At 54.1% G+C, this 57,671-nt stretch carries 54 protein-coding genes and 3 tRNA genes (1 of these 57 running past the window's edge); 47 read left to right on the plus strand and 10 right to left on the minus strand.

Annotated elements, in window-relative coordinates:
* The 10 genes from BUB22_RS16890 to BUB22_RS06925 form a co-directional block, all read left to right on the plus strand.
* Window positions 1–223 (plus strand): hypothetical protein (locus BUB22_RS16890; RefSeq protein ID WP_217650358.1); only part of this gene is annotated, 223 nt, incomplete at its 5' end.
* Window positions 224–643: 420 nt separating this feature from the next.
* Window positions 644–787 carry a hypothetical protein gene (locus BUB22_RS16680; RefSeq protein ID WP_175547256.1) on the plus strand — a complete coding sequence of 48 codons (144 nt, stop codon included), beginning with the start codon at window positions 644–646 and terminating at the stop codon, window positions 785–787.
* Between the two features lie 94 nt (window positions 788–881).
* On the plus strand, window positions 882–1,067 hold the full coding sequence (locus BUB22_RS06890; protein ID WP_073114500.1) for a hypothetical protein: 186 nt from the start codon (window positions 882–884) through the stop codon (window positions 1,065–1,067).
* A 102-nt stretch (window positions 1,068–1,169) separates the two neighbouring features.
* Window positions 1,170–1,406 (plus strand): hypothetical protein, encoded by a 237-nt coding sequence (locus BUB22_RS06895; RefSeq protein WP_073114501.1) that lies wholly within the window; start codon window positions 1,170–1,172, stop codon window positions 1,404–1,406.
* 5 nt (window positions 1,407–1,411) lie between these two features.
* The gene (locus tag BUB22_RS06900; RefSeq protein WP_073114502.1) at window positions 1,412–2,866 is read left to right on the plus strand and encodes a radical SAM/SPASM domain-containing protein; all 1,455 of its coding nucleotides are present in this window, start codon (window positions 1,412–1,414) and stop codon (window positions 2,864–2,866) included.
* Between the two features lie 23 nt (window positions 2,867–2,889).
* Window positions 2,890–3,606: an MARVEL domain-containing protein gene (locus BUB22_RS06905; RefSeq protein WP_073114503.1), complete on the plus strand. Its 717-nt coding sequence runs from the start codon at window positions 2,890–2,892 to the stop codon at window positions 3,604–3,606.
* 33 nt (window positions 3,607–3,639) lie between these two features.
* On the plus strand, window positions 3,640–4,233 hold the full coding sequence (locus BUB22_RS06910; protein WP_254794665.1) for a hypothetical protein: 594 nt from the start codon (window positions 3,640–3,642) through the stop codon (window positions 4,231–4,233).
* Window positions 4,176–4,997 (plus strand): amidohydrolase family protein, encoded by an 822-nt coding sequence (locus BUB22_RS06915; protein ID WP_139258821.1) that lies wholly within the window; start codon window positions 4,176–4,178, stop codon window positions 4,995–4,997. Before BUB22_RS06910 ends, BUB22_RS06915 begins: the two co-directional genes overlap by 58 nt.
* A gap of 112 nt (window positions 4,998–5,109) precedes the next feature.
* Window positions 5,110–5,478, plus strand: coding sequence for a hypothetical protein (locus BUB22_RS06920; protein WP_139258823.1), 369 nt, complete (start codon window positions 5,110–5,112; stop codon window positions 5,476–5,478).
* 15 nt (window positions 5,479–5,493) lie between these two features.
* Entirely contained in the window at window positions 5,494–6,210 is a 717-nt protein-coding gene (locus BUB22_RS06925) for a hypothetical protein (RefSeq protein WP_073114507.1), read from the plus strand.
* A 123-nt stretch (window positions 6,211–6,333) separates the two neighbouring features.
* On the opposite strand, the gene BUB22_RS16685 is transcribed toward BUB22_RS06925, so the two are convergent.
* Entirely contained in the window at window positions 6,334–6,504 is a 171-nt protein-coding gene (locus BUB22_RS16685) for a hypothetical protein (RefSeq protein ID WP_175547257.1), read from the minus strand.
* Window positions 6,501–6,746: a hypothetical protein gene (locus BUB22_RS06930; RefSeq protein ID WP_073114508.1), complete on the minus strand. Its 246-nt coding sequence runs from the start codon at window positions 6,744–6,746 to the stop codon at window positions 6,501–6,503. Before BUB22_RS06930 ends, BUB22_RS16685 begins: the two co-directional genes overlap by 4 nt.
* 471 nt (window positions 6,747–7,217) lie before the next feature.
* Between BUB22_RS06930 and rhuM the strand changes: the two genes are divergently transcribed.
* From rhuM to BUB22_RS06965, 7 genes are all read left to right on the plus strand, one after another.
* Window positions 7,218–7,970, plus strand: coding sequence for a RhuM family protein (rhuM, locus tag BUB22_RS17085; protein WP_255252341.1), 753 nt, complete (start codon window positions 7,218–7,220; stop codon window positions 7,968–7,970).
* Window positions 7,971–8,112: 142 nt separating this feature from the next.
* Window positions 8,113–8,403, plus strand: coding sequence for a hypothetical protein (locus tag BUB22_RS06940; RefSeq protein WP_073114509.1), 291 nt, complete (start codon window positions 8,113–8,115; stop codon window positions 8,401–8,403).
* 7 nt (window positions 8,404–8,410) lie between these two features.
* Window positions 8,411–9,334 (plus strand): ABC transporter ATP-binding protein, encoded by a 924-nt coding sequence (locus BUB22_RS06945; RefSeq protein ID WP_254794667.1) that lies wholly within the window; start codon window positions 8,411–8,413, stop codon window positions 9,332–9,334.
* Complete coding sequence (locus tag BUB22_RS06950) at window positions 9,321–10,124, plus strand: ABC transporter permease (RefSeq protein ID WP_072807987.1); 804 nt, start codon at window positions 9,321–9,323, stop codon at window positions 10,122–10,124. The genes BUB22_RS06945 and BUB22_RS06950 overlap by 14 nt, the downstream gene beginning before the upstream one ends.
* Window positions 10,121–11,731 carry a type IV pilus twitching motility protein PilT gene (locus BUB22_RS06955; protein WP_175547258.1) on the plus strand — a complete coding sequence of 537 codons (1,611 nt, stop codon included), beginning with the start codon at window positions 10,121–10,123 and terminating at the stop codon, window positions 11,729–11,731. Before BUB22_RS06950 ends, BUB22_RS06955 begins: the two co-directional genes overlap by 4 nt.
* A gap of 11 nt (window positions 11,732–11,742) precedes the next feature.
* The gene (locus BUB22_RS06960) at window positions 11,743–12,750 is read left to right on the plus strand and encodes an ATPase, T2SS/T4P/T4SS family (RefSeq protein WP_073114511.1); all 1,008 of its coding nucleotides are present in this window, start codon (window positions 11,743–11,745) and stop codon (window positions 12,748–12,750) included.
* Window positions 12,722–15,085 carry a patatin-like phospholipase family protein gene (locus BUB22_RS06965; protein WP_083535438.1) on the plus strand — a complete coding sequence of 788 codons (2,364 nt, stop codon included), beginning with the start codon at window positions 12,722–12,724 and terminating at the stop codon, window positions 15,083–15,085. Before BUB22_RS06960 ends, BUB22_RS06965 begins: the two co-directional genes overlap by 29 nt.
* A gap of 3 nt (window positions 15,086–15,088) precedes the next feature.
* Here BUB22_RS06965 and mltG read toward each other — a convergent pair whose 3' ends face one another.
* Complete coding sequence (gene mltG / locus BUB22_RS06970) at window positions 15,089–16,099, minus strand: endolytic transglycosylase MltG (protein ID WP_254794668.1); 1,011 nt, start codon at window positions 16,097–16,099, stop codon at window positions 15,089–15,091.
* A 115-nt stretch (window positions 16,100–16,214) separates the two neighbouring features.
* Here mltG and BUB22_RS06975 point away from each other — a divergent pair, with 115 nt between their 5' ends.
* Window positions 16,215–16,634 carry a hypothetical protein gene (locus BUB22_RS06975; RefSeq protein ID WP_254794669.1) on the plus strand — a complete coding sequence of 140 codons (420 nt, stop codon included), beginning with the start codon at window positions 16,215–16,217 and terminating at the stop codon, window positions 16,632–16,634.
* Between the two features lie 198 nt (window positions 16,635–16,832).
* Here BUB22_RS06975 and BUB22_RS06980 read toward each other — a convergent pair whose 3' ends face one another.
* Window positions 16,833–18,200 carry a CotH kinase family protein gene (locus tag BUB22_RS06980; protein ID WP_073114514.1) on the minus strand — a complete coding sequence of 456 codons (1,368 nt, stop codon included), beginning with the start codon at window positions 18,198–18,200 and terminating at the stop codon, window positions 16,833–16,835.
* Between the two features lie 143 nt (window positions 18,201–18,343).
* Here BUB22_RS06980 and BUB22_RS06985 point away from each other — a divergent pair, with 143 nt between their 5' ends.
* The 3 genes from BUB22_RS06985 (at window position 18,344) to BUB22_RS06995 (ending at window position 22,721) form a co-directional block, all read left to right on the plus strand.
* Window positions 18,344–21,454 (plus strand): T9SS type A sorting domain-containing protein, encoded by a 3,111-nt coding sequence (locus BUB22_RS06985; protein ID WP_073114515.1) that lies wholly within the window; start codon window positions 18,344–18,346, stop codon window positions 21,452–21,454.
* 146 nt (window positions 21,455–21,600) lie between these two features.
* The gene (locus tag BUB22_RS06990) at window positions 21,601–22,407 is read left to right on the plus strand and encodes an AzlC family ABC transporter permease (protein WP_083535439.1); all 807 of its coding nucleotides are present in this window, start codon (window positions 21,601–21,603) and stop codon (window positions 22,405–22,407) included.
* A complete protein-coding gene (locus tag BUB22_RS06995) occupies window positions 22,404–22,721 on the plus strand; it encodes an AzlD domain-containing protein (RefSeq protein WP_073114516.1) in 318 nt (105 codons plus the stop codon). The genes BUB22_RS06990 and BUB22_RS06995 overlap by 4 nt, the downstream gene beginning before the upstream one ends.
* Window positions 22,722–22,778: 57 nt before the next feature.
* Here the strand turns inward: BUB22_RS06995 and BUB22_RS07000 are convergent.
* The 3 genes from BUB22_RS07000 to BUB22_RS16895 all read right to left on the minus strand — a co-directional run bounded on the left by BUB22_RS07000 (window position 22,779) and on the right by BUB22_RS16895 (window position 25,228).
* Window positions 22,779–22,850, minus strand: a tRNA-Arg gene (locus tag BUB22_RS07000).
* 141 nt (window positions 22,851–22,991) lie between these two features.
* Window positions 22,992–24,302: a 30S ribosomal protein S12 methylthiotransferase RimO gene (gene rimO, locus BUB22_RS07005; RefSeq protein WP_073114584.1), complete on the minus strand. Its 1,311-nt coding sequence runs from the start codon at window positions 24,300–24,302 to the stop codon at window positions 22,992–22,994.
* Window positions 24,303–24,379: 77 nt separating this feature from the next.
* Window positions 24,380–25,228 carry an SPOR domain-containing protein gene (locus tag BUB22_RS16895; protein WP_083535440.1) on the minus strand — a complete coding sequence of 283 codons (849 nt, stop codon included), beginning with the start codon at window positions 25,226–25,228 and terminating at the stop codon, window positions 24,380–24,382.
* A gap of 199 nt (window positions 25,229–25,427) precedes the next feature.
* Here BUB22_RS16895 and rpsU point away from each other — a divergent pair, with 199 nt between their 5' ends.
* Window positions 25,428–25,637 carry a 30S ribosomal protein S21 gene (gene rpsU, locus BUB22_RS07020; RefSeq protein WP_014546541.1) on the plus strand — a complete coding sequence of 70 codons (210 nt, stop codon included), beginning with the start codon at window positions 25,428–25,430 and terminating at the stop codon, window positions 25,635–25,637.
* Between the two features lie 99 nt (window positions 25,638–25,736).
* Complete coding sequence (locus tag BUB22_RS07025; RefSeq protein WP_073114517.1) at window positions 25,737–26,207, plus strand: GatB/YqeY domain-containing protein; 471 nt, start codon at window positions 25,737–25,739, stop codon at window positions 26,205–26,207.
* A gap of 199 nt (window positions 26,208–26,406) precedes the next feature.
* Here BUB22_RS07025 and BUB22_RS07030 read toward each other — a convergent pair whose 3' ends face one another.
* Complete coding sequence (locus BUB22_RS07030; protein WP_073114518.1) at window positions 26,407–27,591, minus strand: PDDEXK nuclease domain-containing protein; 1,185 nt, start codon at window positions 27,589–27,591, stop codon at window positions 26,407–26,409.
* A gap of 292 nt (window positions 27,592–27,883) precedes the next feature.
* On the opposite strand from BUB22_RS07030, the gene BUB22_RS07035 reads away from it, so the two are divergent.
* The 22 genes from BUB22_RS07035 (at window position 27,884) to BUB22_RS07140 (ending at window position 53,332) form a co-directional block, all read left to right on the plus strand.
* On the plus strand, window positions 27,884–28,441 hold the full coding sequence (locus BUB22_RS07035) for a phospholipase D family protein (protein ID WP_073114519.1): 558 nt from the start codon (window positions 27,884–27,886) through the stop codon (window positions 28,439–28,441).
* A gap of 9 nt (window positions 28,442–28,450) precedes the next feature.
* Window positions 28,451–29,980, plus strand: coding sequence for a sigma-54 interaction domain-containing protein (locus BUB22_RS07040; protein WP_073114520.1), 1,530 nt, complete (start codon window positions 28,451–28,453; stop codon window positions 29,978–29,980).
* 150 nt (window positions 29,981–30,130) lie between these two features.
* Window positions 30,131–31,348, plus strand: coding sequence for a tyrosine--tRNA ligase (tyrS, locus tag BUB22_RS07045; protein ID WP_073114521.1), 1,218 nt, complete (start codon window positions 30,131–30,133; stop codon window positions 31,346–31,348).
* 4 nt (window positions 31,349–31,352) lie between these two features.
* Complete coding sequence (locus BUB22_RS07050) at window positions 31,353–32,309, plus strand: 1-phosphofructokinase family hexose kinase (protein WP_073114522.1); 957 nt, start codon at window positions 31,353–31,355, stop codon at window positions 32,307–32,309.
* Window positions 32,310–32,319: 10 nt separating this feature from the next.
* Complete coding sequence (gene mqnB, locus BUB22_RS07055) at window positions 32,320–32,967, plus strand: futalosine hydrolase (RefSeq protein WP_073114523.1); 648 nt, start codon at window positions 32,320–32,322, stop codon at window positions 32,965–32,967.
* Entirely contained in the window at window positions 32,964–33,779 is an 816-nt protein-coding gene (locus BUB22_RS07060; protein WP_073114524.1) for a 1,4-dihydroxy-6-naphthoate synthase, read from the plus strand. Before mqnB ends, BUB22_RS07060 begins: the two co-directional genes overlap by 4 nt.
* Window positions 33,780–33,905: 126 nt before the next feature.
* Complete coding sequence (locus BUB22_RS07065; protein ID WP_072807799.1) at window positions 33,906–34,106, plus strand: hypothetical protein; 201 nt, start codon at window positions 33,906–33,908, stop codon at window positions 34,104–34,106.
* A gap of 246 nt (window positions 34,107–34,352) precedes the next feature.
* Window positions 34,353–35,810: an OmpA family protein gene (locus tag BUB22_RS07070; protein ID WP_254794670.1), complete on the plus strand. Its 1,458-nt coding sequence runs from the start codon at window positions 34,353–34,355 to the stop codon at window positions 35,808–35,810.
* An 11-nt stretch (window positions 35,811–35,821) separates the two neighbouring features.
* Window positions 35,822–38,047 (plus strand): tetratricopeptide repeat protein, encoded by a 2,226-nt coding sequence (locus BUB22_RS07075; protein ID WP_072807801.1) that lies wholly within the window; start codon window positions 35,822–35,824, stop codon window positions 38,045–38,047.
* Between the two features lie 46 nt (window positions 38,048–38,093).
* The gene (locus BUB22_RS07080) at window positions 38,094–41,939 is read left to right on the plus strand and encodes a tetratricopeptide repeat protein (RefSeq protein WP_139258826.1); all 3,846 of its coding nucleotides are present in this window, start codon (window positions 38,094–38,096) and stop codon (window positions 41,937–41,939) included.
* A gap of 187 nt (window positions 41,940–42,126) precedes the next feature.
* Window positions 42,127–42,747, plus strand: coding sequence for a MotA/TolQ/ExbB proton channel family protein (locus tag BUB22_RS07085; RefSeq protein WP_072807802.1), 621 nt, complete (start codon window positions 42,127–42,129; stop codon window positions 42,745–42,747).
* A 39-nt stretch (window positions 42,748–42,786) separates the two neighbouring features.
* Window positions 42,787–43,680, plus strand: a complete 894-nt coding sequence (locus BUB22_RS07090; protein ID WP_072807803.1) for an ExbD/TolR family protein — start codon at window positions 42,787–42,789, stop codon at window positions 43,678–43,680.
* Window positions 43,681–43,682: 2 nt separating this feature from the next.
* Entirely contained in the window at window positions 43,683–44,231 is a 549-nt protein-coding gene (locus BUB22_RS07095) for a biopolymer transporter ExbD (protein WP_072807804.1), read from the plus strand.
* 3 nt (window positions 44,232–44,234) lie between these two features.
* The gene (locus tag BUB22_RS07100) at window positions 44,235–45,170 is read left to right on the plus strand and encodes an AgmX/PglI C-terminal domain-containing protein (protein WP_073114526.1); all 936 of its coding nucleotides are present in this window, start codon (window positions 44,235–44,237) and stop codon (window positions 45,168–45,170) included.
* A 118-nt stretch (window positions 45,171–45,288) separates the two neighbouring features.
* Window positions 45,289–46,581 (plus strand): hypothetical protein, encoded by a 1,293-nt coding sequence (locus tag BUB22_RS07105; protein WP_072807806.1) that lies wholly within the window; start codon window positions 45,289–45,291, stop codon window positions 46,579–46,581.
* 84 nt (window positions 46,582–46,665) lie between these two features.
* Window positions 46,666–47,046, plus strand: coding sequence for a hypothetical protein (locus tag BUB22_RS07110; protein ID WP_072808000.1), 381 nt, complete (start codon window positions 46,666–46,668; stop codon window positions 47,044–47,046).
* Window positions 47,047–47,096: 50 nt separating this feature from the next.
* Complete coding sequence (locus tag BUB22_RS07115; RefSeq protein ID WP_072807807.1) at window positions 47,097–48,119, plus strand: rod shape-determining protein; 1,023 nt, start codon at window positions 47,097–47,099, stop codon at window positions 48,117–48,119.
* Window positions 48,120–48,137: 18 nt separating this feature from the next.
* The gene (mreC, locus tag BUB22_RS07120) at window positions 48,138–48,968 is read left to right on the plus strand and encodes a rod shape-determining protein MreC (RefSeq protein ID WP_073114527.1); all 831 of its coding nucleotides are present in this window, start codon (window positions 48,138–48,140) and stop codon (window positions 48,966–48,968) included.
* Window positions 48,958–49,449, plus strand: coding sequence for a rod shape-determining protein MreD (gene mreD, locus BUB22_RS07125; RefSeq protein ID WP_072807809.1), 492 nt, complete (start codon window positions 48,958–48,960; stop codon window positions 49,447–49,449). The genes mreC and mreD overlap by 11 nt, the downstream gene beginning before the upstream one ends.
* Complete coding sequence (gene mrdA, locus BUB22_RS07130) at window positions 49,442–51,289, plus strand: penicillin-binding protein 2 (protein ID WP_073114528.1); 1,848 nt, start codon at window positions 49,442–49,444, stop codon at window positions 51,287–51,289. The genes mreD and mrdA overlap by 8 nt, the downstream gene beginning before the upstream one ends.
* Window positions 51,286–52,539 carry a rod shape-determining protein RodA gene (rodA, locus tag BUB22_RS07135; protein WP_073114529.1) on the plus strand — a complete coding sequence of 418 codons (1,254 nt, stop codon included), beginning with the start codon at window positions 51,286–51,288 and terminating at the stop codon, window positions 52,537–52,539. Before mrdA ends, rodA begins: the two co-directional genes overlap by 4 nt.
* A 106-nt stretch (window positions 52,540–52,645) precedes the next feature.
* The gene (locus BUB22_RS07140; protein WP_254794671.1) at window positions 52,646–53,332 is read left to right on the plus strand and encodes a ComF family protein; all 687 of its coding nucleotides are present in this window, start codon (window positions 52,646–52,648) and stop codon (window positions 53,330–53,332) included.
* 117 nt (window positions 53,333–53,449) lie between these two features.
* Here BUB22_RS07140 and BUB22_RS07145 read toward each other — a convergent pair.
* Window positions 53,450–53,530 (minus strand) — tRNA-Ser (locus tag BUB22_RS07145).
* Window positions 53,531–53,626: 96 nt separating this feature from the next.
* Between BUB22_RS07145 and BUB22_RS07150 the strand changes: the two genes are divergently transcribed.
* The gene (locus BUB22_RS07150) at window positions 53,627–54,790 is read left to right on the plus strand and encodes an HD domain-containing phosphohydrolase (RefSeq protein ID WP_073114531.1); all 1,164 of its coding nucleotides are present in this window, start codon (window positions 53,627–53,629) and stop codon (window positions 54,788–54,790) included.
* 214 nt (window positions 54,791–55,004) lie between these two features.
* On the opposite strand, the gene BUB22_RS07155 is transcribed toward BUB22_RS07150, so the two are convergent.
* Window positions 55,005–55,077: transfer RNA gene (locus tag BUB22_RS07155), tRNA-Phe, on the minus strand.
* A 169-nt stretch (window positions 55,078–55,246) separates the two neighbouring features.
* Between BUB22_RS07155 and BUB22_RS07160 the strand changes: the two genes are divergently transcribed.
* Window positions 55,247–57,671: the 5' portion of a CotH kinase family protein gene (locus BUB22_RS07160; protein ID WP_073114532.1), read on the plus strand. 77 nt of this gene lie beyond the right edge of the window; 2,425 of the gene's 2,502 nt are visible here — the first part of the coding sequence; its start codon is at window positions 55,247–55,249; its stop codon lies off the right edge, out of view.

Consider the following 57,671-nt stretch of genomic DNA (forward strand, 5'->3'; position numbering starts at 1 on the left):
TTGTCTCCGTTTTAAAAACAAAAAGGACCGCCCCGCATTGCACGGAAGCGATCCTATAATAGCACCCTTTCTGGTGTTGGAGACAATATACAAAAAAAATCCAACCGCTATTCCAAGTTGGAGTATACGGATTTTCGTGCGAATAGGTGATTTTTCTCAATATTTGGCTAAAAAAATTGATTTGATGCAAGTTTTTTTTGCACTTCGTCCATTTTTATATTAGTTTTTGAAGTGTAAAAGAGTTTTTGCTCTTGCCCTCCAAACGAAATCTGCAAATTTCACAAGAACGAGGACAAGGCGAACGCTCACGCAAGCATGCTACATTCTGGCGTGCTTCAGTTTGCTGTAGCCGGCCGCTAGGCCGGTCGTTGGTCGCATGACCAGGGGCAACAGCCCGTTTGGGGCGTGGGTCGTTTGCGTTTATCGTTCTTAGGCTTTGCAGAGCCTCGTTTGGATAAATGCAACGACTTGCGCCTTTTTTGTTTCCACAAAATTTGGCATGATTCCTTGCAGAGCAGGGGTAGAATACCAGATTCTTTAATTGAATCTGGCTATGACTTTTGCATACGCAAAACGCACCGTGCCGAAACCCGCGCGGCATAGTGTGCAACAACCTGCGGGATATACACTCATGAGGTATATTATGAAGACAACAAAGAAGATGGCCTACAAGAAGCCCCGTCTTATCGCAAAGAACAACCCGACCGGTAGCTTCGCTGCTGGTTGCCCGGTTGAAGGATACAATAGCGACTACGATTGCAAATGTTGCGAAAGAAGCGCTTACTAAAGTCGTCGAAACAATTTCCTAAGGTGGGGCTTAACCGCCCTGCACTAGGGATTTTTCTAAACCTAACATTAGTCTTAACCTCAAAGAGGAAAAAATGAAACTTGAAATAACCGAAACTGATATTGAAAACAATATTAAGGATGAGGCTTTCTGCAAGATGTTGGTCAGTGTCATTGATTACAAAGGAATGGTTAACTTAGACGAAGAATTGAATACTGCCGATAAAGATGAACTTGCCCAAAAGATTAAAGAATGGAAATCAAGATATTCCAAATTTTAATTGTGAAAAATTTTCCCGTAAAAAACGGCTCCCAAAAGCGAAAAAGGATTTCTTTTCGGGAACTTCTTTCGATTTTATATCGTTTCAACAAAGGACCATTGTATGATAAATGACAAAGAGGTAAAAGCACAACTTAATCAAAGTCTCGCGTATAATTATAGCGAAAACGTTTTAATCAATGAAAAAATTAGTCTTAAGTCGACTTTCCCGGATCTTTCTGAAGAAGATCTTGATGCAATGGCTAAAGAAAACCTATCACAAAGTACAAAGCAATTAAACGAACAAAGACAAAGCATTAAAGAGTATCCATTACAAAATGAAGAATCTAGGGAGCAATAGCCACAATGTTCTACCGTCAATCTCGAGATACTTTTATTCGTTCCATAGGTGAATACGGTTATATCTATAGCCAACTTACTAAACATGATCGTACCTATACCCAAGAAGGGAACGCCTTTCTCTCTGTCATAACTCGTGAACCGCAAAGCTTAGAAGAACTTTCGGCAAAGGCTTGCGAATACTTTGAGAATGTGACTCATGAAGATGTTCAAGATGATATGAAGGAATTCTTGGATTCGCTAGTTGCCGACCACTACCTAGTTTCAGCAGAAACAGCAGAAGAATGCGCCAAAAAAGATACTTTTTTTAGTTATGTCGACAATCCGAAAACCCGGTTTACGTATAATGCTCAACAAAATCCTGATGATGAAAAACTCTACGCAGATACTCAAGAAATCTTAGAGTTTTTTTATCGGAAGCATCCACAAATTCATAGATGTCAAATTGAGACGACGAGTCGATGTAACGAAAGGTGTATTCATTGTTATATTCCACATGAATTAAAAAATGTTATTCTACCATACAATGTAATTGAAAACGTTCTTAACCAACTGCACGATTTAGGTGTTTTAGGACTTACACTTTCGGGAGGAGAATTTTTTACACATCCTGATGCGGAAAAAATTCTGCATAAAGCTCGCGAATTGGATTTTTCTTTTTCCATCCTTTCGAATATAACATTGTTAACTCCTGCTATAATTGATGTTTTAAAAGAAGTTAATCCGGCTATTGTTCAAACATCACTTTACAGTGTCATTCCTAAAGAACATGACCATATCACGCAACTAAAGGGCTCCTGCGAAAAGACCAAGGCCGCGATTGACTCTCTGATAGCTGCGAATATTCCTGTGCAAATTAATTGCCCGGTTATGAAATCAACATACCAATCTTACAAAGATGTTTTAAAATACGCCTATGAACGTAATTGTAAGGCGCAAACCGATTATGTACTGATGGCTCGATTTGATTTTACGACGGATAATCTCGTTGAACGTTTGACGATGGAGCAGACGGAAGAATTGCTCAAGGACATTATTCAGTTTGATAAGGATTACCTTGAGTTGACAGATCGTACTGTATTGCCTATTTCCCGTGAAGAATGGGGTAAAAAACCATTCTGCGGAGTGGGCATTGATAACATATGCATCGCAAATGACGGGATTGTTTATCCATGTGCCGGTTGGCAGGGGATGGCTTGTGGCAATGTTCGTGAACAACCCATCAAGGATATTTGGGAAAAGTCTCCCCAATTGAATAAATTGCGTAAACTTACTAAGTCTGCTATTCCACAATGTTACGATTGCGAAGATCGACAATTCTGCGCTCCATGTCTTGTCCGCAATTTTAACGAAAGTGGCGGCGATTATTTAAAGGTTGCTTCGCATTTCTGTAAGGCTTCTCATTTGAATCGCAAGCTCGTTGAAGATGCTAAAGCGAAAATGCGAAAAGAAAAAGTTTAACAACACCCCCACGGAGGTTCACTATGTCCGAAGAAAACGAAGTAAAACAAGACAATCCAACGAAAGAACCCAAAGGTTCCAATAGATTGACCGACATCGACTGGGATAAGGAGACTCCTAAAACAGCCGAGGCGTGGATGACGTTGTCTCCTGAAGAGAGGCTAGATTGGTGCATTTGGCACGAAGATCAAATGCAATCAAGGTTTGCGGCAATTGTGACTCTTTTGGGGATCGGTGGCGCTGCATTCGCAATTTACAAAAACGAAAGCGGAACGGGCTATTCTGTTTTGATAGGTGTTGTCGCTTTTATTGTCATAATTCTCTTACTTGCCTTTAGTAGTTTCCTATATAGGGCCCTTCGAGCTCTCGCTATTGGAATATTGGTGGCAATTTTGCCGGCGATAGTCATTCACTTTGCAGTCGAACCAGGAACAATGCAGATAGTCCTGATTGTTACGGATTTTGTGTGCTGTATCGCCCTTTTAGGATGGATGGAATCGAAGGGATGGCTTTCCAGAAAAGAACCTAAATTCCCGCCACCTAAGGAGCCTGGAGTCCTTGAGGACTTGAACAAATTAAGAAAGGATATGAAAAAGGCTTTGGCTAGTATGCCCAAAAGGCCCAAGAAAAAAAAGAAGGAAAAAACTGGCGGGTCATGGCTTCAAAATACAATACAAAATATGGCAGATGAGGGCTATTTGAACACTGAATTGTATCCACGCCCCCGCCGCCGTCGTTAGTTTTTTATTATATAAATTTAGATGATATCCCTGATGCAGCAAATTATCGGCTGGTTTGGTTGGGGCAAAGGTGTTGGTGCCATTGCCGGCATTAGTGCTATTCTGACTGCACTCGCCATTCTAGCACCTGTTGCCGCAGGGATGCTTCTTTATGGATTAGAACGACTCCAAATCAAAATTATTGAAAACTTAAGTCACGAGTTTGCTCTTTTTTTTGTAAACTTCGTTACCTTCCCGGGAACATTTGTTCATGAGATGGCACATTTATGTTTTGCTGTCATTACGGGCGCGGAAGTTCACGAAATCTGTATGTTTGAGAGCGACAACGGGAGATTAGGGCATATTTCTTATCGAAGGCGCGGTCCATACTTGATAAAAGCTATGCAAGAAACTCTTATTTCCGTTGCCCCGACGATAGTAGGGCTGCTCATTGGTTATTTCCTGATAAAGTATATCCTTGCCGGATCACATTCCTTATGGGCTAATATTGGATTGTGGTATTTGGTTATTTCACTTGTTGACCATTCTACCATGAGTGATTCCGATCTCGAAGGTTATTTTTCAGGCGTGTGGGTCTTTATCTTACCCGTATTTCTGTTATTTTTTGTGTCGGGATTACTTGCTTGATTTTCGATTTTCATGTGCACATGGGACAGTATTTTGACGACTACTACACGCCGCCACGAATTCTGCGTACCCTGCAACTTGCGGGTATCACTCACTTTGCATATTCCAGCACGAGTACCATTGTTACTGATGATCCGAGTTTCTTGTTGGAAGAGCGGGTTGCGATGCATGAACTTTCGGAAGGCCTCGCCAAGCCTATTTTGTGGGTGACTCACGATATGCTGAAACGTTCGCCGGATCTTTCGTTGTATATGAATGATACCGGTGGTAAAATTTGTGGGATGAAAATCCACGGAGTATCTGAAAAATGGTTGCCCAATGGTCGCGAACTGCAACGGGTATTTAAAATAGCCCAAGAACGGGGGCTGTTTGTGAAACTCCACACTGGCGAACGCGAAAATTGTGAAGCGGGAATGTATCAGGAAATCTGCACAAGATTCCCTGATGTCCGAGTCGTTCTAGCCCACGGACGTCCCATTGGGCAGGCAATCGCCGTGTTACGAGAATGCCCCAACACGTTTGTCGATATTTCGTTTATGCCTCTTTGCCAATTTCAGCAACTTATGGTCGCCGCACGGCAAGATTGCTTCACAGACCGAATTCTGTTCGGGACCGATACTCCTATCCCTGGACGACACCTGAAAAGTTCCCTTCCGCGCCATCTGCGCAGTCGTATTGAGCAAACCAAACGCATTGCAGGTAGGGATTGGTACAAAATTTCCTGGAAAAATGCGCAAAATCTCTTGACTTTTGCACCGAAATAAGCGATATATTATAAGAAACAATCCTGGCAACAAAAAGCACATCCAAGGAGTATTTATGGCGATACGGATTCTCGAAGGCTCACTTCCATGGGCCCCCGAATTGAGGGCATCTATGTCACGATTGATGTATGCATTCGAGACATCCGTTCGCATGAGGTCTGGCGGCGAGGTCTCGCTTTTTCTTGACGACGCCCTGGTTACAAGAGATGGCGACACGAATACGTTCTTTTTTACCATGGGCAAAACTCCCGATTTGTTTGAATGGGAAGACGAGAGAGACTCTAGTCTCAATACACAGGTCGTAATAACGCTATATATGAATCATATGGTCGATTCGGTGGTAGACCTGATGCGCTTTGGAGAAACGGAGCCTTTCGCCTCGTTCCTGCTGCACATGGATACGTTTGGTGACGACCTTGCAAACGCAGTTCCTGGACTTTTCCCAGATGCTCCCGACTTCCATAATCAAAAACCTTCGTGAGCGCTTGTGATTTGTATGAGACTTTTCCTGCCATTCATCCTTGTCACCCTGCTGCTTTCGGGCTGCGGGCTCAGCGACGACACCCAGGAACAGCTGGAAGAGGCTGTTGGCAGGGCGGCTGCAGAAGCGCTGGACTCTGCAAAATCAAAATCGGCGTGGGCGGCTGACGAAATTTCGACAACTATCGAGGAACATGGTGGTGCTCAAGGCATTCTCGAAAAAATTGTGCAGTTCTTTGACGGACTATTTGAAGGTTCCGAAGGCGAGTGCGAAAAAAGGTCTGCCAGTAAGACGGAAAGCTTTGCACCTAGGACAGTCATCAAGCGCAATGCGGAGCAACAGAACTACCACGAAGAGGTACTCAGCCTCACAATACTGAAAGCGGCTTCTGTAAATATCGACTGCTTGCGACCCGAGGTGGATACCGCCATCAACATTGTGGCTTCGGTCTACCACGAGATGTTCAAGGATGACAATTACCGCCCGGTAATCACCAGCGGGAACGATTCCGACAAGCATGGTGAACGGTCGGCCCATTACGCATGCGCCGCCGTAGATATTCGAATCAAGGTTGTCGAAAACCTGGAAATCCGAAAGGTTCTGGCTCAGAAGATTCGTGATGAACTAGGCTCCCGATACACCGTTCTGCACGAAGATGTCGGCATGGCAAACGAACACCTGCATGTGCAGTTACGCAGTGGAACATACGACCGGAATATCATGTGGAGATAATTTGTTTGTAAAACCGCGGAAATAACCGATGGTTACGATTTCGATGTCAAGTTGAGCGAGAAATGTTCGAAATTCGAGAACATCATGTGCCAGTGGGACAGACGATTAAAGCGAAGGCCCTGTTTACTTTTGCACACTTGAATTTTTCGCAGCAAGTCGAGCCTTCGCCTCGGCAATCACTTCCGGAGATACTCCCAATTCCTGGAAGATGCTGAGTGTGTTGGCTTCGCCGCGTGCTTCAGCTGCAAGTTCCTTTCCGGCAGCCCAGCATTCGTAATCTTCTTTCGTCGTCATTTCGTGCTCCTGTGCTTCCAAAAGTTTGCAAGGAAAATATACTTATTTTTCTTTGAAAGCGGTACCGCCATTCCGTTCCTGATGGCGTGCCTGCTGTAGAGCGCCCATTCATCCCAGTATTCGTTCTTCGCACTCGGCAGGTCAAAGTCACAAATCCAGACGGAAATGGTTTCCGGCAATTGATAGCGGCGCTTTTCGCGTTCTTTTTTAGGCAACGCCTTGAATTCTGCGGATTCTTCCATCTCCTTCCGCCCCTTGATTACCAAAAAGGCCTTGTAGAAAGCGTCCTTGAAGAACTACCACAACGGAGGCTTATGGAAACTTTCTACTTATATATCGTTCCTCGCGTTGCAAATGTCAAATTTTTTGTATATTGTGCATACGCACCAGAAAAGGTGGTATTACGGATCATTCCCGCGCGGGCGGGATGGTCCGTTTTTGTTTATAATGAGGTGAAAATGAGGAAAAAGACGGAAATGACGGCCCCTGACCTTGCTTCGACTGCGATCAGCTCAGGCGTCGGAGGTGACAATTGGGGCGAAATCGTGATGTACCAGCCGGAGGGTGAGATGAGGCTGGAAGTACGTGTCGAGAACGAGACGGTGTGGCTCACACAGGCGCAGATGGTAAAATTGTTTGACAAAGACCAATCTGTTATTGCTAGACATATCAAAAACGTATTTAAGGAAGGCGAACTACCGCAAGAGAGTAATATGCAAATTTTGCATAATACTCTATCAAAATTCAAACCTACTACTATTTATTCTTTAGACGTCATTATTTCGGTTGGTTATCGAGTAAAATCCTTTAGAGGGACTCAATTTCGCCAATGGGCAAACCAAGTTCTTAAAGGCTATATACTTAAGGGCTATGCCGTGAATCAGCGGAAGATCGCGACGGATTTGCAGATTGCGGACCGCCTGCATGAACAGCGGCAACTTATCGAGAGCCAGGGTGCAGAAATCGAGGATGTCCGGAAGTCTGTCGTCGAGCAAAATTCCCGACTTTCTGCAGTCGAGCAGCGGATAGACTTTTTCGTGAATGCCGCGCAGTCGCCAACCGGAGGCATTCTCGCCACGGGAACCCGTTTCGACGGGCTCGTGTTGATTGCGGACCTCGTGAAGTCGGCCAAGCTTTCCGTGGCGTTCATCGACCCTTTCGCCACCATCGAGGTGCTGAAATTTGCGGCGATGCGCGCGAAGGGCGTGCAGGCGGCTATTTATTCTGCGCACATCACTCCCGAGTTCAAGGCTGCTGCAGATTTGCACAAGAAGCAGTATCCCGGCCTGGATTTAAAGACGATGCGCACAATTCACGACCGCTTTTTGCTCGTCGATGACAAGGTGTATCACTTCGGGGCGTCATTCAAGGACATGGGCAACGAGATGACAGCATTCAGTGTCTTGGACTTTGTGACCCCCGCAGAAGTCATCGAGAAAATCCAGGAAAGCATGAAAGGGCGGTGAAAATGGAAAACTGCACCAGTTGGTGCAGAATTCCCCCGCCTTTTCTGCCCGTTTCCGGTAGAGCGGGCGTTTTTCTTGCCCATAATTGTGTATTTTTCATAGAAAATCAGTCACACCGCGAGGTGTGGTTTTTGAGGTATATATGCAGAAGCTAGTTATAGTGACTTTCGTGCTCCGTGCACTGGGTTTTGTGCTCGTGATTTTGAGCCTGTTCGGGCACGAGGTGATCCTGAACGTGTTCCCCGGTCTCGAGGGCACGTCCATCAACCCGATTTTCTATTCGGGTATTGCAGTGTATTTTGTTGGCGCGGTCATCTATTTCTTTGTGAACAAGAAGCGCCGTGCCGACCGTCGCCGTGAAGAGATTGCGGAAGCCGAACAGCGTGCCTTCCAGAGTTCTGCCAAGGAACAGGACGGCGACCAGAACGCATAGGTGAATTATGGGTGATTTGATGATACAGATTGAGCATTTGCACAAGACGTACAGGAGCGGCTTTTTGATGAAGCCGAAGCTTGCGCTCAAGGACGTGAACTTCAGTGTGGAGCCGGGCCAGGTGTACGGGTTTATCGGCCCGAACGGTGCGGGCAAGTCCACGACCATCAAGGTGCTGACGGGCTTGTTGAATTTTGATTCGGGCAAGGTGCTGGTGAACGGCATCAGCCCGCGCGACGTGAAGAGCCGCCGCTATATCGGTTACTCCCCGGAGCAGCCGTACTTCTACGATTACCTCACGGGGCGCGAGCTCCTGCGCTTCTATGGCAAGCTGGTGGGGCTCGATGGTGCGGAACTGGACAAGCGCATCACCTGGGCGCTCGAACTCTTGCACGCGAACAAGGACTGGATTGACCGCCGCCTGCGTTCGTACTCCAAGGGCATGATGCAGCGCGTGGGCATTGCGCAGGCGATTCTCGGCAAGCCGAAGCTCTTGATTCTCGACGAGCCGATGAGCGGGCTCGACCCGATGGGCCGCCGCGACGTGCGCGAGGCTATACAGCAGCTGAACCGCGATGGCGTGACTATCTTCTATTCGAGCCATCTGCTGAGCGACGTGGAAAGCATTAGCCACAAGGTCGCGATGATCGTGGATGGCAAGATTGTGCGAGAAGGTACGGTCGACGAGATTACCGAGTCGTGCGGGGTGGAATACCACGTGCGTACGCGCAAGGCGATTCTCGAGAGCGACCTGCCGCAGGGCGTTTCGCTTACGGGACACCCGGAAGAATTCGTGTGCGAAGACGACGCTGCCCGCGACCGCCTGCTGGGCTACTGCCTTGCGAACGGGATTGCGGTCGAGAAGATGGACCACAAACGCCCGAGTCTCGAGGACATTTTGACGGAGGAGATTGCACGTGCAGACGCTTAAGTATATTGCGATTATCGCTCACAACACATTCCGCGAATCCATACGCGACAAGATTCTCTACAACATCGTGTTCCTCGCGATTGCGCTCACCCTGTTCAGCATCGTGCTTGGCGAATGGTCGGTGTTCGACCGCGCCTACGTGATCAAGTCCACTACGCTTTCGGTGATGAGCCTCTCGGGCCTCCTGATTTCCATCTTCGTGGGTATCAGCCTGGTGCAGAAGGAAATCCAGCGGCGTACGGTGCTCACGCTGCTTTCGAAACCGATTAGCCGCGTGACGTTTATCGTGGGCAAGTACTTCGGCCTGCTTGCCGTGGTGGCGGTGCACCTCACGCTACTGACGGTCATCTATTACCTGATGCTCTTCGTGATGAACGCGGAACCGACGGCGAGCCTGCTCCTTGCCATATACCTCATCTTCTGCGAGATGGCGGTAGTGATTGCGGTGGCGCTCCTGTTCAGCAGTTTCAGCAGCACGATTCTTTCGGCGCTCTTCACGCTGGGCGTTTACTTTGCGGGCCATCTGAGCAACGAGCTGTTGGAACAGGTGAGGTTTGCAAGCCGCATGGGCGAGATGGGCGATACCTCTACGGCACTGTTCGAGAAGGCCGCGGTGGTGATACACGCGATTTTCCCGGGGCTCTACCGCTACAACGTGACGAGTTACGTTGTGCACGGGCTTGCGCTCCCCGATATGTATTTGTTCTGGAACACCATCTATGCACTCGGATACGTCGGGGTATTCCTCGCGATTGCAAGCTGGTGGTTTAGCCGGAGGGATTTCCTATGAGAAACCAGTATATGGCGAAGGTCCTCGTCCACAACAAGATGGTGACGCAGGACCAGGTGGATGCCCATTGGGCAGAGGCGAATGACCAGGTCGATATCGGCCAGGTCTTGGTGAAGGCCGGGCTCTTGCAGCAGGCGGTTTACGAGAAGGTGCTTGCCTTCGTGAAGAACCTGGAAGCGAAGAATGCTGCGGCCGCTCCCGCAAAGCCTGCCCCCGCTCCGGCGGCAGCTCCGGCTGCTCGGGCAGAAAGCGCGGCCCCCGCTCCGGCGCCGAAGCCCGCCCCTGCGGTAAAGCCCCAGGCATCGGCGCCTGTGGCTCCGGAAGAACCTGCGTTGCAGATTGAGGGCAACAGCATCTATGGCGAGGCGTCTTCTTCCAACATGGTGGTGGAGAAGGTTTCGGGCCTGGAATCCACGAGCATCTCGAGCATCGGCATCTCTACCGAAGACGTGTCTGAAGATGAATCCGCGAATGGCGAACTGCCTTCGCGATTCGCGGTGGTTTCGGGCGAAGGGTCCGAGGTCATGGCTCCCGAGAACCTGCTGGTGACGATGAGCCTGAAGAAGATGATTGCGTATGCCCGCAAGTTCGGCGCGACGGATATCTACCTGTTTGCCGGCCGCGAGGTGATGATGCGCCAGTCTGGGTCGATATTCCCGGTGACCGAGCAGACGCTCGACCGCACCCGCGTGGCGGACCTGCTGGCCGAGGCGTCCGAGGGTTTCGCCGACGGCTACAAGGTTGTCGCGGGCAAGAACTTCAGCAAGACATTCGGGCTCCCGGGTGTCGGGCGTGCACGCATTTCCGTCATCTGGAACGACGTGAACCCGAGTATTTCCATTCGCGTCATCCAGAGCGTGTCTATTTCTTTTGAGAACCTCTTCTTGCCGCCGTTCTGCCAGTCGTTTGCCGAACTGCAGAGCGGTCTCGTACTGATTGCGGGACCGTCGGCGAGCGGGCGCTCTACCACGATGACCACGTTTATCGAAACCGTAGCCGCAAATCGCCCGTGCTATATCCACACGATAGAACGGCCCATCGAACGCCTGCTCAAGAACCCGAACGGGGCTCTTGCCCAGAAGGAAGTCGGGCTCCATGTGAAAAGCGGCATTGCTGGCATCGAGCTTGCCATGCGCGACGGTGCCGATGTGATATGCTTTGACCATTTGCAGTCTATGGAAGAACTGAACCTGCTGCTGCAGGCATCGAATGCGGGCGCGCTCGTGTTTGCCGTTACCGGTGGTAACAACATTCACGCACTGCTCTCGAAGTTGCTGGTCGAGGTTCCGGAATCGAGCCGCGCCGCGTTTGCGTGCACGCTTGCCGACCAGTTGAAGGGCGTGATTGTGCAGCACCTGATACCTGTGGTGCAGAACCAGGGCCTGGTGCTTGCCTGCGAGGCGATGCGCGTTACCTCTACGGTTGCGAACATGATTCGCCGCTGCGACCTGTCGCAGTTGGTTGCCGCAATCAGCAGCCAGAAGGACCAGGGCATTACTTTGGACGATTCCCTGCAGAAGTGCGTGGAATCCGGTTATATCGACGGTGCGGAAGCCTGGAAGCGCGCTTACGATAGCCGCCGCTTTGCGGCGTACAGGCCGGCATAAGGAGGTTTCGGATGGCTACAGAAATTGAATCCCTCTTGGAATATGTGGTGAATGTCGGCGGTAGCGAACTCATCGTTACCGAGGGCGCCCCTTCCGCGGTGCGCCTCGCCGGTCGTGTTTGTGCCGTTCCCGATGCACCCGCAATCGAGTTCGGGACCCTGCGGGAATTCCTCGGTTCCATGGAAGGCGACGAAGGCTCCATGATATGCGGCCCGTGGGCCGGTGTCAAGTGGCGCGTGCGCTTTTTCCGCGAGGCTCTCGGGAATGCCGCCGTTTTCCGCCCGCTTATGGATGAATGCCCGGACTTTGCCTCGCTCGGGGCGCCGGAATCTGTACTCGGGCTGGCTGGCCGCAGTTCCGGCCTGATTGTCTTTGCCGGCCCCGCGTGCTCCGGCAAGACGACCACTGCGACCTCGTTTATCAGTACGTTATGTTGTTCTAAAGTGCTTCGCGTAAGCCTGCTGAACGAATCCGAAGAAATCCCGGTGAAGACGGGCGAGAGCCTCGTGCTCAAGGATTCCGTGGGCTCCGTGAACGAACGTATTTTGCAGGCTCTCCGTAGCGGTTGTGACTTGTTCTGGCTGGGCGATTTTGCGGGCGAGAACGTGATTGCGATGCTTCGTGCCGCAGAGGCCGGGGCCCTTGTGGTGTGCTGCGTGACTGCGGGTAATTCTGCGGGCGTGCTCGATACGTTGCTTGCGTCGGTACCGAATGCCGAACGTGACCTGTGCCGTGCCATGCTTGCTGACCAGCTGAAGGCTGTCGTGGTGCAGCGCTTGTTGCCGGGTGCTGCCGAAGGTAGTGGTGCCGTCCCCTCGTGGGAAGTCATGCTCAATACGCAGAACGTGGCGACGCTCATCCGCAGTGGCGAATTCTTCAAGTTGCCTTCCATCATTGCGGCATCGCCCGCAGAAGGAATGCTCCTGATGGACGATTGCCTTGCGGAACTGGTGAAGTCCGGTTATGTAGCACGTGAAGACGCGGAGAGGTATGTTTCTAACCCGGCAAGGCTCGGCTAGGCACGCTCTTGCGTTTGCCTGCGCTGCCACCCTGGCGGCGTTTTCGCTGTTGCCCGCGCAGCAGATTGATGCGCTTGCGGCGGAAGTTCCCGTCGCGACGCCCGCACCTGCCGCACCCGCGGCATCTTCCGATTCTGCGGCAGTCGCATCTCCTGATTCCGCGACGGCTGCAAATTCCGTTCCCGCCGAACTCCCGCTCACTCCTTCCGCGCTCGATTCCGCTGTGGCCTCGGTTGCACTTCCGGCAAATGCGAAGTCGGTACTGTACCTGGGCGGTGGCGAGAATTCCCCGTGGTTCCACCTGGGCGTGCTCTATGCGATAGAGGCGTACTCCGTGCCGGTCGATTCCGTCGTGGGTACATCGTGGGGCGCGTTGGTGGGAGCGCTCTGGGCGAAGGGTGTATCTCCCGACAACATCCAGCGGATACTTCTCGACCCCGACATGGCCACGATTTTCGATGCGCCTGAGAACGGCCTGTATCAGGAGGGCTCGCGCCAGAATGCGTCGCGCCCGAGCATTCCTGTTTCCGAGACGGGCGTGCCGAGCCTTCGCGAGCGTTTCTCCATCCGGCTGGATTCTTCGGGCCGCCTTCACCGGCAGTTGAAGCCGCTCTCGCCGGATTCCTCCGCAATCGAATCCGCGCTGGCCCGCCTCCGCCTGCAGGAATCCGTACTCCGTCACCGGGAAGGCTTCCGCATACCGTTTGCTACCCTCGGGTGCGACGGCGTTACGGGCGATTCCTATGAAAGCATATTTGCGAGCCTTCCCGTAAGGGGCAACGACAAGTCCGGGGAATATTGCCCGTACCTGGCGCTCCCTCTGGAAGATTCCCCGAACGAGGTCGCGATTATCGCTGTCGCCGACCCGATTCGCGGTACATCGGGTGGCCCTGCGTGGCATCGCGTCATCCGGGATGCGGCCCTCAGGAATCTCGGTTCCCAGCCGGGTGTAATCGTGCGTGCGCATTCCCTGCAGGATTCCTCGCGCAACGGCTGGATTCAGGCAGGTTTTTCTGCGCTGGAATCAAGGCTCACGCAGATGTCTGCCCTCGGGAGCCGCAAGGCGGACTATGCGGCTAACCGTATCGCATCGGTTCCGTGGTTCAAGTTCAAGCCGGTCTACGATAGCCTTCCTCCCGAAACGCACGGCCCGGTAAAGTCGTACTGGAATGCTTCCGATACGGGCCTTGTCGCTCCCCGCAATTTTGCCTATGGAGTTTCGCGTTTCCCCTCGTTCGATTCAGTCTCGTTCGATATGCTTTCCGATGGCGACGTGCTTGTTGGTTCGAAGGTTCTGCCCACGTTCGACGTGGCGGTGGGTGGCTTCGGGTCGAATGCGGTTGGCCCGAATGCATACGCGGAACTTTCGTTCTACTATGTGGACCAGATGCAGATAGAACTTTCGCTTTCGGGCTTTTACGGCGGGCGTTCCTACGGCTTTTCGCCGAGCCTCAGGATTGAGCGCCTCTGGAGCAAGGACTGGGGGCTGAGTGTCCGCTACGACTGGAACCGCATACGCCCATTCGAGTCGTTTGTCGAAAATCAGCTGGCATACAAGCGCGTCTATGCCGAAGACAAGAGCGACATATCCGCATCGCTCTACTACAGGTTCGAGCCGCGCCAGTCCGTTTCTGCGAACTTCCTGTTTGCCGATAGGGAGGTGGAACTCGAAAGCAAAATATACGGCGATGAACCGTACAACTACTACCCGGCATCGCAGAAAATTCGCTATTCGTTCGAGATGGGCGATACTGCGACCTGGTTCCCGCTAGGTGGTCTTGCCGCGCATGCCGAACTCGGGCTCACCTCTGTCGGGTACGATTTCGGGTTCGACGAGCACGTGCCCTCGTTCTATACCTTCTATGCCGATGCGGCCTACTCTGCGTCGCCCCGCCCGTTTGTGACCCTCGGCGCTTTCGCCGCGTTCGCGATGAACAAGTACCACAAGGATGGCTACGGCTACGTGTATCCGGAATCGTTCGAGATTTCTGCACTCGATAACTGCATCCGCCCGCGTATCGCTGCGAGCCCGTGGAGCACGGAATGGCTGAACCCGGACTTGGCTTCGCACCACTACGGGCTTGTGCGCCTGAATGCCGGGTTCCATTACAAGGGTCTCGGTGCCTGGGTGTATGCGGCCTACGTGCGTGACTTCGAGGAAAATCCGACGGCGAGCCTCGGCAAGGACCGCTTTGTACTGGAACCTGCGTTGCGGTTTTCGTACAAGTCAATCAATATCTATGCGGGTATGTCGCGCATCGTGGATAGCGATACCTTCGGCGACCTGAAGAAGTTCGGCGACTACGACCTCTTCTTCCGCATCGGGAATTACTAGCGGCTATTCCCCGCGGTTCCTTGCCGCCACGTCCTTGTACTTGTTGTGTTCGGAGAGCGTCTTGCTGAAGAAGTGCGTCATGCTCCCGTCATCCTTTGCAACAAAGTAAAGAGCCTCGGTCTTGTCGGGGTGCAGTGTCGCCTGTATCGCCTTGCGCCCGGGGTTCGAGATGGGCCCGGGCATGAGCCCCTTGAACTTGCGGGTGTTGTACGGGCTGTCGCTGTTGAGCTGGCTCTTGTAGATGGGCCCGGTCAGGTTCCTGAAGATGAACCGCACCGTCGGGTCTGCCCCGAGCGGCATGCCAATCCTCAGTCGGTTGTGGAATACTCCGGCGATAAGCGGGCGTTCATCGGGAATGCCCGTCTCCTCCTCGACTACGCTTGCCAGTGTAAGCACCTTGTGCCAGCTGCCGAGCGTTTTCCACATGGAACTTGCCGAGTCGGGCATGAACTGGTCGCGCACCTTCAGGTTCGCTGCCACCATCTGCTTGAGTATCGTCTCCTCGTCCGCGTCGATGGGGAAGGGGTAGGTGTCGGGTAGCAGGTAGCCTTCCAGCGTGTTCGCGTTTACTCCCAGGCTGCGGGCGAACTTCGGGTCCTGGACCAGGTCGTTCCAGCGCTTCTCGTCAAGTTCGGGGAATACCTTCTTTATGTAGGCGGGCATCTCCCACGAGGCTCGACCTTCGGGTATGGTCACCCGGCGTACCGCGGTCTTGCCGCTCCCGATGATGCCTGCAATTTCGTCGAGGGTCTGGTGCGGGGGTATCTCGAACCAGCCGGCCTTCGGGGAGGGCGGGTTAAGCTTGCACCAGACCTTGTAGGCCAGTTCGTCGTCCCAGATTCCCTTCTCGCGGAGGATGCCGAAAATGTGCCCGGCGGAACTCCCCTTGGGTATGTTTATGAGCACGGTTTCGCCGTTTTTGGAGGTCTCGGCCAGCCGATTTTTCATCTGGAAGGCGAAAAAGGCACAGGCGAGGGCTAAAAAAACGCAAAAAATGGCAAAAATCTTCTTCATGATGTAAAAATTTAAAAGAAATTGTGACCAATTGCAAAAATAAAAGGTATATTCCTTATGCATTGTTGAATATTTTACCTTGCTTTTGAGGAACGATATGAAAAAGCTTTTCGTAATGGCACTTGGTTTGATGGTCGCTGCAGCCTTCGCTGCTCCTAATAAGGTCAAATCCAAGCTCGGTGATATTGAACTCACCAAGGAAAAGGGTGGTGGAAACGTAGTCTGCACTGCCGGGTTCAATGACGAACTTACCATCGTCAAGGACGGCGATACCGATGTGCTGGTCAAGGGTAGCTGCGGCCAGGGCTGGGTGCCCAAGTCCAAGGTCGAATACGTTGCAGCTCTCGCCGGCGACAAGTCCATGAAACTCGATGGCGTGGACGTGGTGGGCTGGCTCGATAACCCGAGCGCCGTGTTCGTGTTGGAAAACGACGACATGGACTTCGACGGTGTGAACATCGACCGTGACTTCAAGGAATACCTGCAGCACACGATGGACCGCGAAACCATGGAAATGCACAACAACGAAAACTAATCGTTGCCGCGTTTCGAACCGTTTTACGCCCCGCCTAGAGCGGGGTATTTTTTTTACCCTCCCTAGTCTCGTACAGCGCCGAAAGGCGCACATGCACATAATTGCCAGTGCCTTAAGTATATATTTGAGATTAGGCAAATATGTGCGTGTCGGGAGGGTCTTAGGGAGGGCGAGCCGTATGTGGCCCTCCCTAGTCTCTTATAGATTATCGTCTATCCAGCGGGTGCGTTCGCGTACCCACGATTTCAGGTCTTCGACCGCTTCGGCGTATGAGCCGTAGGCCTTGGTGTGGGTGAACTCGTTCACGTTGCCGAGCACGTCGGGCCATCCGCGGTAGTTGTTCTCTGCCGCCTTCGCGATGGCTTGCGCGAAGGCGTCGATGGAATCGGGGAGGGCTTCGAATATGGCCCTATTCCTTTTCCAGAAGAGCTCTGATGCTTCCTTCACGTTGGGCATTTTGAGCATGCGCCTGTACCAGGAGTAGTCGCGTATGTACCAGCCGTCGGTGCCTTGCAGTTTGGCGGTGGCGCCGAACGCCGCGTCGAAATCCCATACCGGCCCCATGCGGATGACGCTCCCCGCGACCCATGTGAAAAACACGCTTGTGAGCGGGATGGCGTCGGGGTTCTTCGTGAATTCCTGTACCCAGTAGTGCTTGATGAAGGCGTCGACATCGAACCAGTTGTCGGGCGTGCTGTCGAGCGCGAGCGAGTAGTCCTGGTGGATATACTCGAGGTAGCCTTCCAGGCTGTCGAGGTGGAGCCTGAGCCGGTCCATCGTTTCTTCGGTCGGGTCCTTCGGGGCGTGTATCCGGAACGCCATTTCGCGCTCGTTGATGACTACGAATTCGTCGTCTCGGTACTTGCGGTCCACTTCGACCAGGTACGAATCCTGGTTGTCGGGTATGTTCACGCGGTTCTTGCCCACCTTGATGGTTTCGCATAGCTGGTACACGCCGCGGTAGTTGCCGTTCAAGAAAAGTTCCACGAAACGGGAACGCGGGCTGTAGGCCATCCCCAGCCACTCCGAAAGCTTGAATGCGGTATAGTTCTTGACGAGGGTCTTGTCGCCGTAGTTCGCGAGGAGTGCCCAGTCCCTGTTTTCGGGCATGTTCAGGAGTGTTACTTTATCTGTGAACGTGACCTTGAAACTGCGCTTGGGCATGGCAAGCGAGGTGTTGCCCCTTATGCGGATCATGAGCGGCATGGTGTCTGTAATGGCGGCGCCCCCCTCGGTAATTACGGCGTAGGCAGGGACGTCGGTTGTGTCGTCATCGGGTCTCTCCGGCGAGAGTGTTGCGATAAGCATCCTCGGGATTCCTGCATCGGGGTAGTAAGTCCGGTCGTTCTTGGTCGGGGAAAGCCTTTCGTACGCCATCAGGATCGAGAGAGAATCAATGGATTTGTCGAGGGTGTCGTCAATGGCGTTGGCGGCGGTGTCGCTTGCTGTAGAATCCTGTGCAGTTGTTTCCTCATCCCACGGCGAGGAAATTTCCCTGTCGGAGCCGCTGTTGGAGCATGCCCAGCAGAATAGGGAGGCCATTATGGAAAGCAACGCCTTGCGCATATACTAATTATATACAATTCAGGCTCTTTCGGACTGTTTTTTTTCGGAAAAAATAGGAAACGTTTACCCATGTAACCGGCAAAGCCTTTTCCGCGGTTTTTGTCACGTGAAATATTGTCCCGAAAAATATAGATTTACGGTATATGAAAAAGCTTTTTTATCTATTGCTCCCGCTGTTGCTTTCGGCGCTCTCTTTTGCCGCCTTCGATAACGGTCATTTCAATTACGGACGACAGTGGGCGGGCAGCCTCACTGCAAGTGATGTTTCGAACAAGGGGCTTTCGCATATCGCAATCTGGCTAGGCGATAACGAAAAGTACAACGAGTATTGGGAAGGAGCCATGATGGGCGTATGCAAGGAGGCGAACCTGACGCCGGTAATATATGCCTACGTGATTGCCGAATACGACAAGGACAAGGGGAATGCGGATTGCGACATGGGTAATCCGAACCATTGCACCAACGGCGCAGAAACCATTCGCAAGGGCTGGGGGAATATTATTGCCCGTTACAAGAGCTACGCGGAAGGCATCGCGAAGGATTACGGGACTTCGAATCCGACGGTCTGGCTGATTGAACCCGACTTTATTCAGTATTCCAGGACGGGCGATTCCATTGATACACGTTTTAGCCAGGTGGGCGGCGGTATTCCCGATGATTCCCTTGCGGGCTATTACTTCAACAGCATCGTTTCTACAATTAAGACAGCGCTGCCGAACGCGAAGATTGCGGTAGATATTTCCCCGTGGCTCAACGACTACATACGCGTGTGGTACAGCAAGTTCGACAAGAGCAAGGTGGACTACCTGTTTACATCGGGCGGGCGTACCCAGGGCGACAATGCACGCATCCGAGCGGACAACAATAATAACCTCACTTGGGCGGGCGCCTGGTCCGCGATGGGTGGGAAGCCGATTATTGCAGACGACGGTTACGGTGTGGGCGGCGCAAGCAATGGCGATTATTTAGATTGGTTGAACATTGAAAATTTGAAAGCCCGCGCCCAGGACGGGGTCATCGGGCTCACTATCCCGGAACCGGGCGATACGCTTTACCGTTTTGCAAAAAAACACACTCTCACCATATCGGTTCAGGGTTCTTCCAGTTCTACGCAGTCAAGTTCCTCGATGTCTTCGAGCTCCATGAGCAGTTCCAGTTCCAAGGTGCGGACGGTCTTTGAACTCACGAGCGGGAACGTGCCTCAGACTGTGACTGCGGGTGACGAGATATCTCCGATTGTCTACCGCTATGAAAATCTGACTAAAGTCAGCGCGGCTGTCTTGTCGGGCCTGAGTGGAACGAGGGATTCGGACAAGAAGACCTACACGATTTCGGGACGCATTCCGGAGAACGCTCCGGATAGTTCGTTCGTGATGCAGCTGACCGTGACCGGACCGGATACGAACTTCGTTGTAAAACCAGTAATCAACGTGAAACACAAGCCGGTGGTTACGACCGTCGAGGTTACGAGCAACGCTACGCAGACGGTGACCGCGGGTGATTCCATCAAGCCGATTGTGTTCAAGTACGCGAATATAAAGAGCTATAGTGTAACTAAGCCAAGCGGGTTTACCTATGCTGTTGACGGGAATACTCACGAGATAACGGTTCGCGGTTTGCTTGATGACAATCTGAGCGACCAGGAATTGACTGTCAAGGTGGATGTGACCGGCCTGGACAACAATGCTTCGGCAAGCGCGAAAATTACGGTAAAGCACAAGCCTGCCATGATTGCTTACGAGGTTGTTGGCGGGAATGCGGACCGGACCGTAACGGCGGGTGAAGAAATTGAGCCTATAGTTTATTCGTACAAGAATGTGCGGAATTTTAAGTTGTCTGGGATTCCAAAAGGATTAAAAGGCGAGTTGAACGGAAATGAGAAAACGTACACGATTTCCGGTATTGTCGCCGATTCCCTGACCGACCATGAATACACGTATACGATTTCCATGACGGGCATCGATAACGATTCGACTGCGACGGGCAAGATTACCGTGAAGCACAAGCCCGCCTTGCCTGTACTTGAGCTCACGAGCGGGAACGCTAACCAGAAGGTTACTGCGGGTAGCGATATCGAACCGATTGTATTTAAAATCCAAAATGTGACGGAGGTGAAGGCTTCCGGCCTTCCCGCCGGGTTGACAGGCGTGATCAACAAGAGCAATACGACCTACACGATCTGGGGTACGGTCGCAGATTCGTTGACCGCCTATGTGTACGATTATAGGATTGCAGTGACTGGTGCCGACGGCAGTGCTTATGCAGAAGGAAAGATTACCGTGGTAGAGCGGTCTTCTAGTTCTGTCGCATCTTCTAGCAGCGAAGAATCTTCTTCTAGTGAGGAATCTAGTAGTAGCGAGGAAAGTTCCAGTTCGTCGCTTGAATCGAGCAGCAGCGAGGAATCCTCGAGTTCTGTTGAGTCGTCCTCGAGCGAAACGCCGTCGTCGTCTAGCGTCGAAAGCAGTTCTTCTGAAGAGAGTAGCTCTTCTTCTGAGGCGAGCAGTTCAAGCTCGGAGCCTTCATCCTCCAGCGTCGTCACACCGCCGCCGATTTCTTCCAGCGAGGAACTTGCGTCCAGCAGCAGTGAAGAATCGTCTTCTAGTTCTGTCGAATCCTCCTCGAGCGATGCAAACCAGGTTGTTGTGACGGGTAGTTTGAACCAGACGGTTGCCGCTGGCGGCACGTTCGAAACCATCACGTTCAGTAACGTGCAGACATTCAATCGCGATACATGGAATATTTGGTTCTTTGATTTCAAGAAGTCTGGTGACGTGGTGACCGTTGAAGGTTCCGTGCACGAGGGCTTCCCGGTAGGTACGGCTGTAGAAACCGTGACGGTTAACGGGCAGAAGTATGAGATTACGTTTGTCGTGACCGCTCCTGAAAGCAGTTCCTCCGAGGCGAGCAGTTCAAGCTCCGCGCCTTCTTCCTCCAGCGTCGTCACACCGCCGCCGAGTTCCAGCTCGGCAAGTGTGTCCAGTAGCAGTGCTGTGGAGTCCTCTTCCAGCGAGTCTCCGACGCTCGCGATGTCGCGCGTATCAAGCCCGCTTTCGATGGTTGTCGCGGGCCGTACGCTCCATGTCTCGGGCACAAACGACATGTCGGTAGAAGTGTTCGACATGCAGGGCCGCCCGCTCATGGCAATCGCTCATGTGAAGGGCTCCGTGAATCTCGAAAGCCTGCACCAGGGTAACGTGGTGGTTCGCCTCCGCGCGGGCTCCAACACGCTGGTCCGCCGCATTGTGGTGAAGTAAACAAGGAATTTTTTGCACCGATAGGTGACCGCGCGAATAATCCGCGTAGTAGGGAAGGCAAAGCCTTCCCTTGATTCGTTCTTATAAAATGCGTAAATTTGCATATTTGCATAGATTTCCTATAGAATTTTTCTATATTTGTCGCCATGAAGTTTTCTAAAGGCGTCCAGGACGGCCTTCCGATAGGCCTCGGGTACTTTGCGGTGTCGTTCTCGTTCGGCATCGCGGGCTCCAAGTTGCTTTCCTGGCCGCTGGTCACGTTCATCTCGATGACGAACCTCACCTCGGCGGGTCAGTTCGCGGGTCTCCAGATTATGGCCGATGCCGCGGGCACTTTTATCGAGATGGCGATTGCGACTTTCTTTATAAACCTGCGTTACAGCCTGATGGCGATTTCCCTCTCGCAGAAGGTGGCGCCGAATTTCGGGACGTTCAAGCGCCTGCTGCTTGCAACGGGCATTACGGACGAAATCTACGCGCTTGCGGTAAGCCAGGCGGAACCAGTGACCGCGCGGTATTTCGCGGGTCTCATGGTGCTCCCTTACATCGGGTGGTCCTCGGGTACGCTCTGCGGGGCGGTTTGCGGTGAAATCCTCCCTGCGGTAGTGACGAACGCCCTCGGGGTGGCGCTGTACGGCATGTTTGTCGCCATCGTAGTCCCGCAGATGAAGGCGCATCGCCCCACGCTTATCGCCGTCCTGATTGCAATTGCCTGCAGTTGCGCGTTCAGGTACGTGCCTGCGCTCAGTGGCGTGACTGTCGGGTTCGCGATTATCATCTGTGCGCTGGTCGCCTCGCTCCTCGGTGCAGCCTTCTTCCCGGTAAAGGACGATGAAGACGATACGCCCGATGGCCAGACCGGCGCGCAACCAGCCAGCGTGCAATCTGCTGGTGTACAACCTTCCGACGCGCAACCCGCGGGGGAATGCGGACAAAGTAAGGAGGGCGCATGAACCTGAGGGATTACTGCTTCTTCCTGCTCATGATGGCGGGTGTCACCTACCTGCTGCGTGCTGTCCCGTTCGTTCTCTTGAAGGGCAAGATCAAGAGCCGCTTCTGGCGTTCCTTCCTTGCGTACGTTCCCTACACGGTTCTCGCCGCGATGACGGTGCCTGCCATCTTCTATTCCACGAACAGCGTGCTTTCGGGTGCGTGCGCGCTCGTTGCCGCAGTCATCGCGTCGCTCCTCGGGCGCGGCCTCGTGGGTGTAGCCGTTGTCGCCTGCGTTACGGTGCTGGGCGTCGATGGCATCATGCTGCTGCTATAAACTATAAACGACAAACGAATTGCAAATAAAAAAAGCGCCCCGTGCGGAGCGCTCTAATACCCATGTCCGGAATCGAACCGGAATAACCTCCTTCGGAGGGAGGGACACTATCCATTGTGATACACGGGCCCGGCCAATGTAATCCCGCGCGTGGCGGAATCCATCCGATTTTGGTCTGCGAAATATAGTAAAAAATGACCCGCCGTCATCCTCGACCACGCCCTGCGTGGGCGGGGATCCATGCATTTTATTCCGGCGTTTGTCTCTGCATTATAGCAATTTGACAATCAGCTCGTGCGGTTCTGCGTCTACCACCAGCGCGTCGTGGAATTCGCCCACGTCGGCGTCGCCCTCGAGCACCTTCACGATGTCGTCGTTTTCCATCGAGTTGCCTTCGGTGCGCCCGTAAAAATGGTATTCGCTTTCTTCCGCCACCTGGTCGATGATGATGCGAACCTTTTTCCCAATCATCGATTCGGCGTGTTCCGCGTCGATTTCTTCCTGTAGGTCGGTCACGGCATCGAGCCTTGCGCGCGCCTCGCTCTCGTCTACCGCGGGCAGGTTCATCTCCATCACGGGTGTGCCTTCTTCGGGGCTGAACACGAATCCACCCAGGTGGTCGAACTGGATGTCTTCCAGCAGTTCCATCAGTTCCTCGAAGTCCTCGTGCGTCTCGCCGGGGAACCCGACAAGTACGGTCGTGCGGAGCGTGACTCCCGGAATGCGCTCGCGAATCTTGTGCAAAATATCGACGAGCTCCTTCTTGCGGTAGTTCCTCTTCATGTTCTTGAGTACGTTGTCGCTGGCGTGCTGGATAGGCATGTCCACGTACTTCACGAGGCGCGGTTCGTTCGCCATCAGGTCTAAAAGTTCGTCGTCCACGAACATCGGGTACCAGTACAGCGTGCGTATCCACGGAATGTTCGTGTTGTCGAGAATCGCGCGGAGCAGGCCGGCCAAGGTGCCGCCCTTCTTGCCCTTCTCGCGCCCGAAGTATGTCGTGTCTTGCGCGATGAGGGTAATCTCCTGCACGCCCTGTTTTTCAAGTTCCTTGGCTTCTGCCACAATGTCTTCGATGCTTCGCGACACCTGCTTCCCGCGGATCAGCGGAATCGCGCAGTAGGCGCATCGCCGGTTGCATCCTTCCGCAATTTTCAGGTAGGCGTGGTGCTTGAACCCGCCGAGGTTCATGCGCGGGAGGTTCTCTGCATCGCAGCTTTGCGGGGCGACGATTCCCATCTTCTTCAGGAGTTCGCCCGGCTTGTACGTGCCTACCCAGTAGTCCACCTCGGGCAGTTCCTTCACGAGCTCCTCGCCGTAGCGGCCCGAGAGGCAGCCCGATACAATCAGTTTCTGCCTTGCCTTCTTGCCGTTAATTTGTGCGAGAATCGCGTTGATGGATTCTTCCTTCGCGGCCTCGATGAACCCGCATGTATTCACCAGGATGTAGTCCGCCTTGGCAGCGCTGTCGCAGGTGGCAAAGCCCGCGTGCAGCATCTCGCCGACGAGGTTCTCCGCGTCGACCTGGTTCTTGGCGCATCCTAAATGGACAACAAATACTTTGGGTTTCTTTGTAGGCATGTTTGCAAATTTAGAAAATAGGTCCTGCAAAAAAAGAGCCCCAGAGGAGCTCTTTTCGTAAAGATTGCGTGAACCGCTTATTCCCAGTCGTCCACGAAGTCTTCTGCAGGCGGGGCAGGGGGTGCCGCAGGTGCAGGAGCGGGTGCGGGTGCAGGTTCCTGTGCCGGAGCGGGTGCTGGTCCCGGAGCAGGCGCAGGTTCCGGTGCGGGAGCGGGTGCCGGTTCAGGCTCGGGTGCAGGAGCAGGGGCCGGTTCCGGTGCAGGCGCGGGTTCAGGTTCCGGAGCAGGAGCAGGCGCGGGTGCCGGTTCGGGTTCAGGGGCCGGTTCGGGCTGGTTGTCCTGCGGAGGAGCGTAGTACGAACTGGATTCGCCGCTGTTGTCGGAATCTCCGGCCGGGTTGCCGACCTCGTCGTTTCTGCTGTTGTCAACCCACCACTGGAAGTTCAGTGCGCTAAGCACCTGCTTGCCGTATTCCTGGGCATTCGCGTAGGTCGCGAAGTAGCCGATACGCACGCGGTAGTAGGTACCCTCGAGTTCGCCCGGGTTTTCCACCTCGGCGACGTAGGCCTCGATTTTCTGTTCTGCAAGTTTCTTCACGATGGCGTCGGCACCCTTCTTAGAGGGCTGGATGCTCACCTGGATAACAAACTGGCCATCTTCCTGGGGCTGGATGTTGCCGGTGACTGCCGGGGCTTCCTTGGCGGGTTCGGCCTTCTCGTCCTTCTGGGCGTTGCCCTGGGAAAGGGACTGGATGGGCACGAGTTCCGGTTCATCGGCGGGTGCCGGAGCCGCTTCGGTCTTGGTGACCGCGGGTGCCGGTTCCTTTTTCTGCATGTCGGGGACTATTTCCTCTTTTTCGCCACATCCGCAAAGGAGGGCGCCTGCGAGGGATACGACGCATAAGCTAGACGACCATGTCTTTTTCATTAAATACTCCGGAAAATGAATGGCATACCTGTTAGGCAACACTAAAAATATATATAAGTCTTTGATGTTCCGCAAGTTATAATTAAAAAAATGCCCATTTTTTGTCCAAAAAACGCCTGATGTGCCCCCACCCTTGACGAAATCGGCAGAGTTAAATATATTTGGGCTCTCAAACTGAATTTTTAACCAAAGGATAATCGTGATCGGCGTTATTGTTAAGTCCAACGAACCTTTCGAACGCGCTCTCAAGCGTTTCACCAAGTCTTGCGAAAAGAACGGCATCATTTCCGATGTCAAGAAGCGCCAGCGCTTCGAAAAGCCCTCCGAAGAAAAGAAGCGCATCGAAACTGCGGCCCGCCGCAAGCGTCTCAAAGAGATTGCTGACCAGAACCGCAAGCGTCTCTACTAATAACAATTAGTATATTGCGTAAAGGTGAGTCGCCGATCCATGATCGGTGGCTCGTTGCGTGTTTTATAACAAAAGCGGTGAGACCGCAAAGGATTCACTATGGCAAGCGAACTTCTTGCAAAAATCAAAGACGATATCAAGACAGCCATGAAGGCGCACGACGCCGAGACTCTCGGAACGCTCCGCACCCTCCATTCCGACATCAAGAACGAGGCCATGAAGGCTGGTGCCACTCCGGCCCAGATCGAGGAGACAATCACCGACGCGATGTGCGTCGACGTGCTCGCCCGTAGCGTGAAGCAGAAGCAGGAAGCCATCGACATCCTCAAGAAGGGCGGTTTCATGGACAAGATTCCGGCCGAGGAATCCTGCATCGCGCTCTACCGCAAGTACATGCCCGCCGAAATGACCGAGGACGAAGTCAAGGCCCTCATCGCCGAAATCAAGGCGGCGACCGGCGCTGCAAGCCCGAAGGACATGGGCAAGATCATGAAGGAACTCTCCCCGAAGGTCAAGGGCCGCTTCGACGCCAAGCGCGCATCGGCGCTGGTTCAGGAAACCCTTAAATAACCGCTCGGCTCTATTGTAGGTAAAGAAACCGTCATCCTGAGCGAAACGCCGTAGGCGTGAAGTCGATATACGAAACTTGGCTACTTGTAGCCTTAGTTGAGTTAGGTTCGTAGGAGCAGGATCTAGTCCCTCGTTGTCATGCCCGGCTCGACCGGCAATTTTTCATCCCCGCGCAGACGGGGATTTTTGGTTAATTCTTTTACCCCTTCTTCCCGCTGATTTCGTTCTTGAGCCACTTGGTCAATTCGTCTTCGGCAGGCAGGTTCAATTTGTATTTCTGCACGAAAAGCGATTCTTCGATTCCCGTGGTTGTATATTCCACCAATTCCTTGCCTGCCTTGGTACACATCAAAATGCCGACGGGAGGGTTGTCGCCCTTTTCCATCACGTTTTTTCTGTAGTATGCAAGGTACAGGTTCATCTGTGCAATGTCGTCGTACTTAATTTTGTTTGCCTTGAGGTCGATCAACACGTGGCACTTGAGAATCCTGTGGTAAAAGACCAAATCGCAGAAGAAGTAGTCGTCATCGACAAGGATTCGTTTTTGCCGGGTTTCGAAACAAAACCCGTTGCCGAGTTCCAGCAAGAATTCTTCAAGGTGGTTCATCAGCGCGTCTTCCAGGTCGGATTCTTCGACAACGTCCTTGTTCTTGAGCCCGATGAATTCATAGACGTACGGGCTCTTCACGACATCTTGGAGTTTCAGCGGATGGTCTGATTGCGCAATGCGGGACTGGACGATTGCACTCATCTTTGCAGGGTCCTTGCTCAGGGCCGTGCGTTCGAAGTAGTTCGAGTCAATTTGGCGTTTGAGTTCACGGAAAGACCAAACGCCTTTCATAGATTCCAGTTCGTAAAAGACCCTGCCCAACGGATTTTCGACACCCATAATGAGCAAGAAGTGCGAATACGAGAGATGATTAAAGAGTTTTTCAGGCGGAATTTCAAGTTTTTCAGATTGGGCAAACGGTGTTTGCCCAATTTGGCAAACAGTGTTTGCCAAATCTGTTTCCGACGGTGGCAAAACGTCCAATTTTGCCCCTAAATCAGCCGTCAATGCCCTGGTTGCCCCGAATTCTGCAGCAGTAAATTCCAGAACGGGGCGTGCCAAACACTTGAATTCCGAGTAGAATTGACGGTAAAGTTTCAAGTTCCTGTAAGAAAGTGACTTCTTGTTCAGACGCTCGGCCAGCCTCTGGAGCGTCTTCTCTCCGTATTTGGCCCTGTCGTTGCCGTTCTGCTCGTAATGCACAATGTAGTAGCCGGTAAGCCAGTTGCGTGCGGTTACATTCTTGTTGATTGCCTTGGCGGTGTTTTCTTCGAAAGCCTCGTCGATTTGCGCAATAGCATTGCAGAGACCGTTAAAATCGATGTTGCTTGCCATGATGTACTCCTGTGAAAATTTTGTGGCTTGCAAACAGGAGATATGCATGTATAGCGCAGAACACCGGTTCACAAACCTGTTGATGACAGATTGGGAATCCCACAAAATGTGGGGGTGCTCTACGTTGATCGCCAGGGGCCGTTCTCCCCATAGGGTTCCTGTCCTCAAATCGCGGGGCGTGTCGCGCCTGCAAAGGGAGGACGGCGTCAAGCAGAGAGTTTAACTGCCCGCCCGGAATTTATCGCTGTCAGCGGGATTGACTGCTATTACTGAATTGAATATATAAAAACGCATGACAAAAAACAAGAGGAAGGTTATCTTTACTCCCGTGCCTACATTCACCAAGTACATCCAGAACGAGGAACATTACTCCGAGGTCATCGCGCGGATTGCGAAGGTCCGCGAGACGTTGTGGATCGGTACCGCCGACATCAAGGATGTCTACGTGAAGCAGGACGGCGAATCGATGCCCTTGCTCGGGCAACTGGCCGCGCTCCTGAAGCGTGGCGTTGGCGTGCGGCTCATTCACGCGAAGGAGCCCGGCCCGAATTTCCGCGAGGACTTCGACCGCTTCAAAATTTTGGCGACCGACCTCGAACGCGTCATGTGCCCGCGGGTGCATTTCAAGATGATGATTTTCGATTTGGAGACCGCCTACATCGACTCTGCGAACTTGACGGGTGCGGGCATCGGCATGAAGAGCAACTTGCGCCGAAACTTTGAGGCGGGTATTCTCACCAACGACCCCGCGCTTGTGCAGCCCGCCATCGAACAGTTCGACACGCTCTGGATGGGCTCGCACTGCAAAAATTGCGGCCGCCAGGAATTCTGCAGCGACCGGATTAAGTAAATTTTATATATGCCCACGTCGCAATCCAAAATCCAGGAATTGGAACTGCTCTACAAGATTAGTTCCATTCTGAACCAGACACTCGATTTCGAGAGTGTCGCTCACCCGATTTTGGAAGTGGTGGAATCTACGATGGGCGTGGAACATGCGACCCTCACCTTGTACAACCGCCATACCGGCGAAATCTCCATTGAAATTGCAGAAGGTCTTTCAAGCCGCCAGGCGCGCAAGGGACGCTACAAGGTGGGCGAGGGCATTACGGGCCGCGTCGTGGAAACGGGCAAGCCGATTATCATTCCCTCGGTCGCAAAAGATCCGGACTTCCTCGACCGCACGGGGCGTGGCAAGACGGAGGACAAGGCGTTCCTCTGCGTGCCTGTGATTATGGAGCATCAGGTGATTGGCGCCTTCAGTGCCGACGTGCAGAATCCGGTAGAAGACGAACTTCCCGAGAAACTCCGCCTGCTGGAAATTATCGCGCAGATGCTTGCGGCGGCAGTGAAGCTCCGTCGCGAGGCACGCGAAGAAAATGAACTCCTGAAGGCCGAAAACGAACGCTTGACATTGGAACTCAAGGACCGTTTCCAGCCCGACAACATCATCGGGCGTTCCAGCGAGATGCAGCGCGTGTACGCGCAGATTGACCAGGTTTCAAAGAGCCCCCTACCCGCGCTCATCGTGGGTGAGGTTGGCACGGGCAAGGGGCTTGTGGCTGAGGCTATCCATTACCGTTCCGACCGCAACATGGGCCCGTTCGTCCGCGTCCATTGCGCCTCCATGCCGGAATCAGTACTTGACCGCGAACTATTCGGCAGCGTGCGCGGTGCCCTCGTTGGTGTGTTCGCCGAGACGCCCGGCCGCGTAGAACAGGCCGAAGGTGGCACGCTGTTCCTGGACGAAGTGGGCGAGCTTTCGCCAAACCTTCAGGTGAAACTCCTGCGCCTGTTGCAGAACGGCGAGGTGGAACGCATTGGCGCCCGCATTCCCAAGAAGGTGAACGTGCGCGTGATTGCGGCCACCACCAAGAACCTGCAGCAGATGGTCGAAGAAGGCACCTTCCGTGAAGACCTCTATTACCAGCTGCACATCTTCCCGATTTATGTGCCGCCGCTCAGGAACCGCAAGACAGACATCGTGCTCCTGGCGGACCACTTTGTGGAGCATTACTGCCGCATCGTGGGCAAAAACGTGCGCCGCCTTGCCCGCACCACCATCAACATGCTCATGAGTTACCCGTGGCCCGGAAATGTGCGCGAACTCGAAAACGGAATCGAGCGCGCCGTCCTCGTTGCTGACGAAGACGTCATCTACCCGCACCATTTCCCGACCACGCTGCAGACCGCCGAAACGAGCGGCACTCCCGTGAACGGAAACCTGAAACTCATGGTGGAAGCCTATGAAAAGGACATCATCTGCGATGCCCTCAAGAGTAGCAAGGGAAAAGTCGCCGCTGCTGCGCGCAGTCTTTCCACGACTCCGCGTATTTTAACGTATAAAATCAACCAACTTGGCATAGACCTCGCCAGTTTCGGTAAATAAACTGACTGCAGTCAACTCTCGATAGCCGACTAATTCTATATTTATCCCGTATGATTATCCATTCCTTCTACATGGGCTTTCAGTGATTAGTGGTTTAGACTTGTAATTTCCCTAACCACTAACCACCAAACACTAACCACTGAGAAAATTATGCAATTCCGTCCCGTTAAGGAACAGCTTGAAATTTTGATGCGCGGCGTTATCGATGTCGTGCCGCAAGAAGAACTCGAAAAGAAACTCCAGAAGTCCTACGATACCGGAGTCCCGCTCCGTATCAAGATGGGCGTGGACCCGACTGCCCCGGACGTGCACTTCGGCCACACGGTCGTGATGCGCAAGCTCCGCCAGTTCCAGGACCTCGGCCATACGGTCGTCCTTATCGTGGGTGACTACACTGCCCAGATTGGTGACCCGAGTGGCCGCAACAAGGCCCGTCCGCGCCTCACGCACGAGCAGGTGCTCGAGAACGCGAAGGAATACCAGGAACAGTTCTTCAAGGTCGTCCGCCGCGACCAGGTGGAAATCCACTATAACGGCGAATGGTTCTCCAAGCTCCCGTTCAGCAAGGTGACCGAACTCATGGGCCAGTTCACCGTGGCCCAGATGCTCGAACGCGAGGATTTCCACAACCGCTACACGGCCAATACGCCGATTAGCCTGCACGAGTTCATGTACCCGATGATGCAGGGCTACGATTCCGTGGCCATCAAGAGTGACGTGGAATTGGGCGGCACCGACCAGAAGTTCAACGTGCTTCGCGGTCGTGACTTGCAGATTTTCGAAGGCATGGAACCGCAGATCGGTCTCTTCATGCCGATTTTGCTCGGTACCGACGGCAAGGTCAAGATGAGTAAGTCCATCGGCAACTACGTGGGCTTGAACGAACCCGCCGACGTGATGTACCACAAGATTTACAGCCTCGCCGACAGCATCGTCGAGAACTGGTTCGAACTCCTCACCAACATCCCGCTTGCAGAAATCAAGCAGATGATGGCCGATATCGCCGCGGGCAAGATGAACCCCAACGATGCGAAGCACCGCCTCGCCATCGATATCGTGACGCAGTACTACGGCGCAGAAGCCGCCGAGGCCGCCGCCGCGAAGGAACGCGAAATCCACAGCGGAAACGCCATCCCGAGCGATGCTGCCGAATGCAGCGTGGCGGCCGGCACCTACGGTGCCCTGGATCTGCTTGTGGAAATCAAGGCCTTTGCATCTAAGGGCGAAGCCCGCCGCATGATCCAGAACGGCGGCGTCAAGATTGCGGGCGAAAAGCTCGCTGACCCGCAGGCCTCGTTTGAAATCAAGGGCGGTGACCAGCTGGTTGTCCAGGTGGGCAAACGCAAGTTCTACAAGGTGAATTTCTAGTACCATGCCGCAAGAAATCCTCATACTCGGTCTCAATCCCGCCTGGCAGCGTTTGTTCTTTTTGGACAAATTCACTCCGGGCGAGGTGCACCGCATAACGAACGTTGAAGAATACGCTTCGGGCAAGGGAATCAACTGCAGCCGTGTGTTGCAGAACTTGGGCGGAAAGCCCCTCCTGATGCACTTCCTCGGGTCCGACCACGGGTCCCGCATTTTCGACGAGATTTCCGGTTGCGGCATAAGCCAGGCCCCGATATGGATTAAGGAACCGACACGCACCTGCACGACTATCGCCTGCGGGGGCGAAGCGACGGAACTTATCGAGCCTTCTCCGGTACTTACCGATATCGAGAACAAGGATTTCGCGCAGACTCTTGGGGAATACTGGAACACGGCGCAGTGCGTTGCCCTCTGCGGGTCTTTCCCCGGGAACTTTAACGTTGAGTGCATCAACGATCTCGACTTTACGGGCAAGCGCGTGTTTGTCGATGCCATCGAGAATATCGACTCCTGGCTCGAGAAGGGCGTGGAACTGCTGAAGATCAACATGCACGAGTACAGCAAGTTGCTCGACCGCATGGGAATTCCGCAGGTGAAGTCGAGCCCGCAGTTCTGGAAAATGACCGCGACCGCCGTGCTCGAGCGCCTTCCCATCAAGAACCTCGTGGTGACTGACGAGGAATCGCCGGTACGCGCGTTCCGCCTGGTCGAAAAGAAGTTCCAGAGCGCGATAGTCACGCCTCCCGCAGTAGAGGTGCAGAACAGCGTGGGTGCGGGCGATTCGTTCTTTGCCGGCTGGCTTTATGCCGATAGCATGGGCCTCGAATTCGAGGAATGCCTCGTGAAGTCGACCGCCGTCGCTGTGGCCCGCTGTGAAGTCGACAAGCCCTGGATGCTTTCGCTCGAGCGCGTTGCCGAGCTGGAAGAAACTATCCGCGAAAGCCTCGAACAGCAGGAATAGGCAGGCCGGCATGAACGGGACGCTTGTCGTATTTGCCTCGAAGCAGGAATTCAACACGATTTTCCCGCAGATATCCGCTGTGGTGGCGTCCACTACGCCGCAATCCATAGACAACCGTTTCGATGTCGCCGTGTGCGGGGTGGGAATGCTCGACTTTTCGGCGAACCTCGCGTACCTCCTGGCGAAGAACCGCTACGAGCGCGTAATCCAGGTGGGCATCTGCGGGGCTTATCCCAACCGCGGGATAGAAATTTGCGACGTGGTGCGTGTCGATACCGACGTTGTCGGCGATATGGGAATCCAGACGCGTGAAGGCCATTTTGTCGCCTGGAAGGATGCTTCTGGTGAAGACGGCGTATATGCGGGCGAATCCCCGCGATTCCTCACGATTGCACTTGCGTCTATACGTTCCGTTGCCGGCGTCTCGGTGAACTGCTGTACCGGTACCAAGTACCTGGCGCTCCGTCGCGGCGGGCTCTTCAAGGCCGATGTCGAGAGTATGGAAGGCGCGGCATGCTTTGCCGTGTGCAGGCGCTTTGGCGTTCCAGCCTACCAGTTCCGCGCGGTAAGCAACATCGCGACCGACCGCGACACCTCTACCTGGAAGATTCCCGAAGCCCTCATGGCCCTCAAGGAACAGGTCCTGGACGTGTTATGAGGCTTTCTCTCGGCATTTCCACCTGTCCTAACGACACCTACATCTACGAGGCGCTTGTCGCCGGTCTCGAGAATTCCCCTTTTGAATGGGACGTGCATTTTGCCGACGTGCAGACATTGAACGAGATGATTATCGCGGGCAAGCTCGACGTGGCCAAAGTGAGCGCGCAGGTCTACCCGAAAATTCGTGACAACTACGTGTGCCTCGGGTGTGGCGGCGCCATCGGGTATGGCTGCGGCCCGCTCCTGCTTTCTTCTGTGTCCGGCGCCTTCGACCCTGCAAAAGAAACTGTACTCCCTGGAGCGAACACGACGGCCGCGCTCCTTTTCCGGTTCTGGTTTGCTCACGAGTTCGGCGTAAAGTCCGGCCGCCCGGGTGCGTGTGCGCCGCAGGTGCGCTATGCGCTTTTCAACGAGGTCTACTCCTCGCTGCTCAACAAGTCTGCGGTTCAGGGTGTAACCATTCACGAACATCGCTTCACCTGGAAACGTGACGGGCTTCACATGTTGCAGGACCTCGGCGCCTACTGGGAACAGGAAACGGGCTCGCCGATTCCGCTCGGGATTGCAGTCGCGCGCCGCTCGCTTTCGTACGAACTTGTCAGGAATATTGAGAAGGAGATTCGCGATAGCCTCTTGATGGCTCGGAAAAGGTCGGAACTCGTGACCCCGTTTATTCGTGAAAAAGCGCAAATTTCCGATGAAAAAGTCATCGAATCGCACATAAAAATGTTCGTGAACGACTTTTCCGAGAGCGTGGGCGAGGCGGGTCGGCGCGCGCTCGAGTCCCTTTGGGGTATCGCAGATTGTTGATAACCTGTTGATAACAACAAAAATCGTGTAATAATCCGTAAACGTAAAATTGTTTTTACAAAACTGCGAATTTTTGCGAAAAACTTTATTTATTTTCCAAAAAGCACTTTTTTTGGGAGTTCGCTTATGAGTTTAGTCAACGACCTCGATCTCGAAGTTGAAAACTTCAAACGTGAGTACGAAAAGTTCGAACGCGGCAACAAGTCCGCTGGAACGCGTGCGCGCAAGGTTCTGCAGGATATCAAGAAGACCTGCCAGGAGATTCGCGTGTCCATCCAGGGGGCGAAGAAGGAGGAGGAAAAGTCCAACCTTTCCCCTGAGAATTGACGTTCAAGGCCTGCCTAACGGGCACTTTTTGCTTTTTTTAAGCGTTTTTTTGGGTTATTTCTCAAAAAGCGTTTGACTAGAGCCCGTTATGAAGGTATATTCCCATTCGGGTTTTGAATTTGTCGATTCGGCAAACCAAAAAAACAAACGATTTTATGTGTTCTATGATTGGAGAAACGTAGCAGTATGACCCTAAAGAAACTGGTCTTAATTACGGCCGGGGCTTTGCTTCTTTCCGGAACCGCCATGGCAAGAATCATCAACGTGCCTGGCGAATTCCAGAAAATCGGTGACGCTCTCGGTAATGCCGATGCTGGCGATACCATCAAGGTAGCGCGCGGCACCTACAACGAAAACATCACTCTCGTGATGGGCGTGATCCTGAAAGGCGAAGATCCGCTGACAACAATCATCGATGGCGGCCGCAATGGTCCGACCGTCATGGGTACTTCGGGCGCAGAAATGTCGCACTTCACTGTGAGGAACGGTCTCGAAGGCATCCTCTGTGAAAACGCTGCCCCCTACATTCACCACTGCTACGTGATGGATAACCACGCTACGGGTATCGGTGCGTTCATCTCGCTCCCGCATCTCCGCAACAACGTGGTGTACGGCAACCGCTGGTCCGGCATCCTCGCTTGGGGTGCCAAGTCCCTCGACGCCTTCATCGAGCATAACGTCGTGCTCCGCAACGGCTACTCGGGCCTTGCCCTGAAGGGACCGACCAACGTGGTCGCCCGTAACAACATCTTCATGGAGAACCACTATTACGGTGTGTTCGCCGACCCGGCCGCCGGCCAGACGAAGGTGGAGTACAACAACATCTACAAGAACTACTACCCGTTCAACCACTTCATCAAGGTGAACCGCACCAACGTTTCCCTCGATCCGAAGTTCATGAACCACTCCCTCTCGAAGCCGAACTTCTACTGCCAGTCCACCTCGCCGATGCTCAAGCGCGGTAAGGGCAAGCTCGACATCGGTCTTACGACTGTCGAGGTCGTGAAGGAAGAAGAACAGGCCGAAGAAACCCGCAACCCGGATACCGATGCCGATGGCCTCTGCGATCCGTGGGTTTCCGAAGAAGGCGTTTCCGACAAGTATGCTTCTGTTTGCACCGGCATCGACAACTGCCCCGAAGAAGCCGAAGACTTCGACGGTTACCAGGATGACGATGGCTGCCCGGATGCCGACAACGACCGCGACGGTCTCTGCGACCCGTGGGTCGAAGCCAAGGGCTTGCTCGCGAACTTTGCTCATGTGTGCCAGGGTGTTGACCGCTGCCCCGAACAGGCCGAAACCCAGAACGGTTACAAGGACGACGACGGATGCCCGGACGAAGTCCCGCAGCCGCCGAAGAAGGTGTTCGTGCTTGAAGGCGTGAACTTCGAATCCGGCAAGGCGACCATCACTCAGGACTCTCACGTGTCCCTCATGAAGGTTGTCGACATCATGGAAACCTTCCAGGAAGCGACGTTCGAAATTGTGGGTCATACGGACAACGTTGGTTCCAAGGAAAAGAACATGCAGCTCTCCGCCGACCGCGCCGCTGCAGTGAAGAACTTCCTTGTCGAGAACGGTATTAACGAATCCCGCATTGTTACAAGCGGTAAGGGCGACTCTCAGCCGGTTGCCTCTAACAAAACCCCCGAAGGGCGTGCGCAGAACCGTCGTATCGAGTTCATTCGCACGGATATCAAGTAAAGGAGTAGGTGATGATGCATACTAGTTTCATCAAAACATCGGTCCTCGGACTTACAGTGGCGGCCAGCTCCCTGTTTGCTGACGCTACCTACTCTCCGCACAAGTATCAGCAGAACGACTGGTTCGCAGAATTCGGCGGCAACACCGCCATGTACGTGAACCCGGCCAGCATTGCTGAAACGGAACAGTTGGAATTCAGCGCTGCGTTCTTCAGCTCCATCAGCGGCGAAGCAAGCCAGGAATACGTGAGCTTGACCTTCCCGATGGACTACAAGCACACGCTCGGCTTCTCGTTCTTCGAGAACGGCGCTTCTATCGACGGTGGCAAGTCCTACGGTGAATACGCGTTCATGTTCGGCTATGCCTACAACCTCTTCCAGTTGATCTCTCTCGGTGTGGACATCTCGGTGCTCTACATCAACCAGTTCGACGACGTGAAGCAGGTGACCTTCGGTTCTGACATCGGTATCAGCTGGAACCCGCTCGCTTCTTCCAAGCTCGGCTACCTCCTCGTGGGTGTCGCCTTGCAGAACGTGCTGCAGCCGGCCATCGCCACGAGTGACGACGCTCCGGCAGTGGTGCTCTTCACCGAAAGCGAAGCCTACAAGATTCCCGCGAACCTGAACTTCTCCTTGTTCTACCGCGGTCTTAACAGGAGCCTCGAAGCGAAGATCGAAGCATCCTTCATCGACATCATGCACGATGACGAGGAAGGCGGCGAAGGCTTCAACCTCGAGACCAGCTTCACCTTGACCTACTACCTCTCCCCGCACTTGGGCGTGCGTGGCCGTTTCACCAAGGAAGGTTACTTCGTTGCTGGTGCTACGGTGAACGTGAAGGACGTGAGCATCTTCCGTTACCTCCAGTTGGATCTGGAAATGTCTCATGACGACCTCTACGCCAAGAAGAACCGTGGTTTCATCTGGGCCGTGAAGATTACTTCTCGCTTCGGTGACACCCGCGAAGAGAAAATCGGTGAGGAACGTTACCGTCGCTTGAAGATCGAACCTGAAAACGACTACCGTGCCGCTATGCGCCTGTACTTGAACCGTCAGTTCCTCGAAGCTGCTTACGCCTTCGGTAAGGTCCAGACCAAGTACCCCGCATTCCACCTCGTTGACCAGGCTGCGTTCTACAAGGCAAAGTCTTTCGAAAACCTCCGCATGCACAAGGCTGCAAAGTCCGTGTACGAAGACGCTATCAAGCGTTATCCGCAGAGTGACCAGAAGGCCAAGTACCACTTCCAGTTGATGAACATCGACTATAAGGAAGGCAAGTACACCGAAGCCATGAGCAAGTACCAGAACATTGCCCAGAAGTTCGGTGAAAGCGACGTGAAGGCCGACGCCGACTACGTTGCCGGCCAGATCAAGTTCGAACAGGGCCTCTACCAGGAATCTGTCGACCTGCTCGCCGCCATCCTTCCGGGTAACGCGAACTACTTCTACGCCCGTTACACCATGGGTATCGCCTACAGCCGCCTCGGCAAGTTCGAAGAAGCTGAAAACTGCTTCCGCGACATTACCGAGCAGCAGTACTCCAACCAGTCCGAACAGGACCTCCAGGATGCTGCCCGCGTGAAGCTCGGCCACCTCTACTTCTCCGGCGAGAAGGCTGACATTGCCGCCGCCGCCCAGATGTATGGCCAGGTGCAGCCCGGTTCTCCGGTGTACGACGAAGCTATGCTCGGCATTGCATGGTCCTTCCTCAAGGTGAACAAGCCGGACGAAGCCATGAAGCCTGCCAAGTGGATTATTTCTAACCTTCCGGAATCCTTCCTCGTGTCCGAAGCCTACCTCGTCCAAGGTTACTGCTACTTCATGAAGAAGGACTACCAGAATGCAGCCAAGTCTCTCGAACAGGCTGAAGCCAAGACCGAGAAGCCGGCTGTGTCCGTGGCTGCCCGCGATAGCGCCCGCCAGGCATACGACGCTATGCAGAGCGAATTCGACTCCGTGCAGGTCCAGGCACTTGACCTCGCTCGCCAGCTGCCCACCCCGCGTGTGGAAAGCAAGCGTGAGGCTCTGCGCCCGACCTTCGACAAGGCCAACCAGGCTATCGAAGACTACGCCGCGTTCACCCAGAGGGCCATCCAGAGTGACCGCTTTGAATCCAACCGCAAGCGCATCCTCGAAGATGCGGGCTTCACTCTCGCTACTGTGAAGACCAAGATGGGCCAGGGTTCGACTTCTTCCGAAGCGGCTCAGGAACTCGAAGAATTGGAGGACCTGGAGTAATCCGGGGCCTCCCCTTTTTTATGATTATATAGGTGGATAGAGAACGATGAAAAAAATCATTCTTGTCGCTGCGATTGTTTGCTCCTTTATCGGAACTTCTTTCGCTGCATCGGATCCTTGTAAGGAAAAGACCAACGAAGCAAAGAAAATGCTTGCCAAGTGCAAGTCCATCGGGAAGGGCAAATCTGGTTATGAGCAGTGCGCCAGTTCCTATAAGGTAATCAAGAACCAGGCCGAACAGGCATGCCGTTCCGGCGGCCTCGACGAACAGGGCATGGTGAAGGCCATCGAGCAGTGGGAAAAGCTCGCCAAGGGCGAAACCTGTAAGGGCAAGAAGTCCGACCGCTGTGCCGGTGCTCTCCAGCAGCTGGGTCACTACCAGTTCATGCTCGAAGAAAAGCAGTTCCTGGATATCCAGGGCCAGTACGAAGAAGATGTCGCCTGGTGTGCCGACCGCGATAACAAGCCGGCCAAGTGTGCGAACATCGGCCAGTACCCGAAGGCCGACCACCAGAAGTCCCTCGGCTACTTCCTCGAGTACATCGACAAGTACCCGAAGGCTCCGAAGATTCCGGTGGTGCTCTACCAGGCCGCTGCCGTGCAGGAAGCTAGCGGCGAAGACGAAAAGGCGTTCAAGCTCCGCGATCGTCTCGTCAAGAACTTCCCGAACGACGGTCTCGTGCCGAAGGCATGGCTCCGTATCGCCGAATACCACTTCATGAACCGCAAGTTCCGTGACGCTATCGCCGCCTACAAGAAGGTGACCGGCTTCGAGAACCTCACCGGTAAGGAAGCGGCTCTCGCCATGTACCACTTGGCTGAATCCTACTACAACATCGCCGAATACGAAACGGCTGCTTACAAGTACTACGAATATATCATCGGTGCCGACAAGGGTAAATACCCCAACGACCTCCGCGCCGAAGCTATGGACTTCATGGCTGCCTCCTTCTCTGACCTTGAAGGTGGTGGTGTCGCCGAAGCTGAAGCCTTCCTCAAGGACAAGAAGGTTCCGTTCAAGGATTCCGTGTACTACCGCATCGGTATGAAGAACAAGGACCACGACCGTAACGAAGAAGCTGTCCAGTCCTTCAAGCGCTTGATGCAGATCAACCCGGACTACATCGACGCTCCGCTCGCCGATATCGCCATGATCGAAATCTTGCTCGTGCAGCAGAAGTTCGACGAAGCCCAGAACTACCGTTACGTGGTGGTGAAGCGCTACGACAAGAACTCCTCCTGGCGCAAGAAGAACACCAAGTATAAGGAATCCGTCGCGAACGCTGACAAGGCTATCCGCGGCGCTATGCTCGAAATTCCGCACTACCATCACCAGCAGGCCGCGAAGATCACCAAGGAAGGTGATATCGAAGGCGGTAAGCGTCGCTATGCCGAAGCTATCAAGGCTTACGAGGCGTTCCTCACCCGTTACAAGAATGAACCGACCTGGGATGAATACACCGTGCATATCGACCTCGCTGCCGCCTACCAGGAAATGGGTCAGCATGCGAATGCCGCCAAGATGTTCAACTGGATTGTCGATACCGATACCACCCGTTATGGCCGCCGCGCTCTCGGTTCCGCTGCCCTCCTGAAGAAGGAAGAAGCTGCCTACAACGCCGTGCTCATGATGGACCAGGCTCGCGAAGCCGCTCTCAAGAGCAAGGCTAACGGCGATACGGTCAAGGCTTACGACCTCCCCGAAACGAAGGCTTACTTCGCCCAGGTGGACAAGTACATGCAGAAGTTTGGCCAGAACAAGGAAGCTGCCGAACTTGCTTACAACGCTGCCCTCGTGCACTACAATGCCAAGAAGTTCAAGACTGCGGTTACGGTTCTCCGCGAACTCCGCCAGAAGTACCCGAACCACCAGTACATCTTGCTCATCAGCCAGATGCTTGCCAAGTCCTTGCTCGAATCCAACCAACTTGATGAGGCTCTCGCCGAATTCGAATGGCTGTTGAAGCAGTACACGCAGGTGAAGGCCACCAAGAACGACTCGATGGCTAAGGAAACCGAAAAGGCTATCGCGTTCGTGCTCTACCAGATGGCTGAAAAGGCTGTCAAGGAAGGCCAGTACGAGAAGGGTGCCAATGCTTACCTCGCTCTCGTGAAGCGTTACCCGAAGGTCGAGATTGCCGACAAGGCTATCTTCGAAGCCGCTGCCGCGTTCGAAAGCGCGAACCAGTACAACAAGGCTGCCGAAACCTTCATGATTCTCCCGAAGCAGTACGCAAGCTCTCCGCTCACTATCAAGGGCGTGCTCCGTGCCGCATCCGCATACAAGAAGGACAACAAGCCGCAGATGGCTGCGACCACGTTCCTCTTCATCACGAACAACTTCCCGCAGGATTCCATGGCGTTCCAGGCAATCGGCTTTGCTGCCGCCGTGTATGACTCCATCCCGGATAAGAAGAACGCTGCTGTTACCTACGAACTTGCCTACAAGCGCTACCCGAAGAACGAGAAGACCCCGAGCTTCCTGTACAGCGCCTGCTTGAGCTACGACGAAGCGAAGATGACCGACGAAGCAATCCGTTGCTCCAAGGACCTCGTTCGCGACTACCCGAAGAGCACCTACGCTCTTGACGCCGCGTTCTCCATCCCGATGGCTTACGCTAACGCCAAGAAGTGGGATCTTGCCGCCTCCGAATACCACAACTTCATCAAGATGTACTCCGAAGACAAGGAAAAGCTGATTGCCGCCTACATCGGTGCAGCCCGTGCCTACATGGAACTGAAGGAAGAAGACAAGGCTATCGAAGACTACCGCAAGACTCTCGAAGCTTACGACAAGTACGGTTTGCAGATCAAGAACGCCGACCCGGGTGTCCCGGCCGAAGCCGCCTTCTACATGGGTGAACACGAGTTCCACAAGATGGACCCGATTGTGCTGAAGGGTAAGGAAAAGGACAAGGCCAAGATCATCAAGACCTTGGTGGAAATACTCCAGAAGGCTATGGGTCACTACTCCAAGTCTGCTGCCTACGCTTCTGAAAAGTGGACCTTCCGTGCCACGAACAAGATGGGTATGCTCTTCGTGACCATGGCCGCCAAGATCCGCGAACAGGAAATGAACGCGAAGAAGGAAGACGAGAAGTTCGCCGAACGTATTACCATCGTGCAGCAGCTGCCGAGCTACTACGAACAGGCTCGCCCGATCTTCCAGAAGAACATCGACCTTGCACGCGACCAGGGCTTCTACAACAAGGACGTGGTCGAGGCTGAAGAAGGCTACATCGAAATGTTCTACCAGGGCTGCGCCGTGTTCGTCGAAGTGGCTGACGCATTCGCGAACGCACCGCTTCCGGACTCCGCCGCCATCGTTCAGGAATACATCTACGAAGAAATGGTGAAGGCCGACGCTATCGAAGCCGCTCACGAAGACCTCGAGGCCTATCGTGAAGAGCTCATGAACAAGTCGAACTCCGCAAAGGAACTCGCCGTTCCGCAGTGCGCTACCGGTATCAAGGCCTCTGCCCACTACGGTATCGACAACCAGTGGACCGCAAAGTTGTTCGAAACGTTGAAGGCTCTTGACGAAACGAACGAAGTTCTCGCCACGAAGATCGAAAAGTTTGACCCGTCGACTCTGTTCTCTGACCCGAGCTACTTCAAGACGAAGGCCCGTATCGAACAGATTTCGAAGTCCGAAGTCATGACTCCGGAAGAAAGGATCAATACCTTCCGCGAAATCATCAAGGATGCCAAGGCTGAAAACGAAAAGTTGAAGGCCGAACTTGAGGAACTCAAGAAGCAGCTGATGGGTGCTCCGGCCCCGTCTGCCGAGCCGGAACCGTCCATGGACGAACCTGCTGCTGCTGAAGAGGCTGCCCCCGCTCCGGCACCTGCCAAGAAGAAGGCTGGTAAGAAGAAGGGCAAGAAGAAGTAGCGGTAAAAACTATTTTACGGGGACCTTGTTCATAGGTTCCCCGTATTTTTAGGGCTTTAGGCGGGTTTCTGACGCGGTAAATAAAGTTTTACTCCGTTGACCCTCCAAAAACGCCCAAAAAAAAATAAATATGAACAAAGATTTCAAAAACAAACACAAAAACAACACTCGAAAGGAGTAATCTAAAATGTCTAAAATGCTTCAATCCTTCAGCCCTGAATCCGATGGTTGGCAGTTCATGTGGATCATCCTGGCCGTGTTCATCATCGGTCTCGGCATCTCCATCGAACGTATCATCTACATCCTGGTGAAGAGCTCCAAGGGCCGTGCCAAGTTCCTCGCTGATTTCGGTAAGCTCATCAGCTCTCAGCAGTATGACCAGGCTCTGAGCCTCGCCAACGCTACCAACCTCCCGGTTGCTCGCATTATGTCTGCTATCGTTGCCAACCGCGCCGGTGGCCGCGAAGGCATGCAGGCTGCTTGCGATGCAGTGTTCCTGACTGAAGCTCCGCGTCTTACTCGTTACATCTCCCTTATTTCCGTGATGGCTTCCATCTCTACGTTGCTCGGACTTATGGGTACGATTTACGGTCTGATCTACACCTTCGACGCTGTGGCTAACAAACCCGCTTCCGAACGTGCCAAGGCTCTTTCCGACGGTATCGCTATCGCTATGGGTACGACGCTTGAAGGACTTCTCTCCGCAGTGCCTCTCCTGGTCATTGTGGGCTTCCTCAACATGAACTCCGAACGCCTCATCCAGGAAATGGAAGAAAAGGGCCTCAAGATTATCAACTCTCTCGTCTAATTGTGTTTGAGAGTTAAGTCTTTAACTGGAGTTTAAAAAATGGCAAAAGAAGTCAAGAAACCAGCAAAGCCTGAAGAACCGGACCTGTTGCCGGCGATGGGCTTGTTCACGATTCTGATTCCTATGCTTCTCTCCATGGCTGCTTTCTCCAAGCTGGCAATTGTTCAGGTGAACCTGCCCGAGCGCAGTATGATCAACCCGAACGATGAAACACCTCCGCCGGATGAGCAGGCATTGAACTTGAGCCTCGCGATTACCAACGAATATCTCGTGATTGGTGCTCGTGGTGGTTTCCAGCCGAACGTCTATTTCAAGGAAATGTGGACGTTCCGCTGCAAGTCCGATGCTAAGCTGATTACCCATGCCGTCGAAGATGTCAAGGCCGCAGTTGAAGCCGGACATGGTCCGAAGTGCAAGGACGGTAGCGAGATGGATAAAGAGAAGTATCTCTACGAAATCGAAACTATCGAACTCTGGGCAATCCAGAAAGAATCTGAAGAGGATCCGGGTCGCGTGATCTGGGCGCTCTACACCAACGGGGGTACTCCCGAAGAACCTGTTGCCGACAGTGCTTATGTTGACGGCAACAACAACTTCCTCGCTCTCCCGGGTGAAGGCGCTATGGGCCTGACTCCGCCGCCGGCTCTCAAGAAGCCTGCGGCAGGTACGGCTCTCGCAACCCTTACCCCGAACTCCGCTCGCACGCTCAAACCGGACGTTGCGGCGAAGAACCTCATTCATCCGCTTTCCGCATACGATCTCATCGCAAAGGATCTGATCGCAATCCATACGCAGTTCATCGACCTGGAAGACGTCGACAACATTATCATCGTGGCTAACGACGATACGCAGTTCGACAAGATCATCCAGCTTATGGACCGTTCTAAGGAAGCGGGCTTCAGCAAGATAAACCTTGCAAAGCTGGGAGGTTAATCATGGCTAGAAGAACTCGTAAATACGCTGACGACGTCCCGTTCTCGATTACCTCGATGATGGACATGATGACCATCATCCTGGTGTTCATGATCAAGAACATGGACGCTGAAGGTCAGCTCTTGACCCAGGCCGAAAACCTGATCCTTCCGGTCTCCACGTCCAAGCTCCAGCCGACAGAAGTTTCTCTGACGGTCGTGATCGATAAGGAATACGTGGTGGTCGACAATGAGAAAGTCGTGCCGACTTCGGACGTGCTTGCTCAGGAAGATCTCTGTGTTCAGCCTGTTCTTACTACCCTTTACGGGAAACGTAAGGCCGAAGTGGACCAGCACTTGCGCCAGGGCCAGCCTGCCGACGAAGCCGGTAGCGTTGTTGTCCAGATTGACAAGAACATCCCCTACGACGCCATGTATAAGGTGATGGCTACCTGCGGTATCGCTGGCGTGCCGTCCTGCAACTCTTCCGAAGGCGAAACTGGCTACGAGAAGATGAGCGGCTATACGAACGTTTCCTTTGCCGTTCTCGAAAAGAACGGAGGGGAGGAATAATCTATGGCTAAGAAAAATACTCCTGTAGATCCGTTAGTTGCGGCTCTTATGCCTGAATCCGACAAGAAGATGGCCACCATCGCTGGTGCGTCTGTGCTTGTCGCTCTTGCCCTTTCTTTCTGGGCCTCCATGTACGAAGTGGTCGTCGATGAAGTTTTCTTCGACTCTTCTGAAGGCCCCGACCTGACCGCCCAGATGTCTATGGACGAGAAGAAGGAAGAAAAGAAGGAAGAGAAGAAGAAGGAAGAGCCCAAGAAGCCCCGCAAGAAGGCGGGTGGTGGTGGCAAGCCCCGTGGTAAGGGCCAGCCGAACGCTCCGCAGACTCGCGGCGTGCTCAAGCTCCTCACTGCTCAGACCAAGACTGCTAGTGCTGCTGCCTACGACCTCATGAAGAACCAGAAGTTCACCAAGGACATCGATAAGGTTCTTAAGGACGTGGCTGGCCTCCAGACGACGGGTAAGACCGTTCTCGGTGGCCGTCGCGGTAAGGCTGACGGTGGCTTCAACGAAGGCTACGCTGAAGGCGGTGCCGGTGGTATCGGCGACGGCCTCGCAGGCCTCTTCGGCGGTGGCGGTGGCGGTATTGCTACCAAGGCCAAGGGTAACATCAAGACCCCGTCTGCCCGTGACATTGACATGGGTGCAGGTGGTGGCTCTCGTTCCGCAGCGGACATCATGAAGGTCGTCCGTCAGCGTACCCCGGGTCTGCGCCACATCTACAACAAGTTCCTGAAGAAGAAACCGGGATTCCAGGGTAAGGTTACCCTGAAGTTCACGATCGCTCCGGGTGGCGAAGTTATCAGCATTTCCATTGTGTCTTCCACCACTGGTTACGGCGAATTCGATGCTCAGATCAAGGGCGCCGTCTCCAACTGGACATTCAGCAAGGTTAAGTCCGGTAACACCACCGTTACGATTCCGTTCACCTTCTCCGAATAACGGAAAACCTGTTGAAAAAAGGCCACGCTCAAAAAGCGTGGTCTTTTTTTATTTTTCTATTGCGTTTTTCTTTAATTTAATCTAACTTTATAACAGAATTTTTAATAGGAGTCCTCAAATGAAGTTGAGATCAGCAATTGCCGTTGGCGCTGCTTTTGGAATCCTCGGGGTAGGTTCTGCTTTCGCTACCTTCGCTCGCGTCGAATCCATGGGCAAGAACACGACCTACATCATGGATGATGTGAGTATTTTCGACAACCCTGCAAACATCAATCTCTACCCGAACTACTTGATCGGTGAGTTCGGACCTTACACGCAGGATGTCGCTACGGGTACGAACCAGGACCCGATGCACCCGAACTTCGGCGGTATCTTCTCGCTCTCCCTCGGTGACGAGAACAATCCGGATCCGCGTCTTTCCATCGGTGGTCTCTTCGGCCGCATCAACGAGGAACTCGCACGCTACCTGCCGAACCGCGTGATTGCTGAAAATGGCCGCGACATCTCTAACGTTCCCGAAACCGTTACTAACTTCGACGGCTTCCTCGGGTTCACGCTCTCTAACGGCGACGCTCTCGGCTTGCACATCTACATTGCACACCAGGACGGTGGCTACGAGACCCCGAGTGGCATCTACCAGGTCGATGACAATGCATACGCCTCCATCGTGCAGGCTGATGCAGGCTTGAACATGCAGTTCGGTGCGAACATCGACTTCGAGTTCATGTTCGCTCTCGCTCGCATCCAGTTCGGCCCTGACCACAAGAACTTCTTCGATGATGGCGACTTCAGCTTCCTTGCCAAGTCCCGCGCCTTCTTCACCCTCGAGGCAATCGACGGCGAACTGGTACCCGCGGTTTCCGCTAAGTTCATCGAAGCTCCGGGCATCGACAACAAGCGTGCCCAGGTCGGCCTCGGCATCAACGTCGCTCTCGACCGCGGCTTCTTCTGGTTGGGTCTCGACTTCATCTGGGACAAGCTCGAGGCTCATGACTGGAGCATTGACTACACCACTGGCGAGAGGGTCTACAATTCCTACGACAACGACGATCCGGCTTGGGATGAACGTCGCGACATCGGCGGCATGATCAGCTTCGGTATCGAACGCAACATCTGGTGGGACTGGTTCGTGATCCGCGTCGGCGGTCAGAAGTCCATCCTCTACACCGACTGCGACCAGAACGAAAAGAACAAGGGCCGTTCGGGCATCTGCACCGACAGCGGCAACTTCTTCAGCACGAACCCGCTTGCTAACGGCACTGCCGACGACCACGTGGGCTTCGGCTTCGGTATCAACATCGAAGAAAAGCTGAAGATCGACGTGACTGTCGCCGAAGACCTGCTGTTCCGCAACCCGTTCCAGGGCGAAGGCCGCATCTTCTCGAGAATCTCTGCTACCTACTCCTTCTAGTAGGCAAGGACTGGCTATTGAGGAATGCTCTCCAACCGGAGGGCATTTCTTTTTTTTGTTGCGATGATAACTATTTTTCCAACCATGAAATACTTGCTTATTTTGCTTACGGCGATTGTCTTGTTAGGTTGTTCTGAAAGGACGGAACGTATTGAGAATAAATTAAACGCGTATGTCCAGGAAGACCTCAAGTTCATTGTGGCCCAGACCATCCATGCATCGGGTGACCGTAGCGGAATCCTCGATACGCCCTACTACCGCGTGAAGGACTTCAGGCTGTTTGCGGGCGATACGGCCGCCATCTACTCGGCGTATGCCGAGGTGGACTTCTTCATTTATCAGGACATCAATATGCACGAGAAGCGCAAGTACCGCTACGACGCCCATGCGCGCCAGTGGGACCGCTATTACAAGGCGCTCAAATTCGGGCAGGATTCCTTGGACCGCAAGGAAAAGCAGAAATAAAAGTTTTATATTTTCGCTTGTAAGGATTCACCTTTTCAAAGGACCATATTTTGTTCGGACTCTTCTCCTGTGATATCGGTATCGACCTGGGTACGGCGAACACGCTCGTTCACGTGGCAGGCCAGGGCATTGTCATTAACGAACCTACGGTGATTGCCGTGGACAGCAAGAACAATCGCGTGTCGGCGATTGGTTTCGAAGCGAAAAAGATGCTCGGCAGGACCCCGGGCGAGACGCGTGCCGTGCGCCCCATGCGCGATGGCGTGATTGCGGACTTTGAACTGGTCGAAACTCTCCTCCAGACCTTCATTAAGCGCGTGCAGAAGTACCCGCTGTGGATTGTCCGGCCCCGCGTTGTTGTGGGTGTGCCGAGCGGCATTACCGAAGTGGAAACCCGCGCCGTTATCGATGCCGCCAAGCAGGCCGGTGCGAAGGAAGTCCACCTGGTTCACGAACCGATGGCTGCCGCTGTCGGTATGGGCATCCCTGTGGAAGACCCTGTGGGTAACATGATTGTGGATATCGGTGGCGGTACTTCCGATATCGCGGTGATTGCCTTGAACCACACCGTCTGTAGCGCGTCTGTGCGCGTGGGCGGCGACGAGATGGATGAAGCCATTGTTCGTTACCTCCGCACGATGTATAACCTCCACGTGGGCGAAAGCACTGCCGAACAGATCAAGATCCAGATTGGTTCTGCAAGCCCGCTCGAGGAAGAACTGACCATGGAGGTCAAGGGGCACGACTTTATTGCCGGCATGCCGCGCACGATGACGATTTCGAGCACGGAAATCCGCGAGGCCTTGAATGAACCCGTGACTGCGATTATCGAGGCTGTGAAGCAGGCTCTGAGCATTACGCTCGCCGAACTTTCTGCCGACATTTACGACAAGGGTATCATCATGACTGGCGGTGGCTCTCTGCTCCGCGGTTTCGATGAACGTATCCGCAAGGAAACGGGACTCTCGGTGAATGTGATTGACGAAGCGCTCACCTGCGTTTGCAAGGGTGCCGCTCGCATTCTCGAGGACCTCGACAAGTATCGCCCCGTGTTGGTAGCATCTTCCAATTAACGGGGATTCTACTGTTCGATGCTTAGGGCGTTCCGCTTTATAGTTGAACTGTTTACTCAAAGGCATGGCGTTGTCGCTTTTGCCTTTTTCTTGCTTGTTGGCCTCTTGATGCGGCAGGCTCCGCAGACGGTGCGCGAGAACATAATCTCTACGGCGCTCGGTACGGTGTTCTATCCGGCACAGATGGTCGTATCTTCGGTGGGCGCATACCATTCGGTAGTTGAAGAGAACGAACGCCTGAAAGAGGAAAATGCACGCCTGCGTCAGGAAACGTACTACGCGAGCGAGGGCTTGCAGGAACTGACAAGACTGCACACGTTGGTCCGGTTCGATGACAAGTGGGATTACCCGATTGTGACAGCGCGCGTGGTGGGGCATAACCCTGGCAGGTTCCTTACGACGCTCGTGATTAATCGCGGTACGATACAGGGCGTGAAGGAAGATATGCCCGTGTTCTCGATGAACGGGCTCGTGGGCAAGATTACGAAGGCGACAAGCACGCATTCGCGTGTGCAGTTGCTGGTGGACCCGAACCTTAAGTTGTCTGTACTCGAGAAGAAATCGCGCGTGGTGGGGTTCCTTGAATCGGTTGACGGCCACCTGCTTACGGCGATGATTCCTTCGCATGCGGGCGTGGAAGTGGGCGATACGCTCATTACTTCGGGACTTGGCGGGATATTCCCGAAGGGGATTCCCGTGGGTACGGTGAAGGCGGTTCGCAAGTCTGACCTCGATGTGATGCGCCAGATGGATGTGGCTCCGTTCCAGGAGTTCTCGGCGCTCGAGGAAGTGTTCGTGATGGAAAAGGAACCGGAATGGATTATCCAGGAGTTGCTCGATGAACAATAGCTGGAAATGGATTCGCGTTCTTATTTTGTTTGTAATCTGCTTCGTGTTGCAGACGACGGTTGCGGATTGGCTCTCCATTTTTGGAGCAGGGCCCGACTTCGTGCTTATTTTGATTGTGTCGATTGCGATAAAGCATGGGCCTGCGGCCGGTGCGCTGTGGGGATTCCTTGCGGGCTTTACGCAGGACGTTTACGCCCCGGTAGAATGGCTCGGTGCAAATACGATTTCGATGACGGTGCTCGGGTTCTTTGTGGGCCAGCTTGAAGAGCGGTTCCTTACGCTGAACCTGCCCGCGAAGGTGGGCGTGCTCGGTTTCGGGTTCCTCCTTTGCGACATGCTCTATTTCTTCTTGACCGGACTTGAGAAGGACGTGGTCACGAACCTGTTCTTCTCGAAGACATTGCCGGAATGCGCCTATACGATGGTTATCGGGGCCGTTGTGTTCCACTTGTCTGTCGGAAAGAAGAAACGCCATGCTTAGCATGTCGGATAACGACAGCGTCCAGACCAGGAACTGGAACGTGCTGGTGTTCATGGCCGGCGTGGTGATTCTTTTTACCATTCTCCTGGTTCGACTCTTTAGCTTGCAGTATCTCAATTACGACGAGAACTTCCAGCGCTCCGAGAACAACCGCCTGCGCCGTGTTGTGCTTGTGGCGGAACGCGGGTTCATTTACGACCGCAATGGCGAAGTGCTGGTGCGAAACCGCCCCTCTTACCAGATTGCCTTGCAGGCGATGCACCTGCCGCGCAAGGATTCTGCCCGTGCGATTATTTTCAACCGCCTCTTGCAGATTGTGGACAAGAACGGCGAACGCATGTTCGATTCGCTTTCGCTCGATACGGCATTCCAGAGGGCGCACTGGATTAAGAACCGCCCGATTCGCATTCTCGAGGACGCATCGCCCGAGCAGGTGGCGATAATCGAGGAACACTCGAGCGAACTCCCGGGCGTTACGACCCTCATCGAATCGAGACGCGAGTACCCTTACGGGACGCTTGCTTCGCACGTGCTCGGCTACACGAGCGAGATTTCGGAAGAACAGCTGAAGTTGCCCGAGTTTGCGGATTACTCGCAGGGCGACCGTATCGGCCAGAAGGGGCTCGAGCAGCATTACGATAGCGAGTTCCGAGGCAAGAACGGCCTGAAGCTTGTGGAAGTGAACGCGATGGGCCGCGAGGTGGGCCTGGTGCGCGGTGTGGAGAGTGAACCGCCTGTCCCGGGACTGCACCTGGTTTCTACGATTGACCTCAAGTTGCAGAAGGTGGCGGAAGAGGCGATTGCCGACAGCGTGAAGGGTGCGCTCGTGGCGATTGACCCGCGCAATGGCGAGATTCTCGCCATGGTGAGTTCGCCGCGCCTCGACCCGAACATTTTCTCGTTGAAGAAGCGCGAACGCAACAAGGGCTGGGCACAAGTGGCGCTCGATTCCATGCGCCCGCTCACGAACCGTGCGATTTCGGGAACGTACCCCCCTGCATCGGTGTTCAAGCTTGTGACCGCCGGCGCGGGGCTCGAGAGCGGAATACTTTCGGAGACGAAGTATTACCCGAAATCCTGTACGGGTGGCTACCAGTTCGGTTCGCGTTACCAGAAGTGCTGGGGCGTGCACGGCAACCTGAACGTGGTGCATGCATTGAGGCTTTCGTGTGACGTGTTCTTCTACCAGGCGGGTCTCGATATCGACATGGCCCGCATCAACGAGTTCGGGCGCCGTTTCGGCTACGGCGAGCAACCGCTCGGCATTGACATTCCGGGCGAGAAGAGCGGCTGGCTCCCGGATTCGGTGTCGTTTAACGAAAGGAACAAGAGGCTCGGTTGGCGATGGGCGCGCGGACTTATCCTGAACCTCTCGATTGGGCAGGGGCAATTGGTTACCCCGCTGCAGCAGGCGACGTTCATCGGCTCGCTTGCGACGAACAAGGGTGTTTACCGCCCGCACCTCATGAAGGAACTGCGCGACTACAAGGGCAACGTGGTGAAGGAATTCGAACCCGAGATAGTGCGGCCCGGGAAGATGAAGCCGGAGACGCACAGGATTCTCCTTGCGGCGATGGATTCCGTGGTGAACCATCCGGGCGGCACGGGCAAGCGCGGCGCGCTCCCGGGTATCCGGGTGGGCGCGAAGACGGGTTCCGGCGAATGGAAGAAGGGCGAGAAGACTCACGCCTGGTATGCGGCTGTGGCCCCGCTCTATGACCCGCAAATCGCGGTCGCCGTGATTCTCGAGGCGGCAGGCGGTGGCGGCGCGAAGGCGGCCCCGATTGCGCGCAAGGTGATGATGGCGTATTTCGGGCTTGAAGAGGAGGCGAAGAAATGAAACTGAACCATTTCCTCGACAATACCAGGAGAGTGGATTGGCTGTTCCTCGGCATAACGCTTGCCCTCATGACGTGTGGCGTCTGCCTGGTGTATTCGGCGACGGCGAGCGATAACCTGCCTTTTTACGAGACTCTCTGGTTCAAGCAGATTCTCTACTTTGCTGGCGGGTGCGTCTTGGCCGCGGGTATCGTGTTCCTGAAGATTGACTGGCTGAAAAGGGCGACGGTCCCCCTGTATATTTTGTCCCTGGTGTTTCTCTTCGTGGTGCTGTTCGTGGCGGGTGACGTGGTGAAGGGCGCGGGCCGTTGGATTGACCTCGGGCTATTCAAGCTGCAGCCTTCCGAATTCGCGAAGATTGCCTACCTGCTCACGATATCGTACTGGCTTTCGCGCCACCCGGTGAGCCTCTACAAGATCAAGACTTTCGTGGTGCCCTTCCTGCTGTTCATTGTGCCCTTTGCGCTCGTGCTTAAGCAGCCCGACCTGAGTACGGCCCTCGTGTTCATCGCGGTTACCTATGTGGCATTCTTCTTTGCGGGCCTTACGCTTACCGACATGTTCCTGCTGGCAAGCCCGGTGCTTTCGGTGCTGTTCTCGCATTCCCAGGACATAGTATTCCAGGTGCTGTGGGGCCTCCTGATTTGCGCGGTGGTGTTCGCGCTGGTACGCCGCAGGCTCCCGAAGGTGCTGACGGTGCTTTTCCTTGCGGCGAACATCCTTGCGGGTTATGCGAGCTCGATGGCGTGGAATATGCTGGAACCTCACCAGCAGAAGCGCGTACACACGTTCCTTGACCCGACGAGCGACCCGAAGGGTGACGGTTACCAGGTGCTGCAGTCGCTTACCGCGATTGGTTCGGGCGGCCTTACGGGCAAGGGCTTTGGTCAGGGCACGCAGACAAACCTCGCGTTCTTGCCCGAAGAACACACCGACTTCATTTTCAGCGTGCTCGGGGAACAGTTCGGCTTTGCGGGCTGCCTGTTCATACTTTCGCTCTACACGTTGTTCCTGTGGCGGGCGAGTTCCACGTGCAAGCTGTTCGCGGACCCCTTCATTACGCTCATTACCATGGGGGCCTGTACCATATTCCTGTTCCACATGATAGTGAACATCGCGATGACTATCGGGCTCATGCCCGTGACGGGGCTTCCGCTCCCGTTCCTTTCGTACGGCGGGTCGTTCGCCCTTACCTGCATGGTGCTTGTGGGCGGAATCCTCTGCATGCGATTCCAGGGCTGGCGTCAGTAAAAAAAACAGGCGTTTTGGCTCATTTTCCGTTTGAAACCGTTTATAGGTATAGGAGGGCGGTTTCATTATGGAAATTATCCGTCGTTGTACAAACTTTCTTTTTGGTATGGAGTGCCTGGGCTGCGGCCGGGCATCCGAACAGCTGGACCCCTGGCTGTGTTCTGCCTGCAGGGAAGAACTTGCCCGCGAGGCGCTGGCATATTCGTTCCCTTCGCCCGATGCCATGTGCATGTTCCCCGTGCGTCCGCTTACGCGCAGGCTCGTGCATGCGCTCAAGTACAGGGGGCTTCCGGGAATGGCGTCGTACCTGGTAAGGCGATCTACCGCGGTGAAGGGGGGCGAAATTGCGCAGAGCATGGCGTTGCTTGCAAGGCCGTTCTACTTTGTGCCTGTCCCCCTGCACAGTTCGAGGTTCAGGGAACGCGGCTACAACCAGGCGCAGAAGATTGCATCGGCGCTCGCCACCTGCACCGGGGGTCGTGTTTGCAACTGGCTTTCACGTACGAACTTCAGGGTGTCGCAGACCAAGCTTTCGCGCGAGGAGCGTGGCTATAATGTGGCGGGCGCGTTCGAGCCGAAACTGCCGAGGAATATGCCTTCGCGGGGGACTATCTTTGTGGTGGACGACGTGTACACGACCGGGGCGACTACGGGGGCGTGCGTGCATGCCCTGCGCCGCGGGACGGAGCTCGATACGAAGGTGTGCACGCTCCTTTACGACGAGCCCGTATCTGCGACGATGGACTTCGTGGCGGACTGCCGGATGGAATGGGATGGCAATTATGGCGATTGAGTTACTAGTTCCGTGTTCCAAATAAAAAAAAGCGGGCTTCGATATGCTTCTCGAAACCCGCAATTCGAATAACTAGTAACTATTGACTAATAACTGGCACCGAAGGTGCCGAGGTAGCGGAGGAAGAGGGACTCGAACCCCCAAGCCTTACGGCGGCGGTTTTCAAGACCGCTGACTTACCAATTAGCCTATTCCTCCGGATTCAACGCCAACAATAAAAAACTCACGCCATTTCGTCAATGGAATTTGGGCGATTGTCTTTGGCGGGAATGAATATTAATTAAATTTTTCAATATGGAGACAATTGCAGAAAATACTGTGGTGGAGAACAAGCGGGTCCTTGACCTCCTGTTTTCCTACATGCCGAAAATCGCCGCGGAAAGGAAGATGGACAACCTGCTAGTGCTTATGGCCGACATGGGTCGTTCCCTTGTCCAGGCGGACCGCTGCTCCCTGTGGCTTACCGACGAGGAGCACGGGGAACTGTGGACGAAGGTCGCTCATGGGGTGAGCGAGCTTCGCATTCCGATTGCGGCTGGTTTTGTGGGCTGGTCTGTGAAGAACGGCCAGCCGTTGCTGATTCCCGATGCCTACCTTGACCCGAGGTTCGACCATCGCAGCGACGAGAAGACCCACTACCGCACGACGTCCGTGATGACGGTGCCCCTGTTCGATTCGCAGGGAAAGGTGATGGGGGTTTTCCAGGCGATAAACAAGCAGGGCGAGGAGAAGGTGTTTTCGAACCAGGACCTGGAACGCCTCTCGCTTACTGCCGTGTATTCTGCAAAGACTGTGGAATCCGCCCGACTGACCTCGGAGGTCGAAGACTCCAAGGATGAACTCGAGGCGACGCAGGAAGAACTGATCCACATCCTGGGCGACGTTTCCGAATCCAGGAGCCGCGAGACGGGTGACCATATCCAGCGCGTGGCCGAAATTTCTTACAAGCTGGCGCAGTACTACGGGCTCAGCGAAGAGGAGGCGCAGCGCATTCGCCTTGCCGCCCCGATGCACGACCTGGGGAAGGTCGCCATTCCCGATGCCATCCTGAACAAGCCGGGCAGGTTCACCGACGAGGAATACGAGGTGATGAAGTCCCACGCCATCAAGGGCGAGGAAACCCTCATGAAGTCGAAGCGCGACCTGTTGCGCTTTGCCGCGACGCTTGCGGGCTCGCACCACGAGCGCTGGGACGGCAAGGGCTACCCGCGTGGACTCAAGGGCGAGGAAATCCCGCTGGCTGGCCGTATCTGCGCCGTGGCCGACGTTCTGGATGCCCTCTCGAGCCCGCGCTGCTACAAGCCCGCGTGGCCCGAGGAGAAGGTCAAGGAAGAATTCATCAAGCAGCGCGGAGCGCAGTTCCAGCCGGAACTCATCGACGTGCTTGTGGAGCACTGGGACGATGTTTTCGAGTGCTTCAGGCAGGCGCGCGCGAAGTTCGAGGCTGCGGCAGTATAAGACCGCTCGCGCTAGATTCTAGTGCAGCGTCTCCGGTTTGCGCTCGCTTTCGCCTTCGACGACTCGTTAGGACAAGTCGCCTCCGGCTCACGAAGACCGTTCGCGTTTATATTGCAAAAAATTTACGGGACCCGGGATAATGGGCCCCGTTTTTTTGTTTTTCGGTGTTTTTTGCAAAAAAAGAAAACCCCCGACTTTGGGTCGGGGGCCTTCGTGGTTCCGATTGGAGTTGAACCAACGACACGCGGATTTTCAGTCCACTGCTCTACCAACTGAGCTACAGAACCATTTGGTAAGCCAAAGATAGAAGAAAACGTGATATTTGTCAAGGGTAAATAGAATATTACCGAAAAAATTTTGATTTTCTAGAATATTCTTCTAAATTTAGGGTAGGATGTTCGATTGGTTGTGCGCGGCGCTTTGCTCCGTGGGGCTTAACATTTTATAGGCTTGAATATGCGAAAGAAATTTCAGATTAGGAACCTCCTTGCAGTCGGGACACTTTGCCTTGGGCTCTATGCCTGTTCCTCCGATGAAGGTAGCGACAGCCCGGTTGTTCCTCCGTTATCGGGTGACGATCCCTCTTCTAGCGATTCCCAGCCGGGTTCGGATAAACCGGGTTCCTCGTCTGCGATTGAAATCGACTCCGTTCGCAAGATTGTTAATGGCGATACAATCTTTGACACGATTCATGTCGTTGTGCCCAAGGATACGACGCCCCACTGGGTGGGCAACTCTGCACTCCGCATTACTGAAATTTCCCCGCTGAATCTTTCGTGGCTGGATGAATCCGGCGAAGACCCCGCATGGGTGGAAATCTACAACGCGGGCGATGTCGCTGCGAACCTGAAGGGCTATGCGCTTGTCGAAAGCCTCGAGAAGCCCCGCAAGTGGGTTTTCGGCGACGAACTTATCGCTGCGAAGTCCTTCCGCATCGTGTTCTGCGACAAGAAGAATATTACCGAAGTCAAGGGCGCAGATAACGGCGACATGCACGTCCGTACCCACACCAGCTGGAAGATGGACAAGGCCGGCGGAACGGTTTACCTGATCGATGCCGCCTACGGCATCCGCGATTCCGTTGCATTCCCCGAAATCACGAAGGGTGACCTGAGCTGGGGTATTACCGACGGTGGCATCTGGAAGTATTTCGACAAGCCGACTCCCGAAAAGCCCAATACCGGCTCGACCGCTTATGACGCGCTTGCTCCGGAACTCGACCTGAGCCAGATCAAGGGCGGTTTCTACAATGATCCGGTAACAATCAATCCGCCTTCCCTGCCGAGTGGCGTGAAGTTGCGCTGCACCGAGGACGGCTCCGCTCCGGGGGCGAACTCCCAGGAATTCAATTCTGCAAAGACGTTTGACAAGAACACGACGCTCCGTTGCGCCGTCTTCAAGGATGGCTCGCTCAGTACGCAGGTGGTCACGAAGACGTTCTTTGTGGGCGAACAGGTGAACATGCCTGTGGTGGCGGTGAGCGTGAATCCGGATTTCTTCAACAAGCATTACATTCAGCCGGAACCTGGCCACACGAACGCAAGCAGCCCGGAAGCGGCTCCATCCGGCCTGTACGAGGATGTCGAATTCCCTGTGCATGTGGAATACTTCCCCAACGGCAGTTCCTCGGACAAGTCCGCATGGGATATCGAAGCGGGAATTTCCATGATGGGTAACTACAGCCGTCTGGAACGCAAGAAGTCCGTCGCTATCGTGATGAGGGAAGAATACCAGAATGGCTGGCTGCATTACTCTCTGTTCGATACCCGCAAGAGCGAAAACGACAAGTACAAGGGATTCAACCTCCGCAACAATGGTAACCGTTTTGTGAGCGACTACTTTGCCGATGCCCTGGGTGGTGCAATCCTTGAAGGCAGCGGTGTCGATTACCAGCGCAGCCGCCAAGTGGTGGTGTTCTACAACGGCAAGTACTTCGGCATCCATGACATGCGCGAACGTTTCAACAAGAACTATGTCGAATCGAACTACGGCATCGAGGCTTCTACCGTGACGATGGTCAAGCACCTTACCGAGACGGTTACGGCAAGCAATGGTACGCCCGACGAGTACATCTCCATGCTTGAACTTGCCGCGGACAACGATTTCAGTGGCGACAACAATGCATCCTATGCACAGCTCAAGACGATGATGGATGTCGGCAACTTTGCAGATTACATGGCTGCCGAGATGTATATCCATAACGGTGACTGGCCGAACAACAACGTGCGTGCCTGGCGCAGCCCGGATAACATGTGGAAGTTCATGGTTTACGACCTTGACCACGGATTCAACTGGGATTGGAACGTGCAGGGCTTTGGCCAGAGTACGAACATGTTTGACTGGGTCAAGCAGGGTGGCCGTAGCAGTGGCAAGTGCTATACGAGCAACGACAAGGCCTTCACGGGCGACAAGAGACACTGCTTCCACGTGTTCTACGTACGCCTCATCAAGAATCCCGACTTCAAGCGCCTGTTCCTCAACCATGCTGCCGTCATGTTGCAGAATTACCTGAACGCCGATGTCATCGAGAAGGTCCGTGCGAAGATGGCGGGCTCGATTGATGAAACCGAAGCGGAAAGGGATTTGGCGGCAAATGGCCAGAAGGAGCGCGGCTACGGTTCGTTCACCGTATCGAATTCGAGCATAACGGAATGGGCCCGCCAGCGCGACAGCGATATGCTGCAGCAGTACAAGAGCGAGTTTGGCCTGGGCGAAATGGTCAATATGACGATTTCGTCGAACGGGAATGGTTCCGTGCTGATGGAAGGCATGAAGCTCCCGGGTAGCACCGCAACTTCTACCAAGTACACGGGCAAGTTCTTTAGCGGAAACCAGATGGAGGTGACAGCTGTGCCTTCGAATGGAGCCGTGTTTACCGGAT

Source organism: Fibrobacter sp. UWCM (assembly GCF_900129735.1).
GTDB lineage: Bacteria > Fibrobacterota > Fibrobacteria > Fibrobacterales > Fibrobacteraceae > Fibrobacter.

Coding starts and splice junctions, on each gene's coding strand:
- mqnB (WP_073114523.1), top strand. CDS start 32,320: ATGAACGGGACGCTTGTCGTATTTGCCTCGAAGCAGGAATTCAACACG.
- mreC (WP_073114527.1), top strand. CDS start 48,138: ATGCTTAGGGCGTTCCGCTTTATAGTTGAACTGTTTACTCAAAGGCAT.
- mreD (WP_072807809.1), top strand. CDS start 48,958: ATGAACAATAGCTGGAAATGGATTCGCGTTCTTATTTTGTTTGTAATC.
- BUB22_RS07070 (WP_254794670.1), top strand. CDS start 34,353: ATGGCAAGAATCATCAACGTGCCTGGCGAATTCCAGAAAATCGGTGAC.
- BUB22_RS06920 (WP_139258823.1), top strand. CDS start 5,110: ATGTCACGATTGATGTATGCATTCGAGACATCCGTTCGCATGAGGTCT.
- BUB22_RS07075 (WP_072807801.1), top strand. CDS start 35,822: ATGATGCATACTAGTTTCATCAAAACATCGGTCCTCGGACTTACAGTG.
- BUB22_RS07100 (WP_073114526.1), top strand. CDS start 44,235: ATGGCTAAGAAAAATACTCCTGTAGATCCGTTAGTTGCGGCTCTTATG.
- BUB22_RS07030 (WP_073114518.1), bottom strand. CDS start 27,591: ATGGCAAGCAACATCGATTTTAACGGTCTCTGCAATGCTATTGCGCAA.
- BUB22_RS07095 (WP_072807804.1), top strand. CDS start 43,683: ATGGCTAGAAGAACTCGTAAATACGCTGACGACGTCCCGTTCTCGATT.
- mrdA (WP_073114528.1), top strand. CDS start 49,442: ATGCTTAGCATGTCGGATAACGACAGCGTCCAGACCAGGAACTGGAAC.
- BUB22_RS07085 (WP_072807802.1), top strand. CDS start 42,127: ATGTCTAAAATGCTTCAATCCTTCAGCCCTGAATCCGATGGTTGGCAG.
- BUB22_RS06980 (WP_073114514.1), bottom strand. CDS start 18,200: ATGCGCAAGGCGTTGCTTTCCATAATGGCCTCCCTATTCTGCTGGGCA.
- BUB22_RS07050 (WP_073114522.1), top strand. CDS start 31,353: ATGCCGCAAGAAATCCTCATACTCGGTCTCAATCCCGCCTGGCAGCGT.
- BUB22_RS07105 (WP_072807806.1), top strand. CDS start 45,289: ATGAAGTTGAGATCAGCAATTGCCGTTGGCGCTGCTTTTGGAATCCTC.
- BUB22_RS07110 (WP_072808000.1), top strand. CDS start 46,666: ATGAAATACTTGCTTATTTTGCTTACGGCGATTGTCTTGTTAGGTTGT.
- BUB22_RS07035 (WP_073114519.1), top strand. CDS start 27,884: ATGACAAAAAACAAGAGGAAGGTTATCTTTACTCCCGTGCCTACATTC.
- BUB22_RS07150 (WP_073114531.1), top strand. CDS start 53,627: ATGGAGACAATTGCAGAAAATACTGTGGTGGAGAACAAGCGGGTCCTT.
- BUB22_RS06985 (WP_073114515.1), top strand. CDS start 18,344: ATGAAAAAGCTTTTTTATCTATTGCTCCCGCTGTTGCTTTCGGCGCTC.
- BUB22_RS06990 (WP_083535439.1), top strand. CDS start 21,601: ATGAAGTTTTCTAAAGGCGTCCAGGACGGCCTTCCGATAGGCCTCGGG.
- BUB22_RS07025 (WP_073114517.1), top strand. CDS start 25,737: ATGGCAAGCGAACTTCTTGCAAAAATCAAAGACGATATCAAGACAGCC.
- BUB22_RS06965 (WP_083535438.1), top strand. CDS start 12,722: ATGTTTCTAACCCGGCAAGGCTCGGCTAGGCACGCTCTTGCGTTTGCC.
- BUB22_RS06905 (WP_073114503.1), top strand. CDS start 2,890: ATGTCCGAAGAAAACGAAGTAAAACAAGACAATCCAACGAAAGAACCC.
- rhuM (WP_255252341.1), top strand. CDS start 7,218: ATGCAAATTTTGCATAATACTCTATCAAAATTCAAACCTACTACTATT.
- BUB22_RS06910 (WP_254794665.1), top strand. CDS start 3,640: ATGCAGCAAATTATCGGCTGGTTTGGTTGGGGCAAAGGTGTTGGTGCC.
- BUB22_RS06955 (WP_175547258.1), top strand. CDS start 10,121: ATGAGAAACCAGTATATGGCGAAGGTCCTCGTCCACAACAAGATGGTG.
- tyrS (WP_073114521.1), top strand. CDS start 30,131: ATGCAATTCCGTCCCGTTAAGGAACAGCTTGAAATTTTGATGCGCGGC.
- BUB22_RS07040 (WP_073114520.1), top strand. CDS start 28,451: ATGCCCACGTCGCAATCCAAAATCCAGGAATTGGAACTGCTCTACAAG.
- BUB22_RS06890 (WP_073114500.1), top strand. CDS start 882: ATGAAACTTGAAATAACCGAAACTGATATTGAAAACAATATTAAGGAT.
- BUB22_RS07080 (WP_139258826.1), top strand. CDS start 38,094: ATGAAAAAAATCATTCTTGTCGCTGCGATTGTTTGCTCCTTTATCGGA.
- BUB22_RS16680 (WP_175547256.1), top strand. CDS start 644: ATGAAGACAACAAAGAAGATGGCCTACAAGAAGCCCCGTCTTATCGCA.
- BUB22_RS06930 (WP_073114508.1), bottom strand. CDS start 6,746: ATGGAAGAATCCGCAGAATTCAAGGCGTTGCCTAAAAAAGAACGCGAA.
- BUB22_RS06940 (WP_073114509.1), top strand. CDS start 8,113: ATGCAGAAGCTAGTTATAGTGACTTTCGTGCTCCGTGCACTGGGTTTT.
- BUB22_RS16685 (WP_175547257.1), bottom strand. CDS start 6,504: ATGACGACGAAAGAAGATTACGAATGCTGGGCTGCCGGAAAGGAACTT.
- BUB22_RS06995 (WP_073114516.1), top strand. CDS start 22,404: ATGAACCTGAGGGATTACTGCTTCTTCCTGCTCATGATGGCGGGTGTC.
- rodA (WP_073114529.1), top strand. CDS start 51,286: ATGAAACTGAACCATTTCCTCGACAATACCAGGAGAGTGGATTGGCTG.
- BUB22_RS16895 (WP_083535440.1), bottom strand. CDS start 25,228: ATGAAAAAGACATGGTCGTCTAGCTTATGCGTCGTATCCCTCGCAGGC.
- BUB22_RS06895 (WP_073114501.1), top strand. CDS start 1,170: ATGATAAATGACAAAGAGGTAAAAGCACAACTTAATCAAAGTCTCGCG.
- BUB22_RS07065 (WP_072807799.1), top strand. CDS start 33,906: ATGAGTTTAGTCAACGACCTCGATCTCGAAGTTGAAAACTTCAAACGT.
- BUB22_RS07140 (WP_254794671.1), top strand. CDS start 52,646: ATGGAGTGCCTGGGCTGCGGCCGGGCATCCGAACAGCTGGACCCCTGG.
- BUB22_RS06945 (WP_254794667.1), top strand. CDS start 8,411: ATGGGTGATTTGATGATACAGATTGAGCATTTGCACAAGACGTACAGG.
- rimO (WP_073114584.1), bottom strand. CDS start 24,302: ATGCCTACAAAGAAACCCAAAGTATTTGTTGTCCATTTAGGATGCGCC.
- BUB22_RS06975 (WP_254794669.1), top strand. CDS start 16,215: ATGGCACTTGGTTTGATGGTCGCTGCAGCCTTCGCTGCTCCTAATAAG.
- BUB22_RS07090 (WP_072807803.1), top strand. CDS start 42,787: ATGGCAAAAGAAGTCAAGAAACCAGCAAAGCCTGAAGAACCGGACCTG.
- mltG (WP_254794668.1), bottom strand. CDS start 16,099: ATGAAGAAGATTTTTGCCATTTTTTGCGTTTTTTTAGCCCTCGCCTGT.
- BUB22_RS06925 (WP_073114507.1), top strand. CDS start 5,494: ATGAGACTTTTCCTGCCATTCATCCTTGTCACCCTGCTGCTTTCGGGC.
- BUB22_RS06900 (WP_073114502.1), top strand. CDS start 1,412: ATGTTCTACCGTCAATCTCGAGATACTTTTATTCGTTCCATAGGTGAA.
- BUB22_RS07060 (WP_073114524.1), top strand. CDS start 32,964: ATGAGGCTTTCTCTCGGCATTTCCACCTGTCCTAACGACACCTACATC.
- BUB22_RS06960 (WP_073114511.1), top strand. CDS start 11,743: ATGGCTACAGAAATTGAATCCCTCTTGGAATATGTGGTGAATGTCGGC.